Consider the following 55,129-nt stretch of genomic DNA (forward strand, 5'->3'; position numbering starts at 1 on the left):
TCGAGATTGATCGTATTGCCCTCGCGGCTACCGGCGAGGGTCGAAGGCTTGCCCGACACCCCTACATATGTACCCGAATAGGAGTTACCCGACGTATTGACCTTGGCTTTGAAGCCCCGTGTAACGACCACGAGGGCGCGGCATGATCCATCCATGGAAAAGCTCGATGCATCAGCCTCGGACTTCATATTGCAGGACACGCTGACGTTCTCACCACCGAGCCTCCGGAGCACCTTGCCGCCGCCCGTCCAGTCACCTTCGATCGATTTCAGGAAGTCTTCCTCGGTTGCCATCGCGCCGAAGGGAATAAGCGAACCTGCGATCAACGCGGCAATCGAGAATATGTGCATCGTGAGCTTCCTTGTTCTTGATGCGTCACAACCACGGTATGTCGGCGATGGTTCCGCTTGGCTGCTGAACTGCCCCCTTTCGACCGGACAGTCGGCATAAGCAGAAAGGCTCAAGCACAGGCTTGAGGAACGGGTACCTAGCAGCGCAGGCATACGAAACGTGGCTCCGGGCCTCACTTGTACGCTATATGACTACGCCAAAGACGGGTAGCCGATGGGGGTCCGCCAATTGGGGTAACGGCGAGGTGGGTGCAAGCGTCCGATTGTTGTTGCTAAGTGGCGGGAATGAGCGCGTCGTGCTACCTCCAGCATTGTGCCGGGAGGAGAACTATCATGCCGTGGAAGCGAGTACCGGCCTATATAGCGGGCGTTCAATGGGGCACTCCCGTTGCCGTTCGCATCGGTTACGGTTCGCCTGAAATGATAGAGAACGCCGCGGACGGGCTGGAATTCCTTGAAAGACGTTGGCCGCCTGAGCGCGATAAACAGTATCAAGCCGCCAAACAAGCGTGCGAGGGTGCGCTCTTCCATAGTCGTTCGAGCTCCGTAGCTCGCGAGGCATTCATAGCAGCCGCCATTGAGGCATATGTTCTTGCCTAGTGCGGCGTGTGCATGGCTGTTCGTCCTGACTTCGCCCTTGTTCCCGGGGACAACCCGCGGCCCAACGTCGGTCTCCCGACGTAGCTGCCTACCTTTCGCGGAAGGCGTTTCGCTGACCCCCGCAATGGGCATTGGCCGCCGTTTTCAGCACTAAATCCCGTAGAGGTAGATCTCGTTCCCTATGACCACCCCCAGCTAGATCAGACGTCAGCCCACCGCATTCTCATAGTCGAACGTAATCAAAATGGCTTGTGCCGAAGCATCATGCACCCCGTCAACCCTGATGCCATGCGTCTGCAGTTCCAGTACACGACTTTGAAATTCGAGCGATTTCAGCTGTTGGCCAGCCTGCAGAATGCCTCCGTCAAATCTGAGATCGAGCCTGTCACCCATCATGTGCGATGCTCCCGCTCCGCCGCTCCTGATGAGTTCAACTCCACGCTTCGTCACTTGGATCGTTCCGACATAAAGTTCGCCCAGACCGGCATGCTTTCCGATGATGGAATTTATGACGTCGTCGCTCAGAAGCATCAGCAATGCGTTCTTTGCCTTTTGCTGTATCTCCCGTCGCTCCGCGTTCGCGCGATCCGAGGCCTGCTGCAGTTCGGCTTCTCTTTGGGCTCGAGCAGCAGTTACCGTGGCCGCGATGCGCTGTCTCAGGCCAGTGGCGGGGTCTCCCGCCGATTTGACCATCGGGCGGTTGCCCAGAGCCTCCGCCGGGTGTGAATTCTCGGCAATATTTACAACCTGTCCATCGAACGCAGTCGGTTTCATGATGCTTTAGCCTTGTTGGTGGGTCTTCCGAATTCCGGAGCAGGAAACTTGGCCTCCGCGAGCATAGCGACCTGCGTTGCCGAAGCACCTAACTTGAGAAAAAGCCGCTCAGCTTCCACTTCACCCAATCGGTATTTTTTCGCAAACTCGTAAGCCGCGGCTCGTGATCCGTCCAAACGTGGTTGTACGGCTTCGAATTTTATCATCGAGAATTCTCCTAAGGCCCTTCAAGGGGTTTCGGATGCAGTGGTGGCGCGAGCGGCGATTGTGTTCATAGGCTCTGATCACCGCGTGCTGACGGCCGCGCGACCTATCGAAAGTGTATTGCCACGATGACCGTCTCCACCTTTGCCGGGGATTTGGAAACAGCCTGTTGAAGATCGCTGGTGAAGGTCGCGATGCCGCAGCGGCGCGGGAGCGAATTGCCGATGAATGCAATTTTCCTGAGTTGGGTCATGGTCATGCCTCCGTTGAGCGGAATGGCAAGCCCGCCGGTTGTTGGTGGTGAATGAGTGCCTGTTCAAGATGCCGGGACGCTGGCTTGGCGGTGCGTATGTCGAGATTGCGTAGAAGGCCGGGCCTTGGTTGCGCGTCGGCATAGGCAAGCAGGGCAGTCAGTCCTTCGCTCCCGGCCTTGATGTGGGCGTGCGAAGCGTCGGCAAACAACGCATCTCCGATGCCGGCATAAGTGCTTCCGACGTCCATCTCACCGGCGATCACCAGCACCCAAGTTTCGCATTCCGCGTTCAACTCCCAGTTCGAGTCTGCGGGAAGGTTGACCCGTTCGAGGACGAAGAAAGGACAGGAGACCAGTTGTGTCCTGACCTCTGTGAGGTCCACCGGAATTGCCTGGACCTTCGCCGGCTCTAGATCCGCAGCCGCGACGGCCTGCTCCACATGCAGTTCGCGCTCGCGGCCATAGTCGAAAAGACGAAATGTCGTATCGCTTCTCTGCTGAATCTCCGCGATAACAAGCCCGGCGCCAATGGCGTGAATGGTTCCGGCCGGGACGAAAATGACGTCGCCCGCGATGGCATCCCGCCAATCCACGATATCGGCTATGGAGCCATCAAGGATCGCATTGCGCAGTTCCGGCTGAGTTAGCCTCCTCGTCAACCCAACGGCAACCTGAGCCCCCGGTTCCGCTGAGAGAATATACCATGCTTCAGTCTTTCCGTTTCCCATGCCGAGCGATTGCGCAAGGCCGTCGTCGGGATGGACCTGGATCGAGAGGGCCTCTTTTGTAAAGAGCAGCTTGAGAAGCAGAGCAGGATCGGGCGACTGCGCGTCGGCGCGCTCGAACCAAAGTTCACCGATCGCGTCGTCGTTGCGTGTCTTCGTCCAGGGCTGGAGATCGTGGCTGCCCCAGGGTTTGCGCGCAATCCGCACGCCGGCCTGTTCGATTGCCATTATGGAACTCCTTCATCGTACCGCTAAGATCGGGTCGATCTGAGGTCGGAGTCTCCTGCTGTGGGGTGGCGGGCAGTCCGTGAGGACTGATCAGAATCCGGCCAAAAAATTGCGGTCAGCCTGCGATTGCTTGGATCGGGGCGATTTCAAGAAAGAAGAAAAATAAATAAACTCGAAATCCAACTCAATATTTTTCGACTCGAATTTGCATATAAACGCATATCTCAAAAATGCAATGGCATGCGCCCTTGCATAAAATCTAAAGATGTCGGTAATATTTTGATATCGCTCAAAAAAACCTATGAATAACGATCGCGTAAACCAAGATATATTTATTGCCTTCCAAGAAGGATTGTTGGCTGCCTGAAAAACACCGATTTATTCTTTCAAGCTCGCGACCAGCCTTTTGCTTTCGCATTGCGAATTTGAATATCAGTCAACGGCATTACGGTATCGACTTCCTGACCGTCGCTGGATACCGTGATTTTTACCGTGAAAATTGCTGGCTGTCACCGCACGTCGTTGCGCGCGGGCGAGACCGAACGCCATATTCTTCGGGCACTTCGTTGCCTTTGTACCTTACTGGACATCGCTGGAAAGGTAGCTGGAGCGGGTGAAGGGCTTCATTGGAGCGGGTGAAGGGAATCGAACCCTCGTATTCAGCTTGGGAAGCTGCTGCTCTACCATTGAGCTACACCCGCGTCGGTCTGCAGATTTCCAACAGACGGCATCGACTGTCAAGCCGGAGGCGGTGTCAGACGCGAAAATGCTTCGACAGTTTCAGGCCCTGTGCCTGATAGTTCGAGCCGAGGCCTGCGCCGTACATGCCTTCGGGTTTTTCGAGCATGTGTTCGTAGACCAGGCGACCGACGATCTGGCCGTCTTCGAGGATGAAGGGTACTTCGTGGCTGCGCACTTCGAGCACCGCCCGGCTGCCCCGTCCCCCCGCCGCCTCGTGGCCGAAGCCGGGATCGAAGAAACCGGCATAGTGGACGCGGAATTCGCCGACCAGCGGATCGAAGGGCGTCATCTCGGCCGCATAGAGCGGCGGCACATGCACCGCCTCGCGCGAGACGAGGATATAGAACTCGTCGGGATCGAGGATCAGTTCGTTGCGGCCGCGGCTGTAAAGCGGCTCCCAGAAATCGAAGATGTCGTGTTGCGCCTTCTTGTCGACATCGACGACGGCCGTGTGGTGTTTGCCGCGATAACCGATCAGGCCGACGCTGTCGCCGGAAAGATCGATCGACAGGGCGATGCCGCCGCCCGAGACATTCGGCTTGGCGGAGGCGACCAGGGTTTCGTCGTTATGGAGTTGCAGAAGGTCCGGCTCGCCGAGCAGCGCGTTGCCGACGCGGAAACGGATCTGCGACAGGCGCGAACCGCGGCGCACCACGATCGGGAAAGTACGCGGCGAGATTTCAAGGTAGAGCGGGCCGGAATAACCGGCCGGGATCTTGTCGAATTCCTGCGCGTAATCTGTGATGACGCGGGTAAAAATATCGAGCCGACCGGTCGAGCTTTTCGGATTGGCGGAAGCAGACATGTTGGCCGGCAGGTCGAGCCGTTCCATCAGCGGCACGATATAGACGCAGCCGGTTTCCAGCACCGCGGCTTCGGAGAGGTCGATCACGTGTAGCTTCAGCCGATCGAGCTTGTCGGAGACCAGGCTCGTCGGGCCCGGCATGAAGCTCGCGCGGACGCGAAAAGCCTTGGCGCCGAGGCGCAGGTCGAGGCTGGCGGGCTGAACCTGATCCAGGTCGAGCTCCCGCTCGGAGATCAGCCGTCCACTGTCGAAAAGCGCCGCGATCGCGCGGTCCGCCAGAATTCCTGTTTCGCGAGCCATCATGTCTCTCTCAAGTTTCGAGGCGACAAAACCAAATGCGAGCCATTGACGCAAGCGGGGCGCGGCGCTATGCCAATCTTATCCCGTGGTGATTTGGCCGGTCGGCTTGCAGCCACGTTAAATAAGTGGCTAAAAAGACCGGGTGCGAAACCGGTCTGCTTATGCGACCGGTTTTTTTGTTCTGAAAGAGGACACGCATGACTAACAAATGGCGCCCGGCAACCCAACTCGTACACGGCGGCACGTTGCGTTCGCAATATGGCGAAACCTCGGAAGCGATCTTCCTGACCCAAGGCTTCGTCTATGACACGTCGGAAGCGGCCGAAGCCCGCTTCAAGGGCGAGACGGACGGTTTCATCTACGCGCGTTACGGCAGCCCCACCAACGACATGTTCGAAAAGCGCATGTGCATGCTGGAAGGCGCCGAAGACGCGCGCGCCACCGCCTCGGGCATGGCCGCTGTTACCGCCGCGATCCTCTGCCAGCTGAAGGCCGGCGACCATATCGTCGCGGCCCGCGCCCTGTTCGGCTCCTGCCGCTGGGTGGTCGAGACGCTCGCTCCGAAATACGGCATCGAATGCACGCTGGTCGACGGCCGCTTCCTTGAAAACTGGGAAAAGGCGATCACGCCGAAGACCAAGGTGTTCTTCCTGGAAAGCCCAACCAACCCGACGCTCGAAGTGGTCGATATTGCCGGCGTCGCCAAGCTCGCCAACCAGATCGGCGCCAAGGTCGTCGTCGACAACGTGTTTGCGACCCCACTCTACCAGAAGCCACTGGAACTCGGCGCGCATATCGTCGTCTACTCCGCGACCAAGCATATCGACGGCCAGGGCCGCTGCCTCGGCGGCGTCGTGCTTTCCGACAAGGCCTGGATCGACGAGAACCTGCACGACTATTTCCGCCATACCGGTCCGGCGATGTCGCCGTTCAATGCCTGGACGCTGCTGAAGGGCATCGAGACCCTGCCGCTGCGCGTCAAGCAGCAGACGGAAAGCGCGTCGAAGATCGCCGACTTCCTCGCCGATCAGAAACAGGTGGCCCGGGTCATCTATCCCGGCCGCAAGGACCATCCGCAGGCCGATATCATCGCCCGGCAGATGAAGGCCGGCTCGACGCTCGTCTGCTTCGAATTGAAGGGCGGCAAGGAAGCGGCCTTCAAGCTGCAGAACGCGCTGGAAATCGTCAAGATCTCCAACAATCTCGGCGATTCCAAGAGCCTGATTACCCATCCGGCGACGACGACGCACAAAAACCTCACGGACGAGGCCCGTGCCGAACTCGGCATCTCGCCCGGCACCGTGCGCCTGTCGGCCGGTATCGAGGACACCGACGACCTGATCGAGGATTTCGCCCGGGCGCTTTCTAAGGCCGGCGTGTAAGCGTTCGCTTTTCAAGATAGTGGCCGGGGTGGTGGATCGACCAGAAATTCACCATCCCGGTTATCCTTAACTTCAACAAATGCTCACACTCGGTTGTTCAAACCGCGAGATTTCTTGACGTTGCGGCGCCTCTGTACAATATCGAACCAAGTTAGATTTGTTGAGGTGTCGCATGTATCGCGCCCGGACAAGAGATATCGATGTCGCCGTCGAACCCTACTATCTGGAGGAGCAATCCAATCCGGAAGAGAGCCGCTATGTCTGGGGCTATCGCATCGTCATCGAAAACCATTCGACGCTCACCGTACAGCTGGTGCATCGCTACTGGCACATCACCGACCAGAACGGCATCGTCGACGAAGTGGACGGGCCGGGGGTCGTCGGCGAACAGCCGCGGCTGAAGCCGGGCGACAGCTACGAATATTCCTCGGGCTGTCCTCTCGACACACCATCCGGACTGATGTTCGGCCATTACGACATGCAGACCGATGAAGGCGAGACCTTCGAGGTGACGATCCCGGCCTTCTCGCTGGATTCGCCGGGCCTGATGCGCGTCCTCAACTAGACCGCGCTACCGACGACAACCTACAGGTTATGGGCAGCGTCGGTTTTTCTATTTGTTACCCCTTCCCTCCTGCGGCATCTTGACGTCGTCAACCGGTCTTTGGGAGGAGAACTTGATGACACGATCGATCAAGCGGGCCATTCTGCTGGCGCCCTGCGCATTTCTGGCGCTTGCGGCCTTCACCCCGGCACTCGCACAAAACAAGAGCAGTTTCATCGATCAGAAGGACAGGCCGGATTTCACTTCCGCCACCGTGTCGCCGCAGATCGCCTGCGGCATGCTGAACGGCCAATCCTTTGCCGAGGTCACGACGCTGAAGGCCACGCACGTGGCCGGCGTGGGAGCGGTCCCCGGCCATTGCCAGGTAACCGGCTATATCCGGCCGCAGGTTCGCTTCGAGATCACCCTGCCGGACAACTGGAACCGGCGGCTCTATATGTTCGGCAATGGCGGCTACGCGGGCGAGGATCTTGCCGCAGCGTCACGGGTCGCCACCCGCAATGCGGCGCTTTCGAAAGGCTTCCTCACCGTCCAGCAAAATACCGGCCACGATGCGGCCACCTACAAGCTCGGGGATTTTGCACAAGACCTTGACCTCTTGATCGACTACGGCTCACGCGCGGTGCATGTGACGGTCGACACCGCCAAGGCGATTGCCGCGCGTTATTACGACCGGCATCCCTCCTTCTCCTACTGGGATGGCTGCTCGACCGGCGGACGCCAGGGCCTGATGGCGGCGCAGCGTTATCCGGGCGATTTCGACGGCATCCTCGCCGGAGCTCCGGTTCTCGATCTCACCAATACGCAGATCTGGGGCGTCTGGAATGCGCGGGCTCTGCTCAAGGCGCCGATCAGCCGGGCTCAGCTTCCGGTGCTCGCCAAGGCGGTGATGGACAAATGTGATGCGATCGACGGTGCCAAGGACGGGCTGATCACCGATCCTCGCCAATGCAATTTCGATCCGGCCAAGGACCTGAATACCTGCGAGGCAGGCGGTTCCGACTGCTTTACGCCGGCGCAGGTGGAAACGCTGAAGACGCTCGCCGGCGGGGTGAAGATCAAGGGGGAGACGATTTTCCCCGGCGTACAGTTCGGCACCGAGGGTGTCGATCCGACCGGCGTGAGCGGCTGGGACATGTGGATGGTATCCGAGCAGGGACCGAGCCGGCAGCTGGCCTATGGCGAGACCTTCGTCAAGAACATGGCGATGCTGCCCGCCTCCGGAAAGGCGATCGACTGGAAGACATTCGACTTCGATAGCGAATATCCGAAGATCGGCGCGATCCGCGAGATCGTCGACGCCACCAACCCCGATCTCAGCGAATTCCAAAAACGCGGTGGGCGGATGATCACCTATTTCGGCTGGTCCGACCCGGCGCTCAACCCGATGATGGGCGTCAACTATTATGAAGCCGTCCGCAAACAGATGGGCGCCGAGCGGACGGCGGAGTTCTACCGCCTGTTCATGGTGCCCGGCATGTTTCACTGCACCGCGGGCTACGGCACGGATGTCTTCGATGCCTTCACGCCGCTGATGGACTGGGTGGAGAACGGCAAGGCGCCGACGGTAATCCAGGCGAAGCAGATCAAGGAGGGTAAGCCGGTGATGACGCGGCCGCTCTGCCCCTATCCTCAATCAGCCAGATATTCCGGCAGTGGCGATCTGAAAGACGGCGCGAACTTCGAATGCAAGATGCCTTGAAATGAAAACGGCGGGAGGAAACTCCCGCCGTTCGATGATCAGGCTGCGGCGAATTCGTCCGCCGTGTAGCGATAGGTGGTCGAGCAGAACTCGCAGGTGACGGCGATCTCCCCGTCTTCCTCGCTCGCCTCGATCTCCTCGGCAGAGAACCCCGAGAGAACACCCTTGATCTTGTCGCGCGAGCAGCTGCAGCGATCGAACACCGGGTGCGGCGCATAGACCCGGACGCCGCGCTCATGGAACAGGCGAAACAGCAGCCGTTCGATTGCGACCCGCGGGTCTGTCAGCTCATCGGTGTCGATCGTTTCCACCAGCGTGCGGGCTTCGGCCCAGGAATCGTCCTCGGTGAATTCGAAATCGCGCTCGTCACCATCGCCACCATGCAGGTCCGGCTGGCGCATGCGCTCAGGCGCGTGCGGCAGGAACTGCGCGACAAGCCCGCCTGCCCGCCAATTGTGACGCGGCTTGCCATCGGCATCGCGGTCGAACAGCTCGGCGACGCCCAGGCGGACCTTGGTCGGGATCTGCTCCGACTGACGGAAATAGACGCCGGCAATCTCCTCGAGCGATGAACCGTCCATCGGCACGATGCCTTGATACGGCTGCATGCCGCGGCCCTGGTCGATGGTGAACGCCAGCACTCCCTGCCCGAGAAGATCGGGCGGCGAGGTTTTGCCTTCCTCGACAGCAGCGGCCAGCGCCTCTTCATCATAACGGGCATAGGCACGAAGGCTGTCGGGCGTCGAGAAATCCGCGACCAGCAGATCGACCGGGCCGTCGCCCTTGGTCTGCACCGTGAACTTGCCGTCGAATTTCAGCGAGGTGCCGAGCAGGGCCGTCAGCACGATCGCCTCGGCAAGCAGCCGCGCGACCGGGCCCGGATATTCGTGACGGCTGAGGATGGAGTTGAGCAGCGGCCCGAGCTGGACCGCACGGCCGCGCACGTCGAGACCTTCCACCTGGAAGGGAACGACCCGATCGTCTCCGGCAAAGTCGAGTTCGTTGAGTTCCACAGTCGCTTCCGCCATGACTTCACTCCTTCGCGCCGACCCAAACCTTTACACAAGCGCCAGCCCAAGCGGAACCGCTGGCCGGAGGAAAAGACGTCGACGATGTGTGTTGAAACGCCAGTCCAGAAGACGGCGTATTGTTGAAAGCCGACAAATGGGGGATTGCTGGGCGGAAATCAAGGTTGATTGCCGCCGCCGGCTCTCCGCGTCCTCCATCCGGGACGTTGAACTCAGACTGCGCCGAAGCACCAGGCGAGAATGGACTTCTGCGCGTGCAGGCGGTTTTCAGCCTCGTCGAAGACGACCGACTGCGGACCGTCGATCACCTCGTCGGTGACCTCCTCGCCGCGATGGGCCGGCAGGCAGTGCATGAACAGCGCATCCTTGTCGGCACGCTTCATCAGGTCGGCATTGACCTGGAACGGCTGGAAGACGTTGTGGCCGCGTGCCTTGTGCTCCTGGTTCATCGACACCCACGTGTCGGTAACGATGCAATCGGCGCCAGCAACCGCCTTTTCGGCATCATGGCAAAGCATGATGTTGCCGCCGTTGTTGCGTGCCCAGTTGAGGAACTTGTCGGAGGGCTCCGAGCCCATCGGCACCGCCATGTTCATGCGATAGCCGAAACGGGCGGCACCTTCGACGAAGGAATGCAGCACGTTGTTGCCGTCGCCGGTCCAGGCGACCGTCTTGCCGGCGATCGGCCCGCGATGCTCCTCGAAGGTCATGATATCGGCCATGATCTGGCAGGGATGCGTATCGTCGGTCAGGGCGTTGATGACCGGCACGGTCGCGTGTTCGGCAAGCTCCAGCATGCGGGCGTGATCCGTGGTGCGGATCATGATCGCATCGACGTAACGCGACAGGACCTTGGCCGTATCGCCGATCGTCTCGGCGCGGCCGAGCTGCATTTCGGTACCCGACAGAAACAGCGTTTCGCCGCCGAGCTGGCGCATGCCGACATCGAAGGATACGCGGGTGCGCGTGGAGGGCTTTTCGAAGATCATCGCCAGCATCTTGCCGGCGAGCGGCTTTTCCGCCGTACCGGCCTTGGTCGCCTGCTTGCGGACCTTCGCGTCGTCGAGGATAGCCCTGAGATCAGCCGGGGAAACGGCGGAAAGATCGAGAAAATGCTTGGGAGATGCCATGTGATGTTCCCTGTGAAGCGGGAAACCAGCAACGGCGTCCCCCTTTTGCCCGCTCAGGCCGATTTTTTCATCTCGGAAGCGGAAAGCTTTTCCGCCGCCCTCTCGATGCGGGCAAGCCCCTCTCGGGCTTCCTCCGCTGTGACTGTGAGCGGTGGCAGGAGACGCACCACATTGTCGCCGGCCGGAATGGTCAGCATGTACTCGCCGCGTATGGCGGCAACCAGATCACCTGCGGGCACCTTCGCCTTCACGCCGAGCAGCAGGCCTTCACCACGAATATCCTCGATGACGTCGGGGAAGCGGTCCTTGAGGCTCGCGAGCCCCTGCCGCAACACCAAGGCAACGTCGCGGACGTTTTCCAGGAAGCCGTCGCCCAGGATCACGTCGAGCACGGCATTGCCGACCGCCGTGGCGAGCGGATTGCCCCCGTAAGTCGTGCCATGGGTGCCAGCGGTCATGCCGGACGCGGCGTCCGCCGTGGCAAGGCATGCGCCGAGCGGGAAGCCGCCGCCGATGCCCTTGGCAAGCGCCATGATGTCCGGCGCCACGCCCGCCCATTCATAGGCGAACAGCCTGCCGGAACGGCCGACGCCGGTCTGCACTTCGTCGAAGATCAGCAGCAGACCGTTGTCGTCGCAGACCTGGCGCAACGCCTGGAGGAATTCCTTCGGAACCGGCCGGACACCGCCCTCGCCCTGGATCGGCTCGATCAGAATAGCCGCGGTCGCATCGGTGATCGCAGCCTTCAGGGCGTCCATGTCGCCGAACGGCACCTGATCGAAGCCTTCGACCTTCGGGCCGAAGCCTTCGAGATACTTCGCCTGGCCGCCGGCGGCGATGGTCGCCAGCGTACGGCCGTGGAAGGCGCCTTCGAAGGTAATGATATGGAAGCGCTCCGGATGGCCCTTCACGAACTGATAGCGGCGCGCGGTCTTGATGGCACATTCGAGCGCCTCGGCGCCGGAATTGGTGAAGAACACCTTATCCGCGAAGGAATTGTCGGCGAGACGACGCGACAATGTCTCCTGGCCCGGCTGCTCAAAGATGTTGGACGTGTGCCAGACCTTGTCGGCCTGCGCCTTCAGCGCGCCGACGAGATGCGGGTGGCCGTGACCAAGCGAATTGACGGCGACGCCGGAGCCGAAATCAAGATATCGCTCCCCACTTTCCGTCACAAGCCATACGCCCTCGCCGCGCTCGAAACGCAGCGGAGCCCGGGCAAAAGTGTCGAAAAGCGCGGCTTCAGCCATGGCGACATCACTCCTCTAGGCAGTCCAGAAAGGCCCATGGAAGGGGCCGAAAAAATCAAAAATGCCGCCCACTGGGCGGCGGGGGCACTATCGGGGTTTAGGCCATCAATGTCAACAAAGCTCGGCGTTTTGGGCAGGCCCGGGCCGGAAAGCGGCAGGCGCCGGCCAATGTGACAAAAATGACTCTCCCCGACAGCAAGTTGGGGAAAACCACGAAATCGATTCCCGCAGATTCCCCCGACTCTTGCCACGGAGTCAGCCTCACACTAGGTTAAAGATCAATTACTAGACTGCATGCGGCGGAACTAGTCACCTCAAGCATAGATATAGTGGGTGCTGCGAAATGAATTCGCAGCAAAGGTGGAAGGATTCTGCATGCCAGCAACGTTCAAAGGCGGAGAACGGGCATGAACTGGACAGACGAGCGTGTCGAGAAGCTCAAAAGATTATGGTCGGAGGGCCTCAGCGCCAGCCAGATCGCAGCGCAACTTGGAGGCGTAAGCCGAAATGCCGTTATCGGCAAGGTGCACCGTCTCAGCCTGCCGGGCCGGGCGAAAGCCGGCGGCACGGTAGCGACGGGCCGTTCAGCAGCGGCCAAGCGCACCACGTCGGCGCCGCGGGCTCCGAATTATGCGTCGCGCGTCACGACCCGGACCGTTACCCGCGCCGTCGGTGCGACGATGGTCAAGGAAGAGGTCGAAATCGAACCCTATCAGGAGATGGAATATCGTCCCGCCTCCAACGTGGTGGTGCCGATCTCCCGTCGCCTTGCATTGACCGAACTTACCGAGCGCACCTGCAAGTGGCCGGTCGGCGATCCGCTCAAGGACGACTTCCACTTCTGCGGCTGTGAATCCCCGGATGCATCGCCCTATTGCGGCTATCACGCAAAGCTCGCCTACCAGCCGGTCAACGAGCGCCGCAAGGTTGCTGCTCGGGTCTGAGCGGCGGCGCGACACGAGGACAAGATCGAAGGCGGGCTCAGGCCCGCTTTTTTGTTGCGCATGGCAGATATGCTGGCCAAGCCTTGCTCCGGATCGGCATTGCACCTATCTCAAAGACGGCGAGGACGACCTCCCCCATTCGGGCAAAAACTCCGGGACGACCCGGAAAGCACCCAGGAGGTCATCATGCGCTCGACTCGCGACCGTATCCGCCATGCCATCAGCTTCGAACTGATCGGGCTCGCTCTCATCACACCGCTCGGCGCCTTCGCCTTCGGCATGCCGGCCGCCGATATCGGCGTGGTCGGCATCGGCAGTGCGACGATCGCCACCGGCTGGAACTATCTCTACAATCTCGGCTTCGACCACCTGATGCAGCGCTTTACCGGCGGCACGCAGAAAAACACCGCAATACGCGTGGCGCATGCGGTGCTGTTCGAACTTGGCCTGCTGATCGCGCTTCTGCCGCTGATCGCCTGGTATCTCGGCATCAGCCTCATGCATGCACTGACGATGGACGTGTCGTTCGCGGTCTTCTACGTGGTCTATGCCTTCGTGTTCAACTGGGCCTATGACCGCATCTTTCCGCTGCCGGAATGGCAACGGCAGACCGAGGCAGCCTGACGCCGCCTCCTTGAGGTTTCCATCGAATAGTCCGCGCCGCGGACGGTGCGGATGACACCCTGCATGTTTGGAGAAGTTGAGCGCTTTCCCGAGGCGCCGGACATGGGACGTCGATAGCACTCCCTTTTGTCAGAACCTGACGGTGAACTCGCTTCCCTTGCCGACTTCCGACTTCACGATCAGACGGGCTCTGTGGCGGGTCAGGATGTGCTTGACGATTGCAAGGCCGAGGCCCGTGCCTTTCTTGGAACGGCTGTCGGCCACGCTGACCCGGTAGAAGCGCTCGGTCAGCCTCGGAACGTGCTCGGCCGGAATGCCCGGGCCCTGGTCGACAACCGTCACTTCCACCGGATCGGAAGCGCCGTTCCTGAGGTAAACGTCCACGAACTTGCCTTCCTGGCCGTACTTGCAGGCGTTCTCGATCAGATTTTCGAAAACCTGGACGAGCTCGTCGCGGTCGCCCAGCACTTCCACCTTGCCTTCCGGCAGATGCGTGCGGATTTCCACCCCGAGATCATCGGCGAGCGGCACCAGCGCGTCCCGCACATGACCGATCAGCGGCTTCAGGTCGATCGTCTGGTCCGGTGCGATATGGGATTTGAGCTCCAGGCGCGACAGCGACATGAGATCGTCGACAAGACGGCTCATGCGCGTTGCCTGGTCGAACATAATGGCGAGGAACCGCTCGTGCGCGGCAGGATCGGAGCGCGCCGGCCCCTGCAGGGTCTCGATGAAGCCTCGCAACGAGGCAAGCGGGGTGCGCAGTTCATGGCTGGCATTGGCGACGAAATCCGAACGCATCCGATCGATGCGGCGCAATTCCGAAATATCCCTGAAAGAGAGGAGATAGAGCTTCTGCGCCACTCCGTCGGAGCTTTGCTGGACCGGTTGGCCGAGATCGATCGGCGCGATGCGCAGGGTATAGACGCGCTCGGAAGGCAACCGCTCGGAATGCTCGATCTGGTTGGGCTCATCAGTCGCGATGGTTTCCCGCACCATGTCGAGAATGCCGGGGGACCGCAGCCGTGCCGAAAGGTGCGAACCGGGAGAAAGAACTCCAAAGGCCCTTTCGGCAGCCTTGTTCTGATAGAGGACCGTGACGTCCTCGCCGAGCACGAAAGCCGGAATATCCAAGGCACCGAGCGTTGCCGCCACCTGGGGTAACGGCTGGAAGCCCGGCTGCTCTTTCTCGACGACATCGAGCGCCGGCGGCGGAAGGACGACGGGCTTGCGGCCGACGACGACCAGAACCAGGAGCAGCCAGCCCACCAGGACGCCCACCCAGTCCATGCCGATCAGGAACGCGATCATCGCCAGGAGGGTCAGAAGCAGCAACAGAGCGCGTTCCTGGCGGGCCCTCGCAACGAGCGTGCCCAGACCCCGACGCCATTTCTCCAGTACCGACTCCACAGGCACACTCGCAGCTTTCACAGGTTGAACACGCGCTCATATATCTCTTGCATGACAGATATACATCGCTTCCGTTGGGATATTGGAAAATTGGCGCTATCCGGAGAGTAGCGGAATTTCGAACTTGCGTTACATATCGGCTACCACCCCCATGCGGCGGATCGATCGGAGGAAGCACTATCATGGCGGATAAAACCGAAAGCCGGGCAGTCAGCATCGACATCAACGGCAAGCTCAAGCAGTTCGATATCGACGACCCGGTGCTGCCGGCGTGGATCGAGGAGCATGCGCTCGGCTCCGGCGGATATCCCCATGATGACAAGCTGGACAAGGACAAATACGCAAAGCAGCTGGAAAAGCTGCAGGTCGAGCTCGTCAAGGTGCAGTTCTGGCTGAAGGCGACCGGCAAGCGGATGATAGCGCTGTTCGAGGGGCGTGATGCGGCCGGCAAGGGCGGCACGATCTTTTCGATCAATGCCTACCTCAATCCGCGTTCGGCCCGCGTGGTGGCGCTCAACAAGCCGACCGAGACCGAGGCCGGCCAGTGGTATTTCCAGCGCTACATCTCGCATTTCCCGACATCCGGGGAGATCGTGCTGTTCGACCGCTCCTGGTATAACCGGGCCGGGGTCGAGCCGGTGATGGGCTTCTGCACGCCGGAACAGTACAAGGATTTCATGAAGGCGGTTCCGCGCTTCGAGGACACGATTTCCGACGAAGGCATCATCTTCTTCAAGTTCTGGCTGGATATCGGCCGCGAAATGCAGCTCAAGCGTTTCCATGACCGGCGGCACGATCCGCTCAAGATCTGGAAACTGTCGCCGATGGATATCGCCGCGCTCCACAAGTGGGATGACTATACCGAGAAGCGCGACGCGATGCTCGAAAGGACCCACAACGAGGAGACGCCATGGGCGGTCGTGCGTGCCAACGACAAGCGCCGCGCCCGTCTCAACGTCATTCGCCATATCCTGCTGTCGCTCGACTATGAGGGCAAGGACAAGGACGCCATCGGCGAGATCGACGACAAGATCTTCGGTTTCGGCCCGAAATTCCTCAAATAAAGGTCATTGGCCGGGCAGGATGCGCACCGAATAGAGCAGCACCGCCCGGTCCGCGCCGTCGATACCGCTGTTGAAGATCAGGCGGCCGGGCCGGTTGGGGGCAAGCGACCGCTCGAAGGTCACGCGGAAGAGCGCCTCCAGCTTCTCCTGCGTTGCCGTAAAGCGATGACGGCTGCAGTTGCCGAGGCTTCCGAAATCGCAGCGGACTGATAATTGCACGGAACTGTCCTGCCCCGACTGCAGGGTCAGAGCCACCGTCGAACTCTTGCCGGCCATTTCGCGCAGCACTTCCGGCGGCACTTCGACCGAGACATCACCGCCGTCGCCTGACGTTGCCGATGCGATGCGCACGGCCTGCCCTTCCGATGCGGCCACCGCCTCGACTTTCGCCTGGCCGCCGGCTTTCATTTCCGCCGCCTTGGAGGGCACGAAGATTTCCACCCACTCGTCGGAAAAACCGCGGCGCGGATCGAAGGCGACCGGGCCTCCCGCCGCCTGGCCGGCGACCGAGCGGTCGGCCGACTTCATCGCTTCTTCGACGATCGACTGCACCAGACCGGATTGATAGAACCACCAGCAGGCGCCGCCGACCACGCCAAGGGTGATGACCCAGGTCAGGAGATGCGACAGGAAACCCCGACGCTTTCGCGGTTTGGCGGCCCGTTCCGGGGGAACGTCCAGGCCGCTATCGGAGGACGGGCGGGCGTTCCTGTTCGGCTTGCCCGGCTTTGCCGTCTTCGGCGGAGGTTCCGGCTGGAATTGCTCGGCTTCGACCCGCTCACCGCGCGCGGGGCTGACGCCGCCAAGATCGCCGGAGGACATAGCCGCAGCAGCAGATGGAGCGCGCGTCTCACTCGAAACGGTATCGATGGACGGCGCGACAGGTGAAGGTGCCGCCGGCCGTTGCGGCGCTTCCGGCCGCGAGCTGGCCGGCATGACCGGAGACTCCACCGCCATGGGTTCCGCGGCGTATGGCAGTTCCGGTTCGAGCTCCACGGCGGGTCCCGGCGCCGGTTCCACCAGGCGCTCGACTTCCGCCATTTCGATCTCGTGAATCTTCCGCTCCAGGAGTTCATGCTGCTGCATGATGATCAACCGGTCGGTAACGCCTTGCTTGCGAAGGCCGGCGTCCAGTGCCTGGCGCGCCGACTGATAAATACGCGCCCTGATCTCCCGGTCCGCCCGGTTCGAGCGATCCAGTGCGTTTCTGATGGCCGTTTCCAAACCGCTCACTGCCGGTCCTTCTTCATCGTCATTCCCACCGCGCGGGAGTTTACGTTTCGGTAACCCCTCCGCCGCGGAACTGCAAGCACCGCCTTCGACTGCACCATGGCGAAAAATAAGGACAGGATATGTCGGGAGCCCCTGCCGGGCGTTGCGGAGATCTGCTTCGAAAATCTTTCCACCGGCTTTTCGAGGCTGCCGCGATCTGGTAGACGGATTTACGTTTGCGTAAAGGTCAATCGGGAGGTTTTTGATCCATGCTTCCAGCAGTCCTCAAGGACAGGCTCCGCCTGCCCGTGGTCGCGTCGCCGCTGTTCATCATTTCCCATCCGGAACTGACACTGGCGCAATGCAAGGCAGGCGTCGTCGGCGCCTTTCCGGCGCTCAATGCGCGGCCGGAAAGCCAGCTCGACGAGTGGCTGGCCATGATCACCGAGGATCTTGCCGCCCATAACGCCGCCAACCCCGACAGGCCTGCCGCACCCTTTGCCGTCAACCAGATCGTCCATACCTCCAACAAGCGCCTGGAGCACGACCTGATGATGTGCGTGAAATACAAGGTGCCGATCGTCATCTCCTCGCTCGGCGCCGTGCCGGAGGTGAATGCCGCCGTGCACTCCTATGGCGGCATCGTGCTGCACGACATCATCAACAACCGCCACGCCAATTCGGCGATCCGCAAGGGCGCCGACGGGCTAATCGCGGTCGCTGCCGGCGCCGGCGGGCATGCCGGCACGCTGTCGCCTTTCGCGCTGGTGCAGGAAATCCGGGAATGGTTCGACGGGCCGCTGCTGCTCGCCGGCGCGATCGCCACCGGCGGCGGCATCCTTGCCGCCCAAGCCATGGGCGCCGACATGGCCTATATCGGCTCGCCCTTCATCGCCACGAAGGAGGCGCGCGCCGTCGATGGCTACAAGCAGATGATCGTCGATTCGAATGCTGCCGACGTCGTCTATTCCAACTATTTCACCGGCATCCACGGCAACTACCTCAAGGGATCGATCACCGCCACCGGCATGGACCCGGACGCCCTTCCGGTCGCCGATCCGTCCAAGATGGATTTCGAACAGGCGGTCAGCGGGCCGAAGGCCTGGAAGGAGATCTGGGGGGCAGGCCAGGGCGTCGGCGCGGTCAAGGCGGTGGTTCCGGTCGCGGAACTCGTCGACCGGCTGGAAAGCGAATACCGGGCGGCGCGCGAGCGCCTTACGGTCTGAATCAACGGCTGGATAATAACCGTCATTTCAGGAAAATCGTCGAGAAGCCCAAAACCCGGCTTGAAATCGCAGGTCATTGCCTGTATCAGCCGCATCACTCGCAGCCCCGGCAAAACCGGCCGCTGCCCGTGCCGCTTTAGCTCAGGTGGTAGAGCACATCATTCGTAATGATGGGGTCGCAGGTTCGAGTCCTGCAAGCGGCACCACTTATCTCCAACTCTTCCGTAGCGCCTGCGTCGCCCAAATCTCTGCGCGAAGCCCGGCGGGCGTCAACCTGCCACGAGGCTCGTTTCGTCGTTGAGGCAATCGCTTTGAAGCTGCATCTGGACGGCGTGCATGAACAGGCCGGCCTGGCGGGAGATTTCCTCGTCTGCCACACCCTGGGCTCTGAGAACTGCCGCGAAACTGGCCATTTCCGATCTCCAGAAACGGTTCGCCTGTTCGCCGTGAAGCCGCTGAAGCGCTTCGGCGCAACGTTTTACGTCAGCGGTGCGCCGATCGGCGGGGAATTGCAGCAGCGTCATGCCATCTCCATATTGTCGGGCGAATCGCCCAGGGATCGCAGCACATTGGCCGTCAGTCCTTCACAAAGGCTGAACGACTGGAGATATCTGGTGCAGGGAAGGTGGATGTCGAGGCCGTCGCTGCGAAGACGACAGCCGTTCGCAGTTTCCCGACTTGCAGAATTGCCGGAATTGACGCTCGGCGACCCTTGCCGTTAGGGCTTTGCCCGCCTAACTAGAGTTCACACTGCGAGTGCCGCAAGGCGTCGCACGTAAGCGTTAACGTCACTCAACGCGCTGATCGATCGGGCATCGCCGGTTTCGGTCTGCGCGGCTGTGTCCGGCAGGTCGATATCCCGTGAAAGGACACAGATGAACGACCTTACGACCCAGAACCAGACTTCCTCCGCTCCTAAGATCGAGCGCATTCGTCACGAACTCAAGCGTCGCGTGCTGACGGTCGAAACCGTCGAGCGCATCACGCCACAGATGCTGCGCATTACCCTCGGCGGCGAGGAGCTTTCGGATTTCGTCAGCGCTGCGCCGGACGACCACGTCAAGATTTTCCTGCCGACCGATGCCGGGGAACCGGAGCGCCGTGACTATACGCCCCGGCGGTATGATCAGAAAGCCAGGTCGCTGGTGCTCGATTTTGCCATCCACGATGCCGGTCCCGCCACGCGATGGGCCCTGGATGCCGTGCCGGGCAGCACGTTGTCGATCGGCGGCCCGCGAGGTTCGGCCGTCATCTCGGGCATGAAACGCTGGCTGCTTATCGGCGACGAGACCGGGCTTCCGGCGATGGGCCGCCGTATCGAAGAGGCAGGCGAAGACGCCGTGATCACCAGTATCGGGCTGGTCGTCGGGCCGGAAGAGGAACAGGCCTTCGAGACGAAGGCGTCGCTGGAGGCCCTTTGGGTGCACCGACCCCTTTCCCGCGCCACGGATGCCTCGGGACTGATCTCGGCACTCGATACGATCGCGCTTCATCCCGAAACCTTCGTCTGGGTCGCCGCCGAAGCCTCGGTTGCCCGTGCGGCTCGCGTCTATCTGGTCGAGAAGCGCGGATATCCGCTCGCCTGGATCAAGGCCGCCGGATATTGGGCCGAGGGCAAGGCGGATGCCCATGAGACGATCGGGGACTGAAAGACATGACGAAAAGCCCGCCATCCTGGCCGGATGGCGGGCTTTTTATTGGCCGAAATAGGATTAGCCGTTCTTTCGCGGGGTCATCGGATCGCTGATCCGAGCCGCCTGGAACGTGTCCGGCAGCTGCGTCAGCTCGATCGCCGAAACGATCCCGGCACGATTGAAGGGATCGCCTTGCGCAAAAGCCTGCGCCTCTTCGAGGCTCGCGGCCTCCAGGATGCCGAAATTGCCGAGCGATGAACCGCCCTCGTCGACAAGCGCCGAGCCGATCAGGACCGCGGCAAGGCCTTCACCGCCCGACTGGACCCAGGCCCGGTGCGACGGGCGGTGGGTATCGCGGGCGGCATCCTGGCCTTCATGGTGCAGGCAGCGCATCAGGAAAAACATCGATCAGGCCGCATTTTCCAGCACGACCATGCCGGCGCCGGTCATCGATGCCGGGGCGTGGTAGTGCTTGTGGATGAGGTTGACGTCGCTGTTCATCGCGGCACGCATGACGAGCCACATGATCAGCTCGGCGCCTTCGGAACCGAATTGTTCCACATAGTCTTCGCGGCTCATGGCGCGGTACGGTTCCGGATTGCTGGCGATGCCGTCCAGCCAGGCGCGATCGGCCGCCTGGTTGATGAAGCCGGCGCGGGCGCCCTGCAACTGATGCGACAGACCGCCAGTGCCGAGAATGACGACGCGTTCGTCGCCCGGCCAGCTTTCGATCGCTTCGCGCAGGACCTTGCCCATTTCCCAGCAGCGCTGCGGGGTGGGGATCGGATACTGGATGGTATTGACCCAGATCGGCAGGACCTTCACCGGCCAGGCTTCCGGCCGGCCGAAGAACAGTTCCATCGGCACCTGCAGGCCGTGATCCACCTCTATTTCGCGGCAGACCATCGGATCGAAATGGCGCTCGACCAGCTTGTCGACGAAATGCCAGGAGAAATCGACCGCCCCTTCGAATGCCGGAATGGCGCGCGGTCCCCATCCTTCGTCGACCGGATTGTAGGTTTCGGCGACGCCGACGGCGAAGGTCGGCACGCGATCGAGGAAGAAGGTATTGCCGTGATCGTTGAAGACGACGACGGCGATGTCGGGCTTGGCGTCCCGCATCCACTGCTTGCCGACTTCGTAACCGTCGAAGAACGGCTTCCAGTCCGGCATGTCGCGCAGTCCCTTGTCGAGTGCCGCACCAATCGAGGGAACGTGGCTCGTTCCAAGCCCACCGATGATCTTAGCCATTGCGCTTTTTCCCCAGTCTCAGATGCAGGAAGTCTTCGTGTTCCATGCTGGCCTGGGCTGCACCGATCCTGGTGATCGGGGTCGGATCGACCGCGGAAATCTTCAGGATGAAGAAGAGATTGCCGCCGAGGCGCACCATCTCGTGCCAGTCGCGGGCCATGACCGCCGACTTTTCGTGGGCGCTCAGGCCGAAACTGTCGAGATAGGCCTCTTCGTCAGCCTTGAAGGCTGCGCGGTTGGCGGGCTGGCCAAGCGCCATCGCCATCTTGTTGATCCGGTAACCGCGGATCGAGCCTGCCCGGTCGAAGAGCGGGGTATCCGGTATCGTAGCTGCTGCTTCACTCATTGGGATTCTCCAAATCTGCGCGCCAGCCATTCGGTGATGGCGGCGGTGGTTTCCACGGGTCGCTCCACGGGAGCGAAGTGCCCGGCATTTTCGATGATGACGAGCTCGGCATCCGGCGCTGCGTCGGCGATTTCCTGGTGCTGGGCGATCGGGCTCCAGCCATCCTGGCGAGCGGCGACGAGCAGGATGGGACAACGAAGACCGGCGATATAGGCGCTGGCATCCGGGCGACCGATAAGGGCGCGGATTTGGCGCTCATGAACCTGCGAGCCTGCCCTGAGGACCATGGCGTGGAGGCGTCCGATCAGGTCCTTGTCACCCACGCGGGCCGGATCGAGCATCGGCGGCAACCATTGCCGCGCCAAGTCGTCGATGCTGCGGTTGCCGAGATCGATCATCTGCTGACGCTTGATTTCCTCGCCTTCGCGCTTGGGATGATGCCCCGTATTGGCCAGCACGAGACCGCGAACCCGGTCCGGCGCCATGCGAGCCATTTCCAGGGCGACGCGGCCGCCCATCGAATGGCCGACAGCAACGATATCGTCATCCATCTCGTCGAGAAGCGTTCGAGCCATACCGGTGATCGATGTGCCTTCGGAGAGATCGGCGTGATGAACCGGCATGACGCCAGACGCCGCTTCCGCCAAGGGCGCCCAGACGATGGCGTCCGATACAAGCCCGGGTATGAGAACAAGGGTCGTCATGATCTTCCTATCGGACCAGCCTGTGTGAGGCAGATCGCCCAATCGCAAGCCGAAAATCCTCTGGCGCAATGTATACATCGATTTTATTTGGGATACAATAGACCGTATTATAAGCCAATTAGGATCACAATTTACATATTTGGGATACATATTTCCGAATCGCGCGTGCTCAAACGCCGAGGCCGCAAAACAAAAGGGCGATTGCCGTGGCAATCGCCCCTGTTATCCACGCACTCAATTGGAAGATCAGGCAGCCTCGCCGAGTTCCCGGCGCATGATCTTAGCGCCCTCGACCATCGCCTTCATCTTGCCGAAGGCGACCTCGCGGGGCAGGTATTTCATGCCGCAATCGGGCGCGACGATGATGTTCTTCGCCTCGACGTAAGGCAGCGCCCGGCGGATGCGGTCGGCGACTGCTTCCGGAGTCTCGATATTCATGTCCGACAGGTCAATGACGCCGAGCATCAGCGTCTTGCCGGAAAGACCGGTCAGCGTCGAGCAATCGAGGTTCGACTGCGCCGTTTCGAGCGACACCTGGTGGCAGGAGCAGCCCGAAAGCTGGGTCAGGAAGGAATAGCCTGACGGCCGCTCGTGGATAATGGCCGCATAACCGAAGCAGATATGCACGGCCGTCGTGCCCTGGACGCCGTCCAGCGCGCGATTAAGCGCCGCGAGTCCATACTGTTCCGCCTTCTGCGGCCGGGCCTGCATGTAAGGCTCGTCGATCTGCACCACGTCGGCGCCGGCGGCGAAAAGATCCCGGATCTCGGCGTTCACCGCGTCGGCATAGTCGTAGGCGGCTTCTTCTTCCGACTTGTAGAAATCGTTCTGGGCCTGCTGCGACATGGTGAAGGGGCCGGGAACGGTGATCTTGATCTTGCGGTCCGTGTGGCTGCGCAGGAATTTCACGTCCTCCGCCTCGACTGCGTGCTTGCGGCGGATCTTGCCGGTAATGCGCGGAACGGGGTTCGGGTGGCCGGAACGATCAAGCGCCGAGCCCGGATTGTCGAGATCGACGCCTTCAAGCGCGGTCGCGAAGCGGTTCGAATAACTTTCGCGGCGGATTTCGCCATCGGTGATGATGTCGAGCCCAGCCTCCTCCTGAGCCTTGATCGCCATGATCGTCGCGTCATTCTGAGCTTCGGCGAGGTATTCCTGGGGGATGCGCCAGAGTTCCCTGGCGCGGACGCGCGGCGGGAAACGGCCCGCGAGCTTGGCGCGGTCGATCAGCCATTCCGGCTGCGGATAACTGCCTACGAGTGTCGTTGGAAAAAGCACTGTCTCATCCTCCCATGTGTCAGTGTTGAAAGACGTTATACCTCGACAGACGGCTGTCGTGTCAATGACGACGGAGGCGTTAGTTCCTTGACGAACGAGAAGTCGCGACCGAATATCGCCCGCCGCCTGCGAAGGCGGCATTCAAGATTCCCAAGGAGAATTCATGCCGCTGGACCCCAAGATCATCGAGACGCTGAAGGGTGTCTCCACCGCCACGCTGACCACGGTGCTTTTGAAAAAGGGCCTGCGCAATGTCTGGATGCGCGGCACCAAGCCGCTGAGGCCGGGCCAGGGCCGCGTCGTGGGGCCTGCTTTCACACTGCGATTCGTGCCCGCCCGCGAGGATCTGGCGACGCCGGAAAGCTGGGCTTCGCCGATCTCCACCCGCGCGGCGATCGAGGCGATGCCCGAAGGCTGCGTCGCGGTGGCTGACGCGCTTGGCGTCACCGATGCCGGCATTTTCGGCGACATTCTCTGCTCCCGCATGGCGAAGCGCGGTGTGGCAGGGCTTGTCACCGACGGCGTGATGCGTGATGCCGAAGGCGTGCTCGGCAGCGGCATGAAGGTCTGGTGCGACGGCATAGCCGCTCCGCCCTCCGTCGCCGGCCTCACTTTCGTCGGCTGGCAGGAGCCGATCTCCTGCGGCGGCGTCGCCGTTTTCCCGGATGATATCGTCGTCGTGGATGATGATGGCGCGGTGCTGATCCCGGCCAAGCTGCTCGATGCGGTCGTCGCCGAGGCGCCGGAACAGGAACGCATGGAAGGCTGGATCATGACCGAGGTCGACCGCGGCGTGCCGCTGCCCGGCCTCTATCCGATGAACGCCGAAACAAAAGCCCGCTACCAGGCCTGGAAGGACGCCCAATAATGACCTTCGGGATCGAGACCAAAGGCGTCTACGCCATCGCCACCACGCCGTTCTTTGAAGACGGATCGATCGATTTTGCCTCGATCGACCGGCTGACGGATTTTTATGAAGAGAGCGGCTGCACCGGCATCACCATTCTCGGGATCATGGGCGAAGCGCCGAAGATGGAGCCGGAGGAAAGCCGGGCCATCATCAAACGTGTCGTCTCTCGCGCCAAAGTGCCGATCATCGTCGGCGTTTCGGCCCCGGGCTTTGCAGGGATGCGGTCGCTGGCGCGCGATGCGATGGACATGGGCGCGGCCGGCGTGATGATCGCGCCGACGCCTGCGCTGCGTACCGACGACCAAATCGTCAGCTATTTTGCCGGCGCGGTCGAAGCGGTCGGCGACGACGTGCCGTGGGTGCTGCAGGATTATCCGCTGACGCTCACCGTCGTCATGTCGCCGGGCGTGATCGCCAGGATCATCACCAACCACCCGTCCTGCCTGATGCTGAAGCATGAGGACTGGCCGGGGCTCGAAAAGGTGTCGAAGCTGCGCGCCATGCAGAAGGCCGGCGAACTGCGCGTCTTCTCGATCCTCTGCGGCAATGGCGGCATGTTCCTCGATTTCGAACCGGAACGCGGTGCCGACGGGGCGATGACCGGCTACGGTTTCCCCGACATGCTGACGGAACTGATCGGCCTATTTGCCGCCGGCAAACGCGACGAGGCGCATGACCTGTTCGATGCGCATCTGCCATTGATCCGCTACGAGCAGCAGGCCGGCATCGGTCTGGCAATCCGCAAACACGTGCTGAAACGGCGCGGCGTCATCACCTCGGATGCCCAGCGCAAACCGGCCCAGATGCTTTCCGCGACCGCCAAGGCGGAAGTTGACTATCTGCTCACTCGTCTCGCCAAACACGACAGGCGCGCGGCGTTTTGAGCTGCAAGCGCCTGACCTTATCGCAAGGTCAGGCGCGCCACCCTCTCCGCGATCGCCATGGAGGCGGTCAAGCCGGGGCTTTCGATGCCGTAAAGCGCGGCATAGGCCGGGTGGCCGGTGGTTTCAGGCCCCTGAATGATAAAGTCGCCGGCCCCTCCTCCGTTCGGGCCGAGTACTTTCGGCCGCATGCCCGAATAGGCAGGCTGCAGGGCGCCGTCCGGCAGATTTGGCCAGTAGCGGCGGATCGCTGCATAGAACTTGTCGGCGCGGCGGGGATCGACGTCGTAGTCGATCGTCTCGACCCATTCGACATCCGGGCCGAACCGCGCCTGGCCGGCGAGATCAAGCGTCAGGTGGACGCCGAGCCCGCCGGTCTCCGGCACCGGGTAGATCAGCCGTTCTGCGGGCGCGCGGGCGGTCAATGAGAAATAGCAGCCTTTTGCATAGTGGCGCTCGGGGATAGTTCCCCTGTCGAGGCCGATCATGCCTTCGGAGATCGCCCAGGCGCTTAAGCCGGCCGAGTTGACCACCAGGTTCGCCTCGATCTCCACGGGATCGCGGCCGCCGACCGAGAGCCGCACCGTGTCGGCCAGAAGTTCGCCTCCCAGGACGGGCGAGTTGAGCACGACGCTGCCGCCATGCGCCTCGATATCGGCGATATAGGCTCCCATCAGGCTGTGGCTGTCGATGATGCCGGTCGAAAGGGAGACGAGTGCTGCAAAGCCTACGATCTGCGGCTCGAGGCGGGCAAGTTCGGTGCCGTCGATCAGCCGGCAATCGTCGACGCCATTGGCTTGTGCCTGCTTCAACAGTTTTTCGAGATAGGCGACTTCGGCCTCGTTCGAGGCGACGACCAGCTTGCCGCATCGCTTGTGCGGAATGTGCCGGTCGCGGCAATAATCGTAGAGCTTCTCCTTGCCGGCGACGCAGAGTTCGGCCTTGAGGCTGCCGGTCGGGTAATAGAGCCCGGCGTGGATGACTTCGCTGTTGCGGGAGGAGGTGATGCCGCCGGTCATCGGCTCGGCTTCCAGAAGCACGACCTCGTGGCCGGCCATTGCCAGTTCGCGGGCCACCGCCAGCCCCACCACGCCGCCGCCGATGACGACGCAATCGAGCGTCAACACTTCACCCATGCCATTCTCCGCACTTTTGCCTTTCGGTCGGCGGGCGGGATGATATACGACAAATCCATTGCGGCCAGCGCTTCGGCCGCCGTGGGTTCGATTGGGAGGAGTTCAAATCATGCAGGAATTTTCGCAATGAAGGTCGTGTTTCTGGACCGCGACACGATCGGCCCTTCGGTGACGATCACCCGGCCCGCGTTCGCTCATGAATGGGTAGAGTACGGCAAGACGGCGCTGGAGGATGTGGCTTCCCGTATCGCGGATGCCGATATCGTCATCACCAACAAGGCGCCGGTGCGCGAGCAATCGATCGCCAATGCCCCGAAGCTGAAGATGATCGCGGTTGCTGCCACGGGTTATGACGTGATCGATCTGGCCTTCGCCAAGGAGCGCGGCATCACCGTCTCCAACGTGCGCGGTTATGCGGTCAACACCGTGCCGGAGCATACGTTCGGCCTGATCTTCGCGCTCCGCCGTTCCATCGTCGGTTTTCGTGAGGACGTGATCGCCGGCGAATGGCAGCGCGCCAACCAGTTCTGCTTCTTCAACCATCCGATTAAGGATCTGGCCGGATCGACGCTCGGTATTTTGGGCCGCGGCACGCTCGGCAAGTCGGTGGCGAAGATCGCGGAGGCGTTCGGCATGAAGGTCATCTTCGCGGCCCGGAAAGATGCCGAAAAGGTCGAGCCCGGCTACACCGCCTTCGACGAGGTGCTGGAAACGTCGGATATCATCACCTTCCACATGCCGCTGACGCCGGCGACCCGCGACCTCATCGGCCTGCCCGAGTTCCGAAAGATGAAGCGGCATCCGCTGATCATCAATACCGCCCGCGGCGGCCTGGTGAACGAGGCCGATCTGGTGACCGCGCTCGACGAGGGCCTGATCGGCGGCGCCGGTTTCGACGTGCTGACCAGGGAGCCGCCGGCGCCGGACAATCCGCTGCTGACGATCCTGGAACGGCCGAACTTCATCCTCACCCCGCATGTGGCCTGGGCGAGCGACGAGGCGATGCAGACGCTCTGGGCGCAGGTCATCACCCATGTCGAGAATTTCGAAAAGGGCTCGCCGTCCAACGTGCTCTGAGGCAACACGCTCGGAAGAGAGGTCATGACATCCGCCATTTCCCATCGTCGCTTGTCGGATTGCAGCCTGGAAGAGGCGGCTGAAGGTTTTACTGCCGGCTTTTCGGGCTATGTGGTGCCGATGAATGTGACGGTCCCGTCGCTGCAGTTGCGCATCGAAGGCGATCATGTCGATCTCGATGAGAGCTTCGTTTATTTCGACGGCGAAAACCCGGCGGGCATTCTGTTGGTCGGCCGGCGGGGCGATCTTTCGCGGGTCGGCGCGATCGGCATGGGGCCGACGATCCGCGGCCGCGGTTTCGGGCGCAGCGTGATGCTCAATGCCATCGAGGCGGCGAAGGCGCGCGGCGACCGAAAGCTCATCCTCGAAGTGATCAACACCAATGAGCGGGCGCGCGATCTCTATCTGTCGCTCGGCTTCGTGATTACCCGTAAACTTGTGGGCTTCGGCCGCAGCCGCAAGCTTGCCGCGCCGGATGTGGCGCCGGCCAAGGAAAGCGACCTGAAGACGGCCGCAGCGATGCTTGCAAAATTCGCCGATACCGGCCTCTCCTGGCAGACGGATCCCCGGAGTTTTGAGAGAGCTGGCCTGCCGCTGAAGGGTTTCGCGCTCGGTGACAAAGGCGGCCGTGCTTTTGGATGACTCGGGCAAGGATATCCGGCTCTTCGGCCTCGCGGTCGATCCCGCCCGCCGCCGGCAGGGGTTTGGCCGGTCGCTGACCGATGCTCTCGCCGCCCGTTATCCGGGCCGCCGGCTCTTCATCATCGAAAACGTGCCGGAGGGCCTGCTCGACCGCTTCATGCGGCGGATCGGCTGGCGGAAAAGTACCCTCACCCAGTCCGAGATGGCGATCGATCTCACCTAGTCGCCGAGTTCGATCCAGGCCGGCGCATGATCGCTTGCATGTTCGCGGCCGCGGACGTGGCGGTCGACGCCGGCTGCCTGCAACCGGTCCGCTATCGAGGGGCTGAGCAATAGGTGGTCGAGCCGCAGGCCGGCATCTCGGCCCCAGGCGTTCCTGAAATAATCCCAGAACGTATAGATGCGCTCGCCCGGGTGCAGCTTGCGGATCGCGTCGGTCCAGCCTTGTTCCTGCAGCCGGGAAAAAGCCTCTCGTACCTCCGGCCGGAACAGCGCGTCATCCCGCCAGCGTTCCGGTTTGTAGACATCGAGATCGGTCGGCATGACGTTATAGTCGCCGGCGAGGATAATGGGCGCGCCCGTCTCCAGCAGCGCCTGAGCATGCACCAGAAACCGCTCGTACCAGGCAAGCTTGTAGGCGAACTTCGGGCCTGGCGCGGGATTGCCGTTCGGAGCATAGAGGCACGCGACCAGCACGCCCTGCACTGCAGCTTCGATATAGCGGCTGTGAAGGTCCTCGGGATCGCCGGGCAGGCCGCGGCGCGTTTCGATGGGATCGGCGTCGCGGGCAAGGATGGCGACGCCGTTCCAGCTTTTCTGGCCGTGCCAGGCTGCGCCGTAACCCGCCTTCGCGATCGCCTTTGCCGGAAACTTCTCCTGCGGCGCCTTCAGCTCCTGCAGGCAGACCACGTCCGGCGCCGCCTCCTCGAGCCATTCGAGGAGCAGGCCGAGGCGACCGTTGACGCCGTTCACATTGAAGGTCGCGATCTTCATGGATGCATCAACGTCGAGGCCGGCATTTGGATGCGGTTAAGCTTGTGGACAAAAGCGTTTTACAAATTAGCAAAACGTTCAGGGATAGTCTGGAAGATGCCTTTTCAATCGACCGCGCCGCATCCGCGCGGCAAAAACCATTTGTGGAGAGGGCAGTCGATGGCGGAAGCAATCGAAAACAGCGTGCGCGAGTTCATCGCGGAAAATTTTCTTTTCCGGGCCGACGCGCAGGTTTCCAACAACCAGTCGCTGCTCGAAAGCGGCGTGATCGATTCCACCGGCGTGCTCGAACTGATCGCCTTCCTGGAACAGACCTACGGCATCACCGTCGCCGACGATGAAATCGTTCCGGAAAACCTCGACAGTATCGACAACATGACGAGCTACCTGTCGATCAAGCTGGCAGCGGCCTGAGGCTGCGCCGGTGCGCATAGAGGCCAGGCTCCGCGATAGCGCCAGACGTTTCGGGCCGAAGCTCGCGCTCATCGCGGGCGACGTCCGGCTGACCTACGCAGAACTCGATACGTTGTCCGATCGCCTCGCCGCAAGCCTTGCCGGCGGCGGCATCAAGCCCGGTGACCGGGTGCTAATGGTGCTGGACAACAGCCATGAGGCGGTGGTCAGCTTTTTTGGCCTCTGGAAGGCGGGTGCCGTGTCCTGCCCACTTTATCCGTCGATCAAGGCGGAAAAGCTCTCTGTCATTCTAAACAGCACAGAGGCTTCCGCGGTCATCACCCATGCCCGCCAGCGAGCAACCGTGAATTCGGCCATCGCCATGGCGAAGATGCAGCCGCTGACGATCGTCGCCCAGGCGGATACCGGCGACGATCTCGGTCATGGATTGCGGTTCGAAGATCTGGTTAGCGGTGAGTTTCCCGTTCCGCTCAGGGAGCTCGAAAACACCGAAGCGCTGGCGCTGCTGCTCCACACTTCGGGCTCCACCGGCCAACCGAAGGGCGTGATGCTGACCCACGCCAATGTCGGCGCCGCCTGCGAAGCGATCGTTGTCTATCTCGGCAATACGGCCGAGGACGTCGTGCTCAGCGTCCTGCCGCTGTCCTTCGGCTACGGCATCACGCAGGTGGTGACGATGGTAATGGCCGGGGGTACGCTGGCACTCGAAAAGAGCTTCGCCTTTCCGCGGAAGATCCTCGAACGGCTGACGGAGGTGAAGGCGACGGGTTTCCCGCTCGTGCCGCCGATGGCCGCCCTGATCACCGGCATGAAGGATCTGGAGCCGGGTTTCCTGCCACATCTGCGCACCATCACCAGCGCCGCCGCAGCCATGCCGCCGGCCTTTGCCGAACGGCTTCAGCAGCTTTTACCCGATACCCGGCTTTTCCTGATGTACGGCCAGACAGAATGCCTGCGTGCCACCTATCTGCCGCCGGAAGAGGTTTCCCGCCGGCCGCTTTCGGTCGGCCGCGCCATTCCCGGCACCAGCGCTTTCGTGATCGACGAGGACGGACGTCCCGCTCCTCCGGGCACGATCGGTGAACTTGTCGTCGAGGGGCCGCATGTGATGTCCGGTTACTGGGGCAACGACCTGACCTCGGTAAGGGCACTTTCGCCGGTTGCGGGCGGTAGGCGGCTGCACACCGGAGATCTCTTCCAGGCGGATGCGGACGGCTTTCTCTATTTCGTCAGCCGGCGCGACGACATCATCAAGACGCGCGGCGAAAAAGTCAGCCCGCAGGAAGTCGAGCGCGCGCTCTATGCGCTGCCCGGCATCAAGGAAGCGGCGGTTGGCGGCATCGACGATCCGATCTTCGGCCAGGTCGTCCGCGCCTATGTGGTGGTGGAGGACGGCGTGACGCTGACCGAGCGGGAAATCATCCGCCACTGCGCTCAGTTGCTTGAAGATTACATGGTGCCGAAAAGCGTCGCGTTCCGCGACGCGCTGCCGCGCACGACGACCGGCAAGATCCGGCTCGGCGCGGACGAAACAAACACAGTCACACGGGGGAATGTCGCATGATCCAGAGCCTGAAGCAGGCCCAAACGGCGGGAAAATTCTCGGCCGAGACGTTGAAGCTCGATGCGGAGGCCGAGATCGAGCGCATCTGCGGCTGGCTGCGCGAGACCGTCCTAAAGGATTTGCGCAAGCGCGGCGCGGTGCTCGGCCTGTCCGGCGGCATCGATTCCAGCGTCACCGCGGCCCTTTGTGCTCGCGCGCTCGGGCCGGGCAAGGTGACGGGCATCTTCATGCCGGAGCACGATTCCGATCCGGACAGCCTGAAGCTCGGCAAAGCGCTGGCAGAAGCGGTCGGAGTTGAGACCGTTCTCGAAGATATCGGTCCGGCGCTTGCCGCGGCCGGCTGCTATACGCGCCGCGACGGCTTCATCCGGCAGATCGTTCCGGAGTTCGGCGAGGGCTGGGGCTGCAAGGTGGTGCTGGAAAATGCGCTGACCGGCCGCGGCTACAATATTTCCTGGCTGGTGGTCGCCAATCCGGCTGGCGAGCAGAGCCGCCATCGCATGCCGCTCGAGGTCTATCTCGGCATGATCGCGGCCGCCAACATGAAACAGCGCACCCGCAAGCAGATCGAATATTACCACGCCGACCGGCTGAACTTTGCCGTCGCCGGCACACCGAACCGGCTCGAATACGATCAGGGCTTCTTCGTGAAGAACGGCGATGGCGCCGCGGATTTCAAGCCGATCGCGCATCTCTACAAGAGCCAGGTCTATCAGCTTGCCGAAGCCCTCGGCGTACCCGCCGATATTCGCCGGCGCCCGCCGACGACGGACACATGGTCGCTGCCGCAGGGCCAGGACGAGTATTATTTCTCGCTGCCTTATGACCGGATGGATCTATGCCTCTACGCTCTCGACAACGGCATTGTGCGGGAAGAGGTCGGCGAGGCTGCAGGGCTGACGCCGGACGAGGTGGACGCCGTCTGGCGCAACATCGCCTCGAAGCGCAAGGTGGCGGAATATCTGCATGCCGAGCCGGTGACGATGCTCAGTTAAGTGGCTTGGCTGAGAAGTCTCAGTCGAACCGGTCGCCGACCAGGCGCGTCCAGCTTTCTCCGGCAAGTCCGCTGATCAGCGCCTGGCCGGACCTGATCGGCTCCAGCAGGCTCTTGTCGCGCGCCTGCGCGACAAAGAACGAGCGGCCGTAGAAAATCGTCTTGCGGCTCATCAGCGTCGGGATCAGCCATGGATGCCCCCCGCCGCGTATGCCGGAGCATCCCATCTCGTAAGCGTGGGCAAACAGGTCGTCGACCATTTCCGCTGCCGCGTTCGGCGCCGACAAGGCCTGTAGCAGCCAGCCGATCTCGCCGGGACCGGCGAAATAGACGTAGGCCGCAACCGGTCGCCCGTCGGGAGCAAAGCCGACGCGCCATTCCGGATAGCCGAAATTCCGCTTGTTTTCCGCCTGATCCAGGAACCACGCCAACGAACGATCATCCCAGCGCGGACGAAGGGGATAGTTCAAGGCAAGCGCCGGAAGCGCCGTGCCGAACTGCTCGCGGGTGACGTCGCGGAACATGATCTTCGAGGCGCTGCGTTCGGCCGGCCGAAGAGGCGTCATACGGACCAGAGCCGAGCCACGGTCGGCGATCCGGCCGAAGGGGCGCAGGAGGGCCGCGGGACGCAACCGCCTGGCCAGGACCTCGACCGCTGCGGAAGCCGGACGCAGGATGCGCAGCCAATTCATGCTGTAGCCGGGATCGAGCGGATGGCCGGCCTTCTGCCACATGCCGAGCGCCGTGGAATTGGCGGTCTCTGTCAGCGAGATATCCTGCGGGCCGGCGAGGAAGGAGCGCAGCAGCCGTGCCCCGGCGAGTGGATTATCCTTCGGGTTCTGGACCATCATCGAACCGGCGAAGGCGGCACGAAGGGGCCGGCCGTCAAGTTCCAGCCGCGACGGAAAGACGCCGATGAAACCGGACACCTTTCCACCAGCGCCCGCAAAGATCTTCGAGCGGATATCGGGCTCCGCCCAGGGATGATCGAAAAAGGCTTCTTCCAAATAGGCGGTCAAGGAGGGCGACGGCGCATTCGATTTGCGGAACGTCTCCTGGAAAAGCTGCGCTACAGCCTCGATATCACCGCGCTCGAAATCTCGGACCGTGCCCGCTTCCGTCTTTCCCGTCATCGCCGTCCCCTTGTCGTGAGGACCTTGCATCAGGAGAATTAAATAAACGAAAAGAGGCCCCGCAACGCGGAGCCTCGGAATTCTATTGGCGGAACGCTTACATCCAGTATGGCGGAACGCCGTAATAGTCGTAGATCGTCCGGCCCTTGTCGTTGTACCAGGTCTCATCATCCAGATCGCGGTAACGCGGGGCGCCGGTGATCTGGTCCTTGGTCAGGTCGATGCGGTAGCCATCGAGCTGTTCGTCGTAACGAAGCTTTTCCCAGGGCAGCGGGTAATAGTCGTCGCCGATACCCAGAAAGCCGCCGAAGCTGAGGACCGCATAACCGACCCGACCGCCGCGCTTTTCGAGAAGCACGCGGGCGATAGAGCCGATATGCTTGCCGTCGGCGCCATAAACCTTCGTCCCTTCAACCTTGTCGCTGGCGATCAGCGATGGGCTGTCCTTGACATAGGGGTCCTGTCCGGCTCGTGGTTCTTGATGCAACATTTCGCACCTCCTTTTCGTGATTCCTCGTGCATTTCGCACCGCTTGGAAAACGCCCGATCCCTTGGGATGTTCCGTTGTCGGTTCAATTATGGATACGAACGTGGAGCCTCGTTGACGTTTACGTCAAAGGCGGATAGCTGTTTAAATCTGTGCGGATGGCTTGATGCTGTCGCGGCATGGCATAATCTGTTGTTCGCGGGAAGGTGGAGGACCTGAGCCGCACGCGCCGGGAAAGCGCGGGACAACAACAAGAACGATAGAGGAGGTCGGCATGAACGAAGTCACCGCACGTACCGGTGCCAATCCACCTAAGATCTGGCTCGCCTCCTATCCGCCGACAGTGCCGGCCGAGATCCCGCCGCTGCAGCATCAGTCACTCGGAAACCTCTTCGAGGACAGCTGCGCTCGGTATGCGGACCGCCCCGCCTTTTCGAGCATGGGCAAGTCACTGACCTATCGTCAGCTCGAAGCGGAAAGCCGCAAGATCGGCATCTGGCTGCAGGCCCAGGGCCTCGTCAAGGGCGACCGCGTGGCGGTAATGCTGCCCAATATTCTCCAGAACCCGGTGATCGTATACGGCATCCTTCGCGTCGGCATGGTGGTCGTCAACGTCAACCCGCTCTACACCCCACGCGAACTGGCCTACCAGCTGAAAGATTCCGGCGCCAAGACGATTTTCGTTCTCGAAAATTTTGCCCATACCGTGCAGCAGGCTTTGCCGCAGACGGAGATCAGCCAAGTGGTCGTCGCCACGATGGGCGACATGCTCGGCCTGAAGGGCCATATCGTCAATCTGGTCGTGCGCAAGGTGAAGAAGCTGGTGCCGGAATGGTCGCTGCCATCAAGCCGAAGCTTCAAGCAGGTGATTGCCGAAGGCGCCCGGCAAACGATGAAACCGGTCGAGGTCTCGCCTCGCGATATCGCCTTCCTGCAATATACCGGCGGCACGACCGGTGTTTCCAAGGGCGCCATCCTCACCCATGCCAACCTGCTCGCCAACAAGGAGCAGATGGGCCTGTGGCTGGAAACCGCCTTCCTCAACAAACCGCGCCCGGAGCAGATCCAGTTCGTCTGCGCCCTGCCGCTCTATCATATCTTCGCGCTGACGGTGAATTCGCTGATGGGGGTTGCGACCGGCAGCCACAATATCCTGATCGCCAACCCGCGCGATATTCCAGCCTTCGTCAAGGAACTGCAGAAGTACAAGATCCACGTCTTCCCCGGGCTCAACACGCTGTTCAATGCGCTGATGAACAATCCGGACTTCCAGAAGCTGGATTTCTCGTCGATGATCCTTGCCTTCGGCGGCGGCATGTCGGTGCAGCGGCCGGTCGCCGAACGCTGGATGAAGATGACCCATTGCCAGATCACCGAGGGTTACGGCCTGTCGGAAACCTCGCCGGTCGCCACCGCCAACCGGCTCGACGCCACCGAATTCAGCGGCATGATCGGACTTCCCATCTCGTCCACGGAAATCTCGATCCGTAACGACGACGGGTCCGAAGTGGAACTCGGCGATGTCGGCGAGATCTGCATCCGCGGTCCGCAGGTGATGGCCGGTTACTGGAACCGCCCGGACGAAACCGCCAAGGTCACGACGGCGGACGGTTATTTCCGGACCGGCGACATGGGCTACATGGACCGCCAAGGCTACACGAAGATCGTCGACCGAAAGAAGGACATGATCCTCGTCTCCGGCTTCAACGTCTATCCGAACGAGGTCGAGGAGGTCGTCGCGACCCATCCCGGCGTGCTGGAATGTGCGGCGATCGGCGTGCCGGACGAACATTCCGGCGAGGCGGTGAAGCTTTTCGTGGTCAAGAAGGATCCGAACCTGACGGAGGCGGACGTTAAGGCCCATTGTGTGGCCAGCCTGACCGGCTACAAGCGCCCGCGCTTCATCGAATTCCGCACCGAACTGCCGAAATCCAACGTCGGCAAGATCCTGCGGCGCGAGCTGCGCGGCTAACCTGCCGTTGCAACGCTGCGACAGATGACGACCAAGCGTGTGTCGTAAAGCCGGAATCCTGCCGTTAGCGGTGGACGATGCGGCAGTCCTTGATTAGCCCTTTCCGCGGGGGCTGGTCAAAGCATGTTGGAGTTCGCTTGGAAAGCCGCGCCGGGATTTCGTTTCGTGTGATTGCCGTTCTTACGGTGCTGAGCGTCCTTGCAGGCTGTGCGGGGCGCCCCGAAGGCGTGCTCATTCCGACCCGGACGCAGGCCGCCGGGACCTCGAAGGTCGATGTGCTGGTGGCAACCACGCGACGCCCGACCGAGACGCCCGGCGTGCTGTTTTCCGGCGAGCGCGGCAAGGAACCCGTGGTGACCGAGATTGCGGTCTCCATCCCGCCGGACAAGGCCCGGGAGATCGGTCAGGTGCAGTGGCCGTCGAAGCTGCCCGCCAATCCGGCCAAGGAGTTCGCGACGGTTTCCGTGACGCCGCTTGCCACCCCGGCGGCTGAATCCTGGCTCAAGGGCCACCTGGGCAAGAGCCGGCGGGTGTTCGTCTTCGTGCACGGCTTCAACAACCGCTATGAGGACGCCGTCTACCGTTTTGCCCAGATCGTCCATGACTCCAACGCCGACGTGGCTCCGGTCCTGTTCACCTGGCCGTCGCGCGGCAGCATCTTCGCCTATAACTACGACAAGGAAAGCACCAACTATTCCCGCGATGCGCTGGAGGAGATGCTGCGCCGGCTGGCGAAAGAACCGAACGTCGGGGAAATTACCGTCATGGCCCATTCTATGGGATCGTGGCTGACCGTCGAGGCACTCCGCCAGATGGCAATTCGGGACGGCCGCGTGGCGCCGAAGATCCAGAACGTCATCCTCGCCTCCCCCGACCTCGATGTCGACGTGTTCGGCCAGCAGCTTGCCGAGATCGGCGAGAAGCGGCCGCATTTCACTCTGTTCGTTTCCCGCGACGACCGGGCGCTCAGCCTGTCGCGACGGATTTCCGGCAATATCGACCGGCTCGGCCAGGTGGATCCGACCGTCGAGCCCTATCGCAGCGAGTTCGAGAAAGCCGGCATCGTGGTTCTCGACCTCACCGCGCTCAAGACCGGCGACCGGCTGAACCACGGCAAATTCGCCGAAAGTCCCGAAGTGGTAAAGCTGATCGGCAACCGGCTGATCGCCGGACAAACGGTGACCGACTCGGACGTCGGGCTCGGCGAGACGCTCGGCGCCGTTGCCCTCGGCACGGCTCAGACCGTGGGCAGCGCCGCCAGCGTGGCCGTCAGCACGCCGATCGCGATCTTCGATCCGGCCACCCGCCGAAACTACAAGGACCAGGTCGACCGCTTCGGCAACTCGATCGGCAATGCCGTGGGAACGGCGGTCGGACAATAAACGCATCGTCGGCGCGGCCGTGCTTGATTTGACATCAAAACGGAATAGGTTCCCGATCATCCCATTCAGAGTGCCGAGGAATCACCCATGCAGGCCATCGTCCAAGACCTGAAGTCCACCGTCGCGAAAACCGATGCCACGGACATCCGCGCCGCCTTCGCGGCCGATTCCGGCCGTTTCGCCAAGTTCAGCGCCGTTTTCGACGATCTCCTGATGGACTATTCCAAGACGGCCGTGAACGACGAGATCATGGCGCTGCTCGAAAAGCTGGCGGATGCCGGCGGCGTTGCGGCCAAGCGCGAGGAGATGTTCTCGGGCGTTGCGATCAACTTCACCGAAGGCCGCGCCGTGCTGCATACGGCACTGCGCAACCGCTCCAATACGCCTGTTCTGGTCGACGGCAAGGACGTGATGCCGGATGTCAACGGCGTGCTCGCCGCGATGGGCAAGTTCGCCGACGGCATCCGCTCGGGCGCGCTGAAGGGCGCGACCGGCAAAAAGATCACCGATATCGTCAATATCGGCATCGGCGGTTCCGATCTCGGCCCGGTCATGGTCACCCTGGCGCTCGCACCTTTCCATGACGGCCCGCGGGCGCATTTCGTCTCCAACGTCGATGGCGCCCATATCGCCGACACGCTGAAGCTGCTCGACGCGGAAACGACGCTGTTCATCGTCGCTTCCAAGACCTTCACGACCATCGAGACAATGACCAATGCAGCCTCGGCGCGCGCCTTCATCGCCGACAAGCTCGGGGAAGCAGCCGTCGGGCATCACTTCTGCGCCGTCTCCACCGCGCTCGACAAGGTCGCCGCCTTCGGCATCGACAGCGATCGCATCTTCGGGTTCTGGGACTGGGTTGGCGGACGGTATTCGATCTGGTCGGCGATCGGCCTACCTTTGATGATCGCTGTCGGCCCAGAGAATTTTGGCAAGTTCCTGGACGGTGCGCATGCGATGGACACCCATTTCCGCACCGCGCCGGTGCGCCAGAACCTGCCGATGCTGCTCGGCCTGATCGGCTTCTACCACCGCAACGTTCTCGGATACCCGTCGCGCGCCATCCTGCCCTACGACCAGCGGCTGCTGCGCTTCCCAGCCTATCTGCAGCAGCTCGACATGGAATCGAACGGCAAGGGCGTGACGATCGACGGCACGCCGGTCGAAGGCAATTCCGGCCCGGTCGTCTGGGGCGAACCCGGCACCAACGGCCAGCACGCCTTCTATCAGCTCATCCATCAGGGTACGACCGTCATCCCGGCCGAGTTCACGATCGCCGCCAACAGTTTCGAGCCGCATCTGCGCCACCAGCACGAGTTGCTGATCGCCAATTGCTTGGCGCAGTCGGAAGCGCTGATGAAGGGCCGCACCGTGGCGGAGGCCAAGGCGCAGCTCACCTCAAAGGGAATGGACGACAAACAAGCCGACTTCATCGCGCCGCACCGCGTCTTCACCGGCAACCGCCCCTCGATCACCTTCGTCCACGACAAGCTGACGCCATTCGCCCTCGGTCGGCTGATAGCGCTCTACGAACATCGGGTGTTCGTCGAAGGGGTGCTGTTCCGCATCAACTCGTTCGACCAGTGGGGCGTCGAACTCGGCAAGGAACTGGCGACCGGCCTGCTGCCCGTCGTGGAAGGCAAGGAAAGTGCTGCCGGCCACGACGCCTCGACGCAGGGGCTGGTGAAGGCGCTGCTAGCAGCCCGGAAATGACGTTTCGGCCCTCACGTCAGGGGGCCGAACGTTTTTCCTTTGAAGACCGAGGGCAGAACCTCAGAGACCTATTTCATGGGCAAAGGGCGGGTTGGCGCCGGCACGCGATACGGTGACGGCAGCGGCCTTTGCGCCTAGCGCGAGAGCATGGGCGACCTGAGACTCGGCAAGATTGGCGACCTGCGGCTTCGTCAGCAGGTCCTGCATTTTCAACGAGGCCAGAATGCCCGCATCGAACGTATCGCCGGCGCCGACGGTGTCGACCACCGTGACGCGCTCGCTCGGCACGGATACCTTCAAGCTCTTGGTATAGCCGGTCGCGCCATCCGCGCCGCGGGTGAGGACCACCAGCTTGGCGCCCTGCTCCAGCCAATGCGCCGCCAGCGTGTCATGGTCGCCCTGCATGCCGAACCAATCAAGATCCTCGTCGGAGAACTTGATGATATCGGACATGGCGGCCATCCGGCGGACGCGGTCCATGTGCTTCGGCTTGTCCTTGATGAAGCCCGGGCGGATGTTCGGATCGAAGGAGATCACCCGCTCGCGGTATTCGCGCGCCATCAGCGCCTCGTAGGTCGCGCCGCAAGGTTCGGGGATCAGGCTGATCGCGCCGAAATGCATGGCCTCGCAGTCATCGCCGAGCGCCGGCAGGTCGGCCTCGGTGATCATCCGGCCGGCGGTGCCTTCGTCGTAGAAAGCATAGGTCGCCTGGCCGTTGACGAGTTTCACGAAGGCAATCGTGGTCGGGCGGGAAGAAACAGCCGCAAGGCTGTAATCCACGCCGCTCTTTGCCAGCGTGTCCCGCAGGACGTCACCCATCAGGTCATCGGAAATGCCGGTGAAAAACGCGGTCGGCTGGCCAAGCCGCCCGAGCGCAATCGCGGTGTTGAAGATCGCACCGCCGGCGTAAGGCGCAAAGCCTTTTTCACCGAGCGTGGTGTCACGCGGAAGCATATCGATCAGGGCTTCGCCGCAGCACAAAATCATCAAAATCCTCCCGCGCGCTTTCTCAGCAGTTTTTCAATCGATTAAGCGAGCTTTTGCCAAAAGACCAGAGCAAAAATTCAGAGCGCGATCTCGCTGACGCCGCCATTGCGTCCCGACCAGGCCAGCGGCGCGTCGAGAAAGGCCTCGACTTCCGAGAGCGTGTTGTCATCGAAAAGCTTGTCTTCTCTGGCTGCCGCCAAAACATTGCGCCAGGTGGCGATGTGATGAAGCTTCACCTGGCCGTTCGAGAAACGCTCGTAGGCTTCCGGGAAGATATCATAGAAGAAGAGCGCGATGCCGTGATCGACGGTAGCGCCGGCTGCGCGTATCGCATCGATGAACTTGAACATGCTGCCGCCGGCAGTCGTCAGGTCCTCGATGACCAGCACGCGCGCGCCCTCCGGCAGATGGCCCTCGATCTGCGCATTGCGCCCGTGGCCCTTCGGCGCCTTGCGAACATAGATCATCGGCAGGCCCAAGCGTTCGGCGAGGAAAGCCGCAAAGGGAATGCCTGCCGTCTCGCCGCCGGCAATGCAGTCGAATTTCTCGAAACCGGCGTCGCGCATGACGGTCGCAGCCGCGAAATCCATGATCGCCGAGCGGATACGCGGATAGGAAATCAGCTTGCGGCAGTCGATATAGACCGGGCTCATCAGTCCGGAAGCAAATTTGTAGGGCTTGTCGGCGCTGAAGTGGACCGCTCCGATCTCCCAGAGCATCTTCGCCATCAGTTCGGCCATTACGCCGCGGTCCGGAAATGTGGTTTGAATCATGCGCCCGCTCCTTTTGTCAAAACCACGCGCCGCAATAGCAGCATGCGGCAGAGTATGCCAGACGATGCGAAAAATAAGGAGGGAGTCAGGCGGTGGTACGCGTTTCGTTCAAGTCCACCGGGCGAAGATAGCCTGCGACATGCACGCGGTCGCGGCCGGCCCGCTTTGCTTCGTAGAGCGCGTTATCGGCGAGGCTGAGCACGGTTTCGAACGGCTGGCCGGTCGGGGCACCAACCGCAACACCGGCGCTGACCGTGCACTTAAGCACCGCGTCGCCGATGATGATCTCGCGAGCGGCGAAACGGCGGGAAATGTCATTGGCGATCCGCTCGGCCCGTCCGGGAAGGGCGTTGACGAGGATCATCACAAACTCCTCGCCGCCAAGCCGAGCCACGGTGTTGCGAATTTTAGTGCCGCTTCTGAGGTCGTCGGCGAAAAGCCTCAGCACTTCGTCTCCGGCGGCATGGCCGTGCTGGTCGTTGATGGCCTTGAACCGATCGATATCGAAAACGACGACGGCGGTCGACGGACCGAGGGTGCGATGGCCATACTGCTCGAAAAGAGCGCGGCGGTTGAGAAGCCCCGTCAGCGCATCGGTGATCGCTTCGTGGCGATGGTGGGCCGCCATGCGCCACTGATGCAGCGCCAGCGACAGTGCACCGATGCCCGTCATTCCGGCGATGCAGACAGCGATATTGAGGTTTTCGGCCCAGTTGTCGGGCGCGTGGCCCAGCACCCATTGTTGCCCGTCGATCAGGACGACGGCACATAGGGCGAAAGACACCGCGGTGGCGGCGTAGAGCACCGCCATTCCGATGAGCGGTCCCGGCGCCTCCCGGCGTGCGCGCCAATACTGCCTGGCGGTTTCGAGGAGTAGCCCCGCCGTGGCAAGGTTCATGACGATGAACCCGAGGCCGTCGAGGCCGGCAATCATCAACGGCAGGCCGAAAGTCACGGAAGCGGCGGTAATGGCACCGGCCATGATCCAGGGCCGCGTCCCGCTGCGGAACTGCACTGATGCGGCATAGATCATGCCGAACCCCGCCATCAGAAGCGTATAGGCGATCGAGGCACCCACGACGTCGGCCTCGACGGTATAGGAACTATAGGCGAAAATGCCCGAAACCGTGAGGCAGAGCGCGATGACAAGCGTGAGAAGGAAGGAATCAGTGCGACGCGAATACCATGTGCCGAACAGCGTCACCATCAGGCACGTCGCTGAGACGCCCAGCGCGAGCAGAAGAGAATGGTAGTCGAGCATCATGCCTAGCTTTCTCTTCGGGTACATCCCCGCGGAAAATCTTCGGCGCCAAGCTAAGCCCGGATTCTATCCAAAAGGTTACCGGATCTATCCAACTTCCATCCATCGGCGACCAGTAGAATTTACTTATCAAGCACTTGCCAATGAAGCGGAAACATCGGATCGAAGACCGTGATCGGCCCGGCGCCGCTGTCGCGCTTGGCCGGAAACTTCACCGGATCGTCGCGCTTTTCGAGCGTGATCGTTTCTTCGTTCGGCTTCAGCCCGTACCAGGCAGGGCCGTTGAGCGAGGTGAAAGCCTCCAGCTTGTCGAGCGCATTGTCGTCCTCGAACACATGCGCAAGGCAGCTCATGGTGTTGACCGACGTATAGATGCCGGCGCAGCCGCAGCCGCATTCCTTCAGCGGATCGACATGGGGTGCGGAATCGGTGCCGAGGAAGAAGCGCGCATCACCGGATGTCGCTGCCGCGCGTAGTGCGAGGCGATGGTTCTCGCGCTTGGCGACCGGCAGGCAGTAATAATGGGGGCGGATGCCGCCGACCAGGATGGCGTTGCGATTGATGATCAGGTGGTGGGTGGTGATCGAGCCGGCGAGATTGCCCGTCGACGACTTGATGTAATCGATGCCGTCGGCGGTCGTCACGTGCTCCATCGTGACTTTCAGGTCCGGCAGGCGCTGGCGCAGCGGATCGAGCACCGTTTCGATGAAGACGGCTTCGCGGTCGAAAATGTCCACCTCCGGGGTGGTCACCTCGCCATGCACGCAGAGCGGCAGGCCGATCTTCGCCATGCGCTCGAGAACCGGCATCGCCTTGTTGAAGTCGCGCACGCCGCCATGGGAATTGGTCGTCGCCCCGGCGGGATAAAGCTTCACGGCCGAGATCAGGCCGCTCCTCCTGCCCTCTTCCACATCGTCCGGGTCGGTATGCTCCGTCAGGTAGAGCGTCATCAGCGGCTCGAAGCGATCGCCTGCCGGAAGGGCGGCGAGAATACGCTCGCGATAGGCCCTGGCATCCGCGGTCGTCACCACCGGCGGCACCAGGTTTGGCATGATGATTGCGCGTGCGAAATGCCGGCTCGTATCGCCGATCACCGCTTGCAGGACGTCGCCGTCGCGAAGGTGCAGGTGCCAGTCGTCAGGGCGGCGGAGCGTGAGCGTTTTCATGGGAGAACTTCCGGACGTGGTCGATCAGTCCGCCATAACATCAATGGTTCGGACAAAACAATCCGATGATGCGAGGAACCTGCAATCCAGCAAGCGAGATCCAGGTTACTTCTCACGCGAATGTGCGGGATGCAAAGGCTTCTCGCGCACGAAACCTGAAAGGCACACGGAACCGGTGCCTGCTTCCGGCGTTCGTTAAGCAATCTGAATGATCAGTTAAATCGGAGCGCAAGATGAAATCCCGCCTCTCGAAAGTCAACAGGGGTTTTGCAATTGCCACAGGTACTGCGGTCGCGCTCTGCGCCTTGACCGTTTCGCCGGGCGCTGAGGAACGCGCCAGCCTGCAGCTCACCTCTGCCGTGCAGACGGAATGTGACCGCCTCGCCGGCAGCCCCTACGACCAGCAGCGCAACGGGGAGTTTGCGCCTGTCGGCATTTCGGATATCGACGGCACGGCGGTAGATGCCTGCCGCATGGCCTATGACGCGACCGGCAATCCGCGTTTTGCCTATCAGCTCGGCCGGGCTCTCAACAAGACCCAGCAGGCCGACCAGGCGATGAACGCCTACGATGTTGCAGTCCAGGCGGGATATGCCGCCGCCAAGGTGAATTTCGGCATGCTGATGGGCCGGCTCGGCGACGAACGGTCGGAATTCCAGCTCTATACCGAGGCGGCCAGTGGCGGCAACGTGCTCGCCGCCTACAATCTCGGCGTCGCCTATCGCGATGGCCTCGGCACCCAGCCGGATGTCAAGCGGGCGCTCACCTGGTTCGAAAAGGCGGCGGCGGAAGGCGACGACACTGCTGCCTTCAATATCGGCGCGATCTATGACGAAGGCCAACTCGTGGAGCAGGACGACCAGACGGCGATCGCCTGGTACGACCTCGCGGCTCAGCGCGGCAATACCGATGCGATGATCAATCTCGGGCTGATGTATGAGGCCGGCGAAGGCATCGAAGCCAACGCCCTGAAGGCTGCCGAAATGTACGGCAAGGCTGCCGAGAAAGGCGATGTCTTCGGCGCTTATAAATTCATGCAGATGCAGGAACTGGGCGTTGTCCCGGCTCCGAACGACCCCGCGACGACCGAAGGCGTCAATTCGCTGGTGCTGAAGCCGGGCGACATGGAACAGTCGGGCGGCAACGGCAAGGAAATCTGAAACTCAGATTTCCCCAGCGGATGGCCCCCACACGTCGGTCATCGCAAATCCGTCCGACAGTGGGTCGAACGGATCAAGGGCAATCTGATGCAGACCGAAGGTGAAACCACGGCCGGCGATCGTCGGAACGATCGCCGGCTTTCCGGCGACCTCCGTTTCGGATGCCAGTCCCACCTCGAACTCAGACCCGATGATCGAGCGCGACTTGAAGACGTCCCCCACCTTGACCTTGCCGCGCGCATGGAGCGCTGCCAGATTGGCGGAATTGCCGGTGCCGCAGGGGGAACGATCTGCCCTACCCGGCCACATCGTCGTGCAGGTCCGCACCGTGCCGTCGGCCTCCGTATCCCGGAACATCACGTAAGCGACGCCGGAGATCGCCGGAATTTCCGGGTGGACGACGTCGATCTGCCTGTTGATGAGGTCCTTCAGCACCATGCCGGCCTGGACGAGTGCTGCCGCATTGCCCTTCTCGATGGTCAGACCGATCTGGCCGACATCCACCAGCCCGTAAAAGATCCCGCCATAACAAAGGTCGAGCGTGATCTCGCCCCATGACGGGGTCTGAACCCTGACATCAAGCTGATGCACGAAAGACGGCACCATGGTGAGCTTCACCTTTTCGCAACGCCCGTCGCGGCAGGTGGCGGTCGCGCGCACGAGGCCCGCCGCGGTTTCCAGAACAACGACGGTTTCAGGCTCCTGCATTTCGACAATGCCGGATTCCAGAAGCGCTGTCGTGACGCAGATCGAGTTCGAACCCGAACTCGCATGTGCCTGGTCCGGCTGCAGGATGATAAAGGCGGCGTCCGCATCGGGATGTTTCGCCGGCAGCAGCAGGTTGACCGAGCCGATCGGCGCTCCGCGCGGTTCGAGGCAGAGGAAACGGCGAAGCTCGTTGCCCTTCGGATCGGTGTTCAGCCAGTGAAGCTGGGCCGCAACCGTTTCGCCCGGGATCTTCGGCACGCCGCCGATTGCGACCTTGCCGATCTCACCCTCGCAATGAACGTCCAGCAGCTGGATCGTGCGCTTCCATCTCATCTCGAATACTCCGATCAGACGTGACGGGTGATGCCGCCATCGACGCGGATGTTCTGGCCGGTGATGTAGCCGGCGCCATCCGACAAGAGGAAGGAGGCCGTCTTTGCGATTTCTTCTACCTGGCCGACACGCTTCATCGGCACCTTTTCCGCCGTTTCGGGCTTGTGATCGAGACTGTCGATGAACCCCGGCAGGACGCAGTTCATGCGGATATTATCGGCCGCATAACGATCCGAGTAGAGCTTTGTGAAGGCACCTGCAGCTGCGCGGTAGGTGCAGGAAACCGGGAAGACGAGCGAGGGCTCGTAGGCCGCGAATGTGGTGATGTTGACGAAGGCGCCCTTGCCCTGTTTCAGCATGACCGGCGTCACCAGGCGCGCCATGCGCACCAGCGACAGGATCATCATGTCCGAACCCAGCGTCCACTCCTCGTCGCTGATGTCGAGCAGGTCGCCCTTCGGCGGATGGCCGGTATGGTTGACCACGGCATCGATGCGGCCGTAGGTCTTCATGGTGAGGTCGAAAATCGCCTGGATGTCCTCGGCCTTTTCCGCGACGCCTCGCGAGGCGACGCCGCCGAGTTCGGCTGCCAGTTTCTCGCAGCTTTCCGAGGGCGACATCAGCGCGAGCTTGTAACCCTCGGCGTGCAGTTCGCGGGCGATCGCCTCACCCATGCCACGCCCGCCGCCGGTAATCAGCGCGACCTTTTCCGTCTCAGCCATCGGAATCTCCTTGGGGTCCTTATCCGCCTGCGAGCAGGCTTCCCGAACAGATATATCAGCCTCGCCGGTTTGCCTACCGTCTTCAGCGAAGCCAGAGATAACCGAGGTTGAGCTGCATTTTGCCGTCGCCGTAATAATAGGGCAGCGAGAGAGATTTGGCAGGCGATGCGGTCAATCCGAGCGCAGCGACGGAGGAAAGATCGATCGGCGGCGAGCCCGCCGCGCGCGCGCCATCGGCCCATATCGCCAGAACCGGCCCCTTCATGGCGTTGGGAGCCGGGAAACCGGCGATCGGCTGTTCGGAATTGATGACCGGCACATCGGGAAACTGTAGCCGCATATTGCCAGCCAGGTTCATGCCGGCTGCAATGATGATCGCCGGGCGACCTTCGGCCTTCAGAACTTCGGCGACGGAGGTGAAGGGGTAGTTGATCCGGGTGTAGCCGCCGGTGAGCCCGCCCGTCAGCGTCTTGCCTGCCAGCGGGACCAGCGTCACGAGCATGATCACCACGAAGACGGGGACGAAACGCCTGAGATTGGACGGGGTATCGATGCCGGCTCGTTCAAGCTTCAGAAGCAGATAGAGCGGCAAAGGCAGAAGATACGGATCGAGCCAGCGCTCCGTAATCTTGGTCGTGCCGGTGAACAGGATCACCAATATGACGCCAAGCAGGCCGCCCCCCATCATCAGCGCCAGAAGGCGTGTCCAGCGGTCGCCTGCCTTCAGCGAGCGCATGAACTCCCTTTTGAAGGCTATCGCGAAGATGGCGACCGTCAGCGCGCCGAATGCGATGCAGGCGAGCATCAGCGAGCCGAGTGCGCGTGCAATACGGACAATGCCATGCGGTGCGTTCGCCTCGACCATCTTGCCGATCGTGCCTGATGTCGCGAGATCGAGATTGCCGCGAAGCCAGAGGGCGTGCGGGAGGACGATTACCAGGCCGACGATCGCGGTCAGCAGGATGCGTGGATCAAGAAGACGGGCACGCCATTCCCTGTCGCAGAACACTGCAATGAGGGCGGAGGCAGGCAGCAGCCCGAAATTGTATTTCGAGATCATGCCGATGCCGATCGCCAGCCCAACGATCACGTAGCCCTGCCAATCCGCCCAGACAAGGGTTCGGAAGAGCCCGTAGAGGAACAGCGACGTCGCCATCAGCACCGCCACGGTGTGCGTCAGATCCTGCTGCGGCATGTAGGAAAGCTGCGGCAGGGTGAGCAGGCTCAGCATCGCCATCGCCGCAAAGGCGGGTCGGGTGTCGATCTCACGCGCCGCCATACCAAAGAATAGGTAGCACAACAGCAGCATCAGGAACTTCGGCAAGGTCAGCGAAAAGAGCGAGATGCCGATCACGCTGACAAAGGCATTCTGAACCCAGTTGTAGAAAGGCGGCTGCGGCCCGTACCCAGCAAGCCAGTATTGTGAAAACAGCGCCTGCTCGGCCTCGTCCAGCGTCAGTGCGTTGGGCAGCATCAGGCGGACAGCGATGCTCAGCAGGAAATAAGCGCCCAGAAAAAGCGCCGCGGGCCGAAGGCCGCCAGCCAGAAACCCTGCCAGCCGGCCGGGTTTGATCAACTCTTCGGAACGCACCGCGCCCACGCTCTCGCGATTCATTTTTGCCTTATGAGAAAGTTATCATACGAAGCAGGTGGCACAGCCTGCGGCGCCGATCAATAGAAACCGCGCGCTCGCCGTTTGATAACTTGCGCCAAATTGAACGCGTGTGGATTTCCTACCAATGCCCCTTACACATCAAAAACCGAGGGCGCTGAGGCTTGGATGATCGTCCGGCCTGCGTCCGAGCGGCCAATGGAAACGCCGCTCCGCCTCGCGGATGGGCGCGTCGTTGATGGAGGCGAGCCGTCGGCGCATCAGCCCATGTTCGTCAAACTCCCAATTCTCGTTGCCATAGGAGCGGTACCAGTTGCCGCTGTCGTCGTGCCACTCATAGGCAAAGCGGACCGCTATGCGGTTCTCCCGGAAACTCCACAGCTCCTTGACGAGACGGTAGTCCAGCTCGCGCTGCCATTTGCGAGTGAGGAAGCCGATGATCGCCTCGCGCCCTTCGACGAATTCGGCCCGGTTGCGCCAGTAGCTATCGACAGTGTAGGCGAGCGCCACGCGCGCCGGATCCCGGCTGTTCCAGCCATCCTCCGCAAGGCGGACTTTCTCGACCGCCGTTTCCGGCGTGAACGGCGGCAGGGGTGGACGTTGATCGCTCATCGGGTATCTCCATGGATGGCAAGACGGGCGCGCAATTCTGCGTTTTCGGATTCGAGCTCGGCTAGTCGGTCCCGAAGTGGGCGGACCGCCTCGCCGACTTGTTCCTCGGTGAAGCGGGGAGTGATGTGCTGCGGACAGTTCCAGTCGAAGCTCTCTAGCCGCAGCCGGAAAATCCGTTCGAGCTTCGCCCGGTAGTCCGCATCGATGACAAGCGCGGCCAGAGCAGTATCCGCGTCGAGCGCTACCTCCTCCACATGCACATAGACCTTCAGCCGGGCACGACGGGCGTAATCCATCAGAAAGAGGCATGCCCTGTCGTTCGCCGCAACATTGCCGGTGCTGATATACTGGCGGTTGCCGCGATAATCCGCGAAGGCCAATGTCCGGTCATCGATCACCTTCAGGAAGCCGCGCGGGCCGCCGCGGTGCTGGACATAGGGCCAACCCGTCTCCGAGACCGTCGCCATGTAGAAGCTGTCCCGGTCGGCGATGAAGGCCGCTTCATATTCCGTCAGGCGATCGAAGTCACGATCACCAGCGAAATTCTGCCAGATGTGATCGGCACCCATAGCCTTCTGTGCGGCCCGAACGCTCGGTGTGATGGCGATGCCTAGAAAGCCATAGGACATGAAGGAGCTCCGTCCCGGCCAAGCCGCTATCGGCGCCGTTGAAGAGGATGCATAGCCTTTTCCACAATCCAGCATAATATAGTTTTGCTGGAACTTATCTTGTCGAAAAATGGAAAGATGGATGGATCGCTTCGAAGCCATGTCGATGCTGCTGGAGGTGGTGGACAAGGGGAGCCTGTCTGCCGCGGGTCGGGCGCTCCGAGTGCCCGTACCGACGCTCAGCCGGAAGATCTCGGAGCTCGAGGCATCGCTCGGCGCGCGTCTGCTGATCCGCACGACCCGCAAACTCACCCTGACCGATGTCGGCGCCACCTATGTAACGGCGGCGCGACGTATTCTCGAACAGGTCGAGGATGCGGAACGGGAGGCCGCCGGTGAGTTCACAACGCCAAAGGGTGAATTGGTCATCACAGCGCCGATCATGTTCGGCCGGCTCCATGTCCTGCCCATCGTCATCGATTTCCTTGCCCTGTTTCCCGAGATCAACATCCGCTTGCAGCTGGCGGACCGCAACGTTCACCTCGTCGACGATCACGTCGATATGGCAGTGAGAATCGGCCAGCTGCCGGACAGCACGATGGTTGCGACGCGGGTCGGGTCGATGCGGATGGTGACCTGCGCCAGCCCGGCCCTGCTTGCGGCTCATGGTGTTCCGCAGATACCGGAGGATCTTCGAAGAATGCCGTGGGTGACGTTCGAAGGGCCGGCTCCATCGTCAATTCGGCAAATGCTGCCGGCAGGATTGAGTGCGACCGCGGCTGCATCGCGCCTTTCCGTCTCGACTGCCGAGGCCGCTGCGGAGGCCGCGATATGCAATGTCGGGGTAACGCGGCTGCTCCACTACCAGGCGGCGGAAGCAATCAAAGCCGGAGCGCTCCGGATCATCCTGGAATCCTTCGAGCCGGAGCCCGCCCCCGTCCATCTCGTTCACGCCGCGCGTGGCCAGATGCCGCTCAAGATGCGCAGCTTCCTGGATTTTGCCGCACCAAGGCTGCGGCAGGCGCTCGGCAGGCTCGGCTCCGCCGGCTGACGTCGCCGCGGCACACCGGCCGAGATGAACCTGGGAAACGCTTGTTATTGCGACATCCACCCTATCTTAGAATGGATGTTCGGCCGCAGCAGATTTGCACGGGAGCTTCAAGATGACAGTTATTCAGGAAGAACCTCCGACCGCGCTCCCCTCACATCCCGAGGAAATCAAATCCACTTTTGATCTGCGCGTGGGGAAGAACATTACCCTGCAAGGCAGCGCCAGAATAACGCCTGTGGGCGTGATCAGCACCGGAATCGCGGTTGCCGCAATGACCTTTGCACTGGGGTATCTCATATCATCAATGCGGCGGCGCGGGAATTAGGCGGGCGCGCGTTGCCACCGGCAGCCGATCAGCTCGCAACAATGTTCAGAGATAGTTGGAAAAAATGGCGCACCCGAAGAGATTCGAACTCCTGACCCCCAGATTCGTAGTCTGGTGCTCTATCCAGCTGAGCTACGGGTGCGTCTGCAAGCAGTGCGTCACCGCTTGCGTGGCGATCCTCTAAAACGTCCGCATTCCGATTGCAAGCGATTTTACCGAAGGCAACGTCATTTTGCTGTCACTTCTCGCTCAAACCGTTGAGAAGCAACATTTATTTGCATCAAGCCCGAACCCGATAGTCCTCCAGAGAGACCGGACGGTCGGGAATTTCTATTCTAAACTGCGTGCCGGGGCCTGGTTTCTCGACAAGCGCAATGGTTCCGCCATGGGCCAGGACAAGTTCACGGGCGATGACCAGGCCGAGGCCGGTGCCGCCCGACCGCGCCGAGCCGCGGAAAGCGGAGAACAGGTTCTCACGGGCCTTTCGCGGCATGCCGGGGCCTGTGTCGTCGATGGTGATGCTGACGACGCTGCCCACCCGGTGCGCGGAGACCGTGACCCGGCGAACGATGGACGCATCCTGGGGATCGAAATTCAGCAGCGCCTGGACGGCATTTCGGCAGAGATTGTGGATGACACGGAAAATCTGCTCGCTGTCGCAATCCACTTCGAGATCGGCGGCGATCTGATCCAGGAACTCGATGCCGATCTCCGGATCGATCGCCAGCATGTCGCGCACCTCCTGGGCGAGCGCGGCAAAGCGGATGCGGCGGCGGCGGGGCGCTGCCTCGGAGGCCTGACCGTAGGCCAGCACCTCGTTCGTGTAACCGACTGCCCGATCGATCGTGCGCAACAGTTTCGGTGCGAAACTCCTCACCATCGGATCGTCGACATCCGTCAGGCGGTCCGACATCAGCTGCGCCGATGCCAGGATGTTGCGCATGTCGTGGTTGATCTTGGAAACGGCGAGGCCAAGATCGACCAGGTTCTTCTGCTGCTTCAGCGTTCGCTGCAATTGCGCCTGCATGGCTGTGAGGTGCCGGCCGGCGACCGCAAGTTCGCCCCGGGAACGATCGGCGCTGAAGACGCGGGCGGGGTCGTCCGGCTGCTCCGAGAAAAACTGCATGCTATGGGTGAGCCGCCGGATCGGCATGATCATCATCCGGTTGATGGCGAGGAAGATCAGCACGGCGGTAATGAGGGAGATCAGCAGCGACAGGAGAAACATCGTCTTCGAATATTTCAGCATGTCCTTGCGCAAGGCGTCATCGGTCATGACCAGCTCGATGACCATGTCGCTGTCGCCGATCGGGCCATAAACGCGCATCACGCGGCCGCCGCCAAAGACGAGCGTGTCGAGTGCGTCGCGCATCGAGGATGCTATCGGGACATTGGCAAGATCGAACACTTCGTCGATCTGCGGCTGCGTGTCCGTTGCAGCCAGCAGCCGCGACGTCCCGTCCTTGCGCAGGGCGATCACCTTGGTGCCCGTCGCAAGCAGCGTATCGTCCTGCACGGCGCGGGGAAGCTCGGCGGGCTGCAGCCCGTCGATGACGATGCCTGCGGCGGCGGCCGTATCCAGCCGATCGCGCAGCCAGTTCATCCGCATGGTGGCGACGGAGGGGACGAAGATCAGGACTTCGGCCATCATCACGAAAATGACGGTAAGCCAGAGAAGCCTGCCGGAAAGGCCGCGGAAAAGGCGCGGCATGGTTTCCGGGCCTACGCCTTCCGGCGAGGACCCCGAGCGCCCCGAGGTATGAACCTCGTCGTCCATGCGGATCTCCATTTCCGAATACCCGGCCCGCCGGATTGATACGAGCCTACGGATGATCGCTTATTTTAGAGGTTCGGCGTTTTTTTTACCAGTCCCCTTTGCCGCAGTGCAAAAGAGAAAGCGGAGAGGGTTGCCCCTCTCCGCTTCCTTATTCGGCTGATGTTCGAACCTGGATCAGAATTCTTCCCATTCTCCGGCAACCGCTGCCGTTGCGACGGCCGCTCCGCCGAAGGCCCGCGAGAGCGCCCCCGTCATCGCCTTGACCGGAGAGACGCGCGGCCGATGGACGGCAGCCGCCGCAACCGGACGCGTGGTCCGGACCGGCTCGGCGACACGTTCGCCCTCCTGACCGATGTCGAAATTGGAGACAAGTGCAAACAGGCTGTCGGCCTCGGAAGACAATGTCTGCGTCGCCGCGGACGTCTCCTCGACCATGGCGGCGTTCTGCTGCGTCACCTGGTCCATCTGGTTGACGGCGGTGTTGACCTCGGCGAGCCCCGTCGCCTGCTCGCGGGAAGCGACGGCGATCGAATGGATATGGTCGTTGATGCGCAACACGCGGCTTTCGATTTCCGACAATGCCTCGCCGGTCTTCTGGACCAGCATCACGCCTCCGGCGACTTCCTCGCCGGACTTGCTGATCAACGCCTTGATGCCCTTTGCGGCACTTGCCGAGCGCTGGGCGAGTTCGCGGACCTCCTGAGCGACGACGGCAAAACCCTTGCCGGCTTCGCCTGCACGGGCGGCCTCGACGCCGGCATTCAGCGCCAGAAGATTGGTCTGGAAGGCGATTTCGTCGATGACATTGGTGATCTGGGCGATCTCGCGGGAGGCCTGCTCTATCCGGCCCATCGCGTCGACGGCGCTCCGAACCACCTCGCCCGACTGGACCGCGCTCTGCTTGGCCTCGCCGACCATCACCGTTGCTTCATGCGCCCGCTCGGTCGACGTCTTGACGACGGCGGTGATCTCTTCGAGCGCAGCGGACGTTTCTTCCAGCGCGGCAGCCTGCTGTTCGGTGCGGCGAGACAGATCATTGGTCGCCCGGCTCAGCTCGGCGGCGCTGCCGTTGATGGAGCCCGTGGCGGTGCGGACATTCCGCATCGTGCCGCGCAGCGTGTCCATGGTACCGTTGACATTGTGCTGCAGCTCGGCGAATGCGCCCTTGAAATTGCCCCGCATGCTGTCGGTGAGGTCACCCTCGGCAAGGCTTTTGACGACGCGCCGGGTTTCCGAGACTCCGGCATCGACGCTCGCGACGAGCATGTCGACGTCACGAGCGAAGCGATCGAGGCTCTCCTCGCCCCATTGCTTGTCGATGCGGCGGGTAAAATCCCCTTCCGCGGCGGCTGCGACGACGGTGGCCATCCGCGCCTGCAGGTCGTCGTTCTTGCCACGCATGGTCGATTCGGAAGCATTCATGCGCGCCACTTCGATGCCGTTCCTGCGGAAGATCTCGATCGCGGCGGCCATGTCGCCAATCTCGTCGGCGCGGTTCGCGCCGTGGACGACCGTGTCGAATTCGCCGTCGGCGATATGTTTCATCGCTCTGGTCAGAGCCGTGATCGGATGGCTGAGCTGGCGGCGCCCGAGATAGAGGCCGAAGCCGGCACCTGCGGCAACGCCTGCAAGGGTCACTGCGGAGACAAGAATAAAAAGGGTCCGCGTGAAGCTGTTGAGCTCTTCATTGACTGCAGCGAGGACGGCCTTGTCGGTGCCGACGATAGCATCGATCTCGACCTGATAGGCCTTGCGGTTGCTGCGGTTGGCGTCGTTGTTGCCCTGCACGTTGGCGTCGGCGGGGCTCACTTCCCGACCCAGGCGGGCGGTCTCGGTCCGGAAGCCGTTGAACTCCTTGGAACGGGCAAGCAGCTTATCGAATACGGCACGCTCGTCGGTCGGGACGATCTTGTCCCATTCCTTGAGAAGCTTGCCCATTTCATCGAGATACACCAGGATGCCGTCGGCGAATTTTGCAGCCTCCTTGGTATCCTTCGACATGTAGACGCCGCGTGATTCCATCACGACTGCGGTGACGAGCCTGTTCAGATGCTCGCCCTTGTGCGCCCGGTCTGCGGCCAATTCATATTGAACCATCATCTGGCGATATTCGGCCATGGCAAACAGAGCCATGCCGCCGATAAAGCAGGCGACGAGGCTCATGAGGCCGACGAGGAGGTTGATTTTCCCTCGAATTTTCATTTCATTCCCTTCCAGACGGGACTCATCATGCGAGGAAGGCAGGCCCGTAACCCAGATTCTCTTCCATTCAATTGCTAAAATTAGGCTTTAGAAATTAAAGAAACGCTTAGAGAAAAAAGGCTTGCGCAGCCCGGGCGGGCATGGGTTTTCGCTGTGCGCGCCTCGGTTGAGATATTTGACGTTTGATAGGGAAGACGGCTCATACCTATTATTTTTCACCCCTAAATTCATGGGGAGATAATAGGCAGCCTCAGCTGCAACGGCGCCCGGCAGGCGGGACCGATCAAGATCGGCCGGCTCTCGGCCTAAAGGCCCAAAAATCCCGGCAGCGATTGACTTTTGCGGCGGAGTCCTCTTATAAGCCGCCCACGTTCAGCTCCGGCCGGCTTGCACGCATGCAGCCGCTTGCGCAGATCGTTTTTCCGAAGCGCTCTTGCCGTCGTGATGACGGCAAACTCCAAGAAGGGCCGCACACCGCGGTATTAAAATAAATGAAGCGTACCTATCAACCGTCTAAGCTTGTTCGCAAGCGCCGCCACGGATTCCGTACCCGTATGGCCACCAAAGGTGGTCGTCTGGTTCTCTCCGCACGTCGCGCCCGTGGCCGCAAGCGTCTCTCGGCCTAAGGCCTGAGATGCCCGAGACGACCGGGCGATGACGACTGAGACAAAGAACGAGAAAACTGTCGGGCGGCTTAAAAGCCGGCCGCAGTTCCTTGCCGTCCGGGCAGGCGAAGCCCGCCGGGGCCGGAACTTCCTTCTGGAAGTGCTTGATCGAAACCAGCCGGACGAAGCGCCGCGCGTC

Annotated in this window: 56 protein-coding genes, 3 tRNA genes and 1 riboswitch (1 of these 60 cut by a window edge); of the genes, 26 read left to right on the forward strand and 33 right to left on the reverse strand. The window is 61.8% G+C overall.

Features of this window, described 5'->3' with window-relative positions; all coding sequences use genetic code 11:
• A partial coding sequence (locus C5L10_RS26360; RefSeq protein ID WP_105432088.1) for a hypothetical protein occupies positions 1-350 on the reverse strand: 350 nt, incomplete at its 3' end.
• 333 nt (positions 351-683) lie between these two features.
• Between C5L10_RS26360 and C5L10_RS35010 the strand changes: the two genes are divergently transcribed.
• Positions 684-950 carry a DUF982 domain-containing protein gene (locus tag C5L10_RS35010; protein WP_172717200.1) on the forward strand — a complete coding sequence of 89 codons (267 nt, stop codon included), beginning with the start codon at positions 684-686 and terminating at the stop codon, positions 948-950.
• Between the two features lie 207 nt (positions 951-1,157).
• Here C5L10_RS35010 and C5L10_RS26370 read toward each other — a convergent pair whose 3' ends face one another.
• The 5 genes from C5L10_RS26370 to C5L10_RS26390 all read right to left on the reverse strand — a co-directional run bounded on the left by C5L10_RS26370 (position 1,158) and on the right by C5L10_RS26390 (position 4,983).
• On the reverse strand, positions 1,158-1,724 hold the full coding sequence (locus tag C5L10_RS26370) for a hypothetical protein (protein ID WP_105432090.1): 567 nt from the start codon (positions 1,722-1,724) through the stop codon (positions 1,158-1,160).
• The gene (locus C5L10_RS26375) at positions 1,721-1,930 is read right to left on the reverse strand and encodes a hypothetical protein (protein WP_105432091.1); all 210 of its coding nucleotides are present in this window, start codon (positions 1,928-1,930) and stop codon (positions 1,721-1,723) included. Before C5L10_RS26375 ends, C5L10_RS26370 begins: the two co-directional genes overlap by 4 nt.
• A gap of 253 nt (positions 1,931-2,183) precedes the next feature.
• Positions 2,184-3,134: a class I mannose-6-phosphate isomerase gene (locus C5L10_RS26380; protein ID WP_105432092.1), complete on the reverse strand. Its 951-nt coding sequence runs from the start codon at positions 3,132-3,134 to the stop codon at positions 2,184-2,186.
• A 627-nt stretch (positions 3,135-3,761) separates the two neighbouring features.
• Positions 3,762-3,835, reverse strand: a tRNA-Gly gene (locus tag C5L10_RS26385).
• A gap of 53 nt (positions 3,836-3,888) precedes the next feature.
• Positions 3,889-4,983 carry a 2'-deoxycytidine 5'-triphosphate deaminase gene (locus tag C5L10_RS26390; protein WP_172717201.1) on the reverse strand — a complete coding sequence of 365 codons (1,095 nt, stop codon included), beginning with the start codon at positions 4,981-4,983 and terminating at the stop codon, positions 3,889-3,891.
• Positions 4,984-5,055: 72 nt separating this feature from the next.
• A riboswitch (SAM riboswitch) is annotated at positions 5,056-5,134 on the forward strand.
• Positions 5,135-5,177: 43 nt separating this feature from the next.
• Between C5L10_RS26390 and C5L10_RS26395 the strand changes: the two genes are divergently transcribed.
• From C5L10_RS26395 to C5L10_RS26405, 3 genes are all read left to right on the forward strand, one after another.
• A complete protein-coding gene (locus C5L10_RS26395; protein ID WP_105432093.1) occupies positions 5,178-6,362 on the forward strand; it encodes an O-succinylhomoserine sulfhydrylase in 1,185 nt (394 codons plus the stop codon).
• A 172-nt stretch (positions 6,363-6,534) separates the two neighbouring features.
• A complete protein-coding gene (gene apaG, locus C5L10_RS26400; RefSeq protein ID WP_046603197.1) occupies positions 6,535-6,927 on the forward strand; it encodes a Co2+/Mg2+ efflux protein ApaG in 393 nt (130 codons plus the stop codon).
• A 115-nt stretch (positions 6,928-7,042) separates the two neighbouring features.
• Complete coding sequence (locus C5L10_RS26405) at positions 7,043-8,629, forward strand: tannase/feruloyl esterase family alpha/beta hydrolase (protein ID WP_105432094.1); 1,587 nt, start codon at positions 7,043-7,045, stop codon at positions 8,627-8,629.
• A 38-nt stretch (positions 8,630-8,667) separates the two neighbouring features.
• On the opposite strand, the gene C5L10_RS26410 is transcribed toward C5L10_RS26405, so the two are convergent.
• From C5L10_RS26410 to C5L10_RS26420, 3 genes are all read right to left on the reverse strand, one after another.
• Complete coding sequence (locus C5L10_RS26410; protein ID WP_105432095.1) at positions 8,668-9,657, reverse strand: Hsp33 family molecular chaperone; 990 nt, start codon at positions 9,655-9,657, stop codon at positions 8,668-8,670.
• A 212-nt stretch (positions 9,658-9,869) separates the two neighbouring features.
• A complete protein-coding gene (gene argF / locus C5L10_RS26415; protein WP_105404046.1) occupies positions 9,870-10,787 on the reverse strand; it encodes an ornithine carbamoyltransferase in 918 nt (305 codons plus the stop codon).
• A 53-nt stretch (positions 10,788-10,840) separates the two neighbouring features.
• Positions 10,841-12,037 (reverse strand): aspartate aminotransferase family protein, encoded by a 1,197-nt coding sequence (locus tag C5L10_RS26420; RefSeq protein WP_046603194.1) that lies wholly within the window; start codon positions 12,035-12,037, stop codon positions 10,841-10,843.
• Positions 12,038-12,444: 407 nt separating this feature from the next.
• On the opposite strand from C5L10_RS26420, the gene C5L10_RS26425 reads away from it, so the two are divergent.
• Positions 12,445-12,981 carry a GcrA family cell cycle regulator gene (locus C5L10_RS26425; RefSeq protein WP_046664813.1) on the forward strand — a complete coding sequence of 179 codons (537 nt, stop codon included), beginning with the start codon at positions 12,445-12,447 and terminating at the stop codon, positions 12,979-12,981.
• A 186-nt stretch (positions 12,982-13,167) separates the two neighbouring features.
• Positions 13,168-13,605, forward strand: coding sequence for a PACE efflux transporter (locus C5L10_RS26430; RefSeq protein ID WP_105432096.1), 438 nt, complete (start codon positions 13,168-13,170; stop codon positions 13,603-13,605).
• A gap of 129 nt (positions 13,606-13,734) precedes the next feature.
• Here C5L10_RS26430 and phoR read toward each other — a convergent pair whose 3' ends face one another.
• Entirely contained in the window at positions 13,735-14,916 is a 1,182-nt protein-coding gene (phoR, locus tag C5L10_RS26435) for a phosphate regulon sensor histidine kinase PhoR (protein ID WP_105432156.1), read from the reverse strand.
• A gap of 281 nt (positions 14,917-15,197) precedes the next feature.
• Between phoR and ppk2 the strand changes: the two genes are divergently transcribed.
• Positions 15,198-16,079 (forward strand): polyphosphate kinase 2, encoded by an 882-nt coding sequence (gene ppk2 / locus C5L10_RS26440; RefSeq protein ID WP_105432097.1) that lies wholly within the window; start codon positions 15,198-15,200, stop codon positions 16,077-16,079.
• Between the two features lie 3 nt (positions 16,080-16,082).
• Here the strand turns inward: ppk2 and C5L10_RS26445 are convergent, their stop codons facing one another.
• Positions 16,083-17,312: a hypothetical protein gene (locus tag C5L10_RS26445; RefSeq protein ID WP_105432098.1), complete on the reverse strand. Its 1,230-nt coding sequence runs from the start codon at positions 17,310-17,312 to the stop codon at positions 16,083-16,085.
• A gap of 248 nt (positions 17,313-17,560) precedes the next feature.
• Here C5L10_RS26445 and C5L10_RS26450 point away from each other — a divergent pair, with 248 nt between their 5' ends.
• Positions 17,561-18,517 carry a nitronate monooxygenase family protein gene (locus C5L10_RS26450; protein ID WP_105432099.1) on the forward strand — a complete coding sequence of 319 codons (957 nt, stop codon included), beginning with the start codon at positions 17,561-17,563 and terminating at the stop codon, positions 18,515-18,517.
• A gap of 130 nt (positions 18,518-18,647) precedes the next feature.
• Positions 18,648-18,723: transfer RNA gene (locus C5L10_RS26455), tRNA-Thr, on the forward strand.
• A gap of 63 nt (positions 18,724-18,786) precedes the next feature.
• Here the strand turns inward: C5L10_RS26455 and C5L10_RS26460 are convergent.
• Positions 18,787-19,041 carry a DUF6074 family protein gene (locus tag C5L10_RS26460; RefSeq protein ID WP_105432100.1) on the reverse strand — a complete coding sequence of 85 codons (255 nt, stop codon included), beginning with the start codon at positions 19,039-19,041 and terminating at the stop codon, positions 18,787-18,789.
• 351 nt (positions 19,042-19,392) lie between these two features.
• Here C5L10_RS26460 and C5L10_RS26465 point away from each other — a divergent pair, with 351 nt between their 5' ends.
• Positions 19,393-20,166 carry a siderophore-interacting protein gene (locus C5L10_RS26465; RefSeq protein ID WP_105432101.1) on the forward strand — a complete coding sequence of 258 codons (774 nt, stop codon included), beginning with the start codon at positions 19,393-19,395 and terminating at the stop codon, positions 20,164-20,166.
• Positions 20,167-20,229: 63 nt separating this feature from the next.
• Here the strand turns inward: C5L10_RS26465 and C5L10_RS26470 are convergent, their stop codons facing one another.
• The 5 genes from C5L10_RS26470 to C5L10_RS26490 all read right to left on the reverse strand — a co-directional run bounded on the left by C5L10_RS26470 (position 20,230) and on the right by C5L10_RS26490 (position 23,730).
• A complete protein-coding gene (locus tag C5L10_RS26470) occupies positions 20,230-20,556 on the reverse strand; it encodes a YciI family protein (protein WP_105432102.1) in 327 nt (108 codons plus the stop codon).
• A 3-nt stretch (positions 20,557-20,559) separates the two neighbouring features.
• Positions 20,560-21,402, reverse strand: coding sequence for a class III extradiol dioxygenase family protein (locus C5L10_RS26475; protein ID WP_105432103.1), 843 nt, complete (start codon positions 21,400-21,402; stop codon positions 20,560-20,562).
• Positions 21,395-21,748 carry an extradiol ring-cleavage dioxygenase gene (locus C5L10_RS26480; RefSeq protein ID WP_046628082.1) on the reverse strand — a complete coding sequence of 118 codons (354 nt, stop codon included), beginning with the start codon at positions 21,746-21,748 and terminating at the stop codon, positions 21,395-21,397. The genes C5L10_RS26475 and C5L10_RS26480 overlap by 8 nt, the downstream gene beginning before the upstream one ends.
• On the reverse strand, positions 21,745-22,452 hold the full coding sequence (locus tag C5L10_RS26485) for an alpha/beta fold hydrolase (protein ID WP_105432104.1): 708 nt from the start codon (positions 22,450-22,452) through the stop codon (positions 21,745-21,747). Before C5L10_RS26485 ends, C5L10_RS26480 begins: the two co-directional genes overlap by 4 nt.
• Positions 22,453-22,698: 246 nt before the next feature.
• Positions 22,699-23,730, reverse strand: a complete 1,032-nt coding sequence (locus tag C5L10_RS26490) for a uroporphyrinogen decarboxylase family protein (RefSeq protein WP_105432105.1) — start codon at positions 23,728-23,730, stop codon at positions 22,699-22,701.
• Between the two features lie 163 nt (positions 23,731-23,893).
• Between C5L10_RS26490 and C5L10_RS26495 the strand changes: the two genes are divergently transcribed.
• Both C5L10_RS26495 and C5L10_RS26500 read left to right on the forward strand, forming a co-directional pair.
• A complete protein-coding gene (locus tag C5L10_RS26495; protein WP_105404144.1) occupies positions 23,894-24,598 on the forward strand; it encodes a ribonuclease activity regulator RraA in 705 nt (234 codons plus the stop codon).
• Positions 24,598-25,524, forward strand: coding sequence for a dihydrodipicolinate synthase family protein (locus tag C5L10_RS26500; RefSeq protein WP_105432106.1), 927 nt, complete (start codon positions 24,598-24,600; stop codon positions 25,522-25,524). The genes C5L10_RS26495 and C5L10_RS26500 overlap by 1 nt, the downstream gene beginning before the upstream one ends.
• Positions 25,525-25,541: 17 nt before the next feature.
• On the opposite strand, the gene C5L10_RS26505 is transcribed toward C5L10_RS26500, so the two are convergent.
• On the reverse strand, positions 25,542-26,657 hold the full coding sequence (locus C5L10_RS26505; protein WP_205837095.1) for an NAD(P)/FAD-dependent oxidoreductase: 1,116 nt from the start codon (positions 26,655-26,657) through the stop codon (positions 25,542-25,544).
• A 126-nt stretch (positions 26,658-26,783) separates the two neighbouring features.
• On the opposite strand from C5L10_RS26505, the gene C5L10_RS26510 reads away from it, so the two are divergent.
• From C5L10_RS26510 to C5L10_RS26520, 3 genes are read left to right on the forward strand one after another with little or no spacing between them, the layout of a single operon-like run.
• Positions 26,784-27,734, forward strand: coding sequence for a D-2-hydroxyacid dehydrogenase (locus tag C5L10_RS26510; RefSeq protein ID WP_105417435.1), 951 nt, complete (start codon positions 26,784-26,786; stop codon positions 27,732-27,734).
• A gap of 24 nt (positions 27,735-27,758) precedes the next feature.
• On the forward strand, positions 27,759-28,376 hold the full coding sequence (locus tag C5L10_RS26515) for a GNAT family N-acetyltransferase (RefSeq protein WP_105432107.1): 618 nt from the start codon (positions 27,759-27,761) through the stop codon (positions 28,374-28,376).
• On the forward strand, positions 28,363-28,599 hold the full coding sequence (locus tag C5L10_RS26520; RefSeq protein ID WP_172717202.1) for a GNAT family N-acetyltransferase: 237 nt from the start codon (positions 28,363-28,365) through the stop codon (positions 28,597-28,599). Before C5L10_RS26515 ends, C5L10_RS26520 begins: the two co-directional genes overlap by 14 nt.
• Here C5L10_RS26520 and xth read toward each other — a convergent pair.
• Complete coding sequence (gene xth / locus C5L10_RS26525) at positions 28,596-29,369, reverse strand: exodeoxyribonuclease III (protein WP_105432109.1); 774 nt, start codon at positions 29,367-29,369, stop codon at positions 28,596-28,598. The two genes, C5L10_RS26520 and xth, sit on opposite strands and share 4 nt — an antisense overlap.
• 159 nt (positions 29,370-29,528) lie before the next feature.
• Here xth and C5L10_RS26530 point away from each other — a divergent pair, with 159 nt between their 5' ends.
• From C5L10_RS26530 to nadE, 3 genes are read left to right on the forward strand one after another with little or no spacing between them, the layout of a single operon-like run.
• Positions 29,529-29,783 (forward strand): acyl carrier protein, encoded by a 255-nt coding sequence (locus tag C5L10_RS26530; protein WP_046610902.1) that lies wholly within the window; start codon positions 29,529-29,531, stop codon positions 29,781-29,783.
• A 10-nt stretch (positions 29,784-29,793) separates the two neighbouring features.
• On the forward strand, positions 29,794-31,347 hold the full coding sequence (locus C5L10_RS26535; protein ID WP_105432110.1) for a class I adenylate-forming enzyme family protein: 1,554 nt from the start codon (positions 29,794-29,796) through the stop codon (positions 31,345-31,347).
• A complete protein-coding gene (gene nadE / locus C5L10_RS26540; protein ID WP_105432111.1) occupies positions 31,344-32,342 on the forward strand; it encodes an NAD(+) synthase in 999 nt (332 codons plus the stop codon). Before C5L10_RS26535 ends, nadE begins: the two co-directional genes overlap by 4 nt.
• A gap of 19 nt (positions 32,343-32,361) precedes the next feature.
• Here the strand turns inward: nadE and C5L10_RS26545 are convergent, their stop codons facing one another.
• On the reverse strand, positions 32,362-33,474 hold the full coding sequence (locus tag C5L10_RS26545; RefSeq protein ID WP_105432112.1) for a hypothetical protein: 1,113 nt from the start codon (positions 33,472-33,474) through the stop codon (positions 32,362-32,364).
• 97 nt (positions 33,475-33,571) lie between these two features.
• Positions 33,572-33,964 carry a PRC-barrel domain-containing protein gene (locus tag C5L10_RS26550; protein ID WP_105432113.1) on the reverse strand — a complete coding sequence of 131 codons (393 nt, stop codon included), beginning with the start codon at positions 33,962-33,964 and terminating at the stop codon, positions 33,572-33,574.
• A 271-nt stretch (positions 33,965-34,235) separates the two neighbouring features.
• Between C5L10_RS26550 and C5L10_RS26555 the strand changes: the two genes are divergently transcribed.
• The 3 genes from C5L10_RS26555 to pgi all read left to right on the forward strand — a co-directional run bounded on the left by C5L10_RS26555 (position 34,236) and on the right by pgi (position 39,028).
• The gene (locus C5L10_RS26555) at positions 34,236-35,933 is read left to right on the forward strand and encodes a long-chain fatty acid--CoA ligase (protein WP_105432114.1); all 1,698 of its coding nucleotides are present in this window, start codon (positions 34,236-34,238) and stop codon (positions 35,931-35,933) included.
• 137 nt (positions 35,934-36,070) lie between these two features.
• Positions 36,071-37,315 (forward strand): alpha/beta hydrolase, encoded by a 1,245-nt coding sequence (locus C5L10_RS26560; RefSeq protein ID WP_105432115.1) that lies wholly within the window; start codon positions 36,071-36,073, stop codon positions 37,313-37,315.
• Positions 37,316-37,402: 87 nt separating this feature from the next.
• Positions 37,403-39,028 (forward strand): glucose-6-phosphate isomerase, encoded by a 1,626-nt coding sequence (gene pgi, locus C5L10_RS26565; protein WP_105432116.1) that lies wholly within the window; start codon positions 37,403-37,405, stop codon positions 39,026-39,028.
• A gap of 60 nt (positions 39,029-39,088) precedes the next feature.
• On the opposite strand, the gene C5L10_RS26570 is transcribed toward pgi, so the two are convergent.
• The 4 genes from C5L10_RS26570 to pyrC form a co-directional block, all read right to left on the reverse strand.
• Complete coding sequence (locus tag C5L10_RS26570) at positions 39,089-40,015, reverse strand: carbohydrate kinase (RefSeq protein WP_105432117.1); 927 nt, start codon at positions 40,013-40,015, stop codon at positions 39,089-39,091.
• Positions 40,016-40,092: 77 nt separating this feature from the next.
• Complete coding sequence (locus C5L10_RS26575) at positions 40,093-40,788, reverse strand: orotate phosphoribosyltransferase (protein ID WP_105432118.1); 696 nt, start codon at positions 40,786-40,788, stop codon at positions 40,093-40,095.
• A gap of 85 nt (positions 40,789-40,873) precedes the next feature.
• Positions 40,874-42,052, reverse strand: coding sequence for a GGDEF domain-containing protein (locus C5L10_RS26580; protein ID WP_105432119.1), 1,179 nt, complete (start codon positions 42,050-42,052; stop codon positions 40,874-40,876).
• A 119-nt stretch (positions 42,053-42,171) separates the two neighbouring features.
• Positions 42,172-43,215: a dihydroorotase gene (gene pyrC, locus C5L10_RS26585; protein ID WP_105432120.1), complete on the reverse strand. Its 1,044-nt coding sequence runs from the start codon at positions 43,213-43,215 to the stop codon at positions 42,172-42,174.
• Between the two features lie 233 nt (positions 43,216-43,448).
• Between pyrC and C5L10_RS26590 the strand changes: the two genes are divergently transcribed.
• Complete coding sequence (locus tag C5L10_RS26590; protein WP_105432121.1) at positions 43,449-44,375, forward strand: tetratricopeptide repeat protein; 927 nt, start codon at positions 43,449-43,451, stop codon at positions 44,373-44,375.
• A gap of 3 nt (positions 44,376-44,378) precedes the next feature.
• On the opposite strand, the gene C5L10_RS26595 is transcribed toward C5L10_RS26590, so the two are convergent.
• The 5 genes from C5L10_RS26595 to C5L10_RS26615 form a co-directional block, all read right to left on the reverse strand.
• Positions 44,379-45,416, reverse strand: a complete 1,038-nt coding sequence (locus tag C5L10_RS26595; RefSeq protein ID WP_105432122.1) for a 4-hydroxyproline epimerase — start codon at positions 45,414-45,416, stop codon at positions 44,379-44,381.
• A gap of 14 nt (positions 45,417-45,430) precedes the next feature.
• Complete coding sequence (locus C5L10_RS26600) at positions 45,431-46,138, reverse strand: SDR family oxidoreductase (protein WP_105432123.1); 708 nt, start codon at positions 46,136-46,138, stop codon at positions 45,431-45,433.
• 82 nt (positions 46,139-46,220) lie between these two features.
• Positions 46,221-47,753, reverse strand: coding sequence for a glycosyltransferase family 39 protein (locus C5L10_RS26605; protein WP_245448205.1), 1,533 nt, complete (start codon positions 47,751-47,753; stop codon positions 46,221-46,223).
• 138 nt (positions 47,754-47,891) lie between these two features.
• Complete coding sequence (locus C5L10_RS26610; protein ID WP_105432124.1) at positions 47,892-48,362, reverse strand: nuclear transport factor 2 family protein; 471 nt, start codon at positions 48,360-48,362, stop codon at positions 47,892-47,894.
• Positions 48,359-48,991, reverse strand: coding sequence for a pyridoxamine 5'-phosphate oxidase family protein (locus tag C5L10_RS26615; RefSeq protein WP_105432125.1), 633 nt, complete (start codon positions 48,989-48,991; stop codon positions 48,359-48,361). Before C5L10_RS26615 ends, C5L10_RS26610 begins: the two co-directional genes overlap by 4 nt.
• 121 nt (positions 48,992-49,112) lie before the next feature.
• On the opposite strand from C5L10_RS26615, the gene C5L10_RS26620 reads away from it, so the two are divergent.
• Entirely contained in the window at positions 49,113-50,021 is a 909-nt protein-coding gene (locus C5L10_RS26620) for a LysR family transcriptional regulator (RefSeq protein ID WP_105432126.1), read from the forward strand.
• Between the two features lie 112 nt (positions 50,022-50,133).
• Positions 50,134-50,346 (forward strand): hypothetical protein, encoded by a 213-nt coding sequence (locus tag C5L10_RS26625; RefSeq protein WP_046630514.1) that lies wholly within the window; start codon positions 50,134-50,136, stop codon positions 50,344-50,346.
• A 65-nt stretch (positions 50,347-50,411) separates the two neighbouring features.
• Here C5L10_RS26625 and C5L10_RS26630 read toward each other — a convergent pair.
• The 3 genes from C5L10_RS26630 to C5L10_RS26640 all read right to left on the reverse strand — a co-directional run bounded on the left by C5L10_RS26630 (position 50,412) and on the right by C5L10_RS26640 (position 54,325).
• Positions 50,412-50,488: transfer RNA gene (locus C5L10_RS26630), tRNA-Arg, on the reverse strand.
• Positions 50,489-50,626: 138 nt separating this feature from the next.
• Complete coding sequence (locus C5L10_RS26635; protein ID WP_172717203.1) at positions 50,627-52,057, reverse strand: HAMP domain-containing sensor histidine kinase; 1,431 nt, start codon at positions 52,055-52,057, stop codon at positions 50,627-50,629.
• Positions 52,058-52,297: 240 nt separating this feature from the next.
• On the reverse strand, positions 52,298-54,325 hold the full coding sequence (locus tag C5L10_RS26640; protein WP_105432127.1) for a methyl-accepting chemotaxis protein: 2,028 nt from the start codon (positions 54,323-54,325) through the stop codon (positions 52,298-52,300).
• Positions 54,326-54,816: 491 nt separating this feature from the next.
• Between C5L10_RS26640 and rpmH the strand changes: the two genes are divergently transcribed.
• Together rpmH and rnpA are read left to right on the forward strand one after the other, a co-directional pair.
• A complete protein-coding gene (rpmH, locus tag C5L10_RS26645; protein ID WP_080719113.1) occupies positions 54,817-54,951 on the forward strand; it encodes a 50S ribosomal protein L34 in 135 nt (44 codons plus the stop codon).
• 28 nt (positions 54,952-54,979) lie between these two features.
• On the forward strand, positions 54,980-55,129 hold the 5' portion of the coding sequence (gene rnpA, locus C5L10_RS26650) for a ribonuclease P protein component (protein ID WP_046664847.1). 243 nt of this gene lie beyond the right edge of the window; only the first 150 of its 393 coding nucleotides appear in the window; it begins with the start codon at positions 54,980-54,982; its stop codon lies off the right edge, out of view.

This window comes from Neorhizobium sp. T6_25, from assembly GCF_002968555.1.
In the GTDB taxonomy this organism is placed as follows: Bacteria; Pseudomonadota; Alphaproteobacteria; order Rhizobiales; family Rhizobiaceae; genus Neorhizobium.

Bases quoted from the DNA above. Each gene is read 5' to 3' on its own strand.
- phoR (WP_105432156.1), bottom strand. From the start codon at position 14,916: ATGATCGCGTTCCTGATCGGCATGGACTGGGTGGGCGTCCTGGTGGGC.
- C5L10_RS26380 (WP_105432092.1), bottom strand. From the start codon at position 3,134: ATGGCAATCGAACAGGCCGGCGTGCGGATTGCGCGCAAACCCTGGGGC.
- C5L10_RS26620 (WP_105432126.1), top strand. From the start codon at position 49,113: ATGGATCGCTTCGAAGCCATGTCGATGCTGCTGGAGGTGGTGGACAAG.
- C5L10_RS26500 (WP_105432106.1), top strand. From the start codon at position 24,598: ATGACCTTCGGGATCGAGACCAAAGGCGTCTACGCCATCGCCACCACG.
- C5L10_RS26425 (WP_046664813.1), top strand. From the start codon at position 12,445: ATGAACTGGACAGACGAGCGTGTCGAGAAGCTCAAAAGATTATGGTCG.
- C5L10_RS26495 (WP_105404144.1), top strand. From the start codon at position 23,894: ATGCCGCTGGACCCCAAGATCATCGAGACGCTGAAGGGTGTCTCCACC.
- C5L10_RS26580 (WP_105432119.1), bottom strand. From the start codon at position 42,052: ATGATGCTCGACTACCATTCTCTTCTGCTCGCGCTGGGCGTCTCAGCG.
- C5L10_RS26610 (WP_105432124.1), bottom strand. From the start codon at position 48,362: ATGAGCGATCAACGTCCACCCCTGCCGCCGTTCACGCCGGAAACGGCG.
- C5L10_RS26370 (WP_105432090.1), bottom strand. From the start codon at position 1,724: ATGAAACCGACTGCGTTCGATGGACAGGTTGTAAATATTGCCGAGAAT.
- C5L10_RS26475 (WP_105432103.1), bottom strand. From the start codon at position 21,402: ATGGCTAAGATCATCGGTGGGCTTGGAACGAGCCACGTTCCCTCGATT.
- C5L10_RS26570 (WP_105432117.1), bottom strand. From the start codon at position 40,015: ATGATTTTGTGCTGCGGCGAAGCCCTGATCGATATGCTTCCGCGTGAC.
- C5L10_RS26510 (WP_105417435.1), top strand. From the start codon at position 26,784: ATGAAGGTCGTGTTTCTGGACCGCGACACGATCGGCCCTTCGGTGACG.
- C5L10_RS26545 (WP_105432112.1), bottom strand. From the start codon at position 33,474: ATGACGGGAAAGACGGAAGCGGGCACGGTCCGAGATTTCGAGCGCGGT.
- C5L10_RS26460 (WP_105432100.1), bottom strand. From the start codon at position 19,041: ATGACGCTGCTGCAATTCCCCGCCGATCGGCGCACCGCTGACGTAAAA.
- C5L10_RS26430 (WP_105432096.1), top strand. From the start codon at position 13,168: ATGCGCTCGACTCGCGACCGTATCCGCCATGCCATCAGCTTCGAACTG.
- argF (WP_105404046.1), bottom strand. From the start codon at position 10,787: ATGGCATCTCCCAAGCATTTTCTCGATCTTTCCGCCGTTTCCCCGGCT.
- apaG (WP_046603197.1), top strand. From the start codon at position 6,535: ATGTATCGCGCCCGGACAAGAGATATCGATGTCGCCGTCGAACCCTAC.
- C5L10_RS26590 (WP_105432121.1), top strand. From the start codon at position 43,449: ATGAAATCCCGCCTCTCGAAAGTCAACAGGGGTTTTGCAATTGCCACA.
- C5L10_RS26550 (WP_105432113.1), bottom strand. From the start codon at position 33,964: ATGTTGCATCAAGAACCACGAGCCGGACAGGACCCCTATGTCAAGGAC.
- C5L10_RS26420 (WP_046603194.1), bottom strand. From the start codon at position 12,037: ATGGCTGAAGCCGCGCTTTTCGACACTTTTGCCCGGGCTCCGCTGCGT.
- pgi (WP_105432116.1), top strand. From the start codon at position 37,403: ATGCAGGCCATCGTCCAAGACCTGAAGTCCACCGTCGCGAAAACCGAT.
- C5L10_RS26405 (WP_105432094.1), top strand. From the start codon at position 7,043: ATGACACGATCGATCAAGCGGGCCATTCTGCTGGCGCCCTGCGCATTT.
- C5L10_RS26515 (WP_105432107.1), top strand. From the start codon at position 27,759: ATGACATCCGCCATTTCCCATCGTCGCTTGTCGGATTGCAGCCTGGAA.
- C5L10_RS26575 (WP_105432118.1), bottom strand. From the start codon at position 40,788: ATGATTCAAACCACATTTCCGGACCGCGGCGTAATGGCCGAACTGATG.
- nadE (WP_105432111.1), top strand. From the start codon at position 31,344: ATGATCCAGAGCCTGAAGCAGGCCCAAACGGCGGGAAAATTCTCGGCC.
- C5L10_RS26465 (WP_105432101.1), top strand. From the start codon at position 19,393: ATGAACGACCTTACGACCCAGAACCAGACTTCCTCCGCTCCTAAGATC.
- C5L10_RS26375 (WP_105432091.1), bottom strand. From the start codon at position 1,930: ATGATAAAATTCGAAGCCGTACAACCACGTTTGGACGGATCACGAGCC.
- C5L10_RS26615 (WP_105432125.1), bottom strand. From the start codon at position 48,991: ATGTCCTATGGCTTTCTAGGCATCGCCATCACACCGAGCGTTCGGGCC.
- C5L10_RS26640 (WP_105432127.1), bottom strand. From the start codon at position 54,325: ATGAAAATTCGAGGGAAAATCAACCTCCTCGTCGGCCTCATGAGCCTC.
- C5L10_RS26390 (WP_172717201.1), bottom strand. From the start codon at position 4,983: ATGATGGCTCGCGAAACAGGAATTCTGGCGGACCGCGCGATCGCGGCG.
- xth (WP_105432109.1), bottom strand. From the start codon at position 29,369: ATGAAGATCGCGACCTTCAATGTGAACGGCGTCAACGGTCGCCTCGGC.
- C5L10_RS26480 (WP_046628082.1), bottom strand. From the start codon at position 21,748: ATGAGTGAAGCAGCAGCTACGATACCGGATACCCCGCTCTTCGACCGG.
- rpmH (WP_080719113.1), top strand. From the start codon at position 54,817: ATGAAGCGTACCTATCAACCGTCTAAGCTTGTTCGCAAGCGCCGCCAC.
- C5L10_RS26505 (WP_205837095.1), bottom strand. From the start codon at position 26,657: ATGGGTGAAGTGTTGACGCTCGATTGCGTCGTCATCGGCGGCGGCGTG.
- C5L10_RS26635 (WP_172717203.1), bottom strand. From the start codon at position 52,057: ATGCCGCGCCTTTTCCGCGGCCTTTCCGGCAGGCTTCTCTGGCTTACC.
- C5L10_RS26395 (WP_105432093.1), top strand. From the start codon at position 5,178: ATGACTAACAAATGGCGCCCGGCAACCCAACTCGTACACGGCGGCACG.
- C5L10_RS26600 (WP_105432123.1), bottom strand. From the start codon at position 46,138: ATGGCTGAGACGGAAAAGGTCGCGCTGATTACCGGCGGCGGGCGTGGC.
- C5L10_RS26555 (WP_105432114.1), top strand. From the start codon at position 34,236: ATGAACGAAGTCACCGCACGTACCGGTGCCAATCCACCTAAGATCTGG.
- C5L10_RS35010 (WP_172717200.1), top strand. From the start codon at position 684: ATGCCGTGGAAGCGAGTACCGGCCTATATAGCGGGCGTTCAATGGGGC.
- C5L10_RS26595 (WP_105432122.1), bottom strand. From the start codon at position 45,416: ATGAGATGGAAGCGCACGATCCAGCTGCTGGACGTTCATTGCGAGGGT.
- ppk2 (WP_105432097.1), top strand. From the start codon at position 15,198: ATGGCGGATAAAACCGAAAGCCGGGCAGTCAGCATCGACATCAACGGC.
- C5L10_RS26410 (WP_105432095.1), bottom strand. From the start codon at position 9,657: ATGGCGGAAGCGACTGTGGAACTCAACGAACTCGACTTTGCCGGAGAC.
- C5L10_RS26485 (WP_105432104.1), bottom strand. From the start codon at position 22,452: ATGACGACCCTTGTTCTCATACCCGGGCTTGTATCGGACGCCATCGTC.
- pyrC (WP_105432120.1), bottom strand. From the start codon at position 43,215: ATGAAAACGCTCACGCTCCGCCGCCCTGACGACTGGCACCTGCACCTT.
- C5L10_RS26530 (WP_046610902.1), top strand. From the start codon at position 29,529: ATGGCGGAAGCAATCGAAAACAGCGTGCGCGAGTTCATCGCGGAAAAT.
- C5L10_RS26450 (WP_105432099.1), top strand. From the start codon at position 17,561: ATGCTTCCAGCAGTCCTCAAGGACAGGCTCCGCCTGCCCGTGGTCGCG.
- C5L10_RS26625 (WP_046630514.1), top strand. From the start codon at position 50,134: ATGACAGTTATTCAGGAAGAACCTCCGACCGCGCTCCCCTCACATCCC.
- C5L10_RS26605 (WP_245448205.1), bottom strand. From the start codon at position 47,753: ATGAATCGCGAGAGCGTGGGCGCGGTGCGTTCCGAAGAGTTGATCAAA.
- C5L10_RS26470 (WP_105432102.1), bottom strand. From the start codon at position 20,556: ATGTTTTTCCTGATGCGCTGCCTGCACCATGAAGGCCAGGATGCCGCC.